This is a genomic window from Pectobacterium wasabiae CFBP 3304 (assembly GCF_001742185.1).
In the GTDB taxonomy this organism is placed as follows: domain Bacteria; phylum Pseudomonadota; class Gammaproteobacteria; order Enterobacterales; family Enterobacteriaceae; genus Pectobacterium; species Pectobacterium wasabiae.
Map to the genome: position 1 here is coordinate 4,319,319 of NZ_CP015750.1, position 57,671 is coordinate 4,376,989.

Annotated in this window: 51 protein-coding genes and 1 pseudogene (2 of these 52 cut by a window edge); 17 read left to right on the forward strand and 35 right to left on the reverse strand. The window is 52.1% G+C overall.

Annotated elements, in window-relative coordinates:
- From tssC to A7983_RS19705, 9 genes are all read right to left on the reverse strand, one after another.
- Nucleotides 1-768 carry the 5' portion of a type VI secretion system contractile sheath large subunit gene (gene tssC / locus A7983_RS19665; protein WP_005974336.1) on the reverse strand. It extends 741 nt beyond the left edge of the window, so the window shows 768 of its 1,509 coding nt (coding positions 1-768); it begins with the start codon at nucleotides 766-768; the stop codon falls past the left edge of the window.
- Nucleotides 768-1,298: a type VI secretion system contractile sheath small subunit gene (gene tssB / locus A7983_RS19670; protein ID WP_005974334.1), complete on the reverse strand. Its 531-nt coding sequence runs from the start codon at nucleotides 1,296-1,298 to the stop codon at nucleotides 768-770. Before tssB ends, tssC begins: the two co-directional genes overlap by 1 nt.
- A 79-nt stretch (nucleotides 1,299-1,377) precedes the next feature.
- A complete protein-coding gene (tssA, locus tag A7983_RS19675; protein ID WP_005974332.1) occupies nucleotides 1,378-2,397 on the reverse strand; it encodes a type VI secretion system protein TssA in 1,020 nt (339 codons plus the stop codon).
- Nucleotides 2,398-2,408: 11 nt separating this feature from the next.
- Entirely contained in the window at nucleotides 2,409-3,116 is a 708-nt protein-coding gene (gene tagF, locus A7983_RS19680) for a type VI secretion system-associated protein TagF (RefSeq protein WP_005974328.1), read from the reverse strand.
- 14 nt (nucleotides 3,117-3,130) lie between these two features.
- Nucleotides 3,131-6,748 (reverse strand): type VI secretion system membrane subunit TssM, encoded by a 3,618-nt coding sequence (gene tssM / locus A7983_RS19685; protein WP_005974326.1) that lies wholly within the window; start codon nucleotides 6,746-6,748, stop codon nucleotides 3,131-3,133.
- A 3-nt stretch (nucleotides 6,749-6,751) separates the two neighbouring features.
- Nucleotides 6,752-7,993: a DotU family type VI secretion system protein gene (locus A7983_RS19690; protein ID WP_005974324.1), complete on the reverse strand. Its 1,242-nt coding sequence runs from the start codon at nucleotides 7,991-7,993 to the stop codon at nucleotides 6,752-6,754.
- Nucleotides 7,994-8,012: 19 nt separating this feature from the next.
- Entirely contained in the window at nucleotides 8,013-9,353 is a 1,341-nt protein-coding gene (tssK, locus tag A7983_RS19695; protein ID WP_005974321.1) for a type VI secretion system baseplate subunit TssK, read from the reverse strand.
- 9 nt (nucleotides 9,354-9,362) lie between these two features.
- Nucleotides 9,363-9,860 (reverse strand): type VI secretion system lipoprotein TssJ, encoded by a 498-nt coding sequence (tssJ, locus tag A7983_RS19700; RefSeq protein WP_005974319.1) that lies wholly within the window; start codon nucleotides 9,858-9,860, stop codon nucleotides 9,363-9,365.
- 23 nt (nucleotides 9,861-9,883) lie between these two features.
- Entirely contained in the window at nucleotides 9,884-10,465 is a 582-nt protein-coding gene (locus A7983_RS19705; RefSeq protein ID WP_039479259.1) for a hypothetical protein, read from the reverse strand.
- 809 nt (nucleotides 10,466-11,274) lie between these two features.
- On the opposite strand from A7983_RS19705, the gene A7983_RS24680 reads away from it, so the two are divergent.
- Nucleotides 11,275-11,403, forward strand: a complete 129-nt coding sequence (locus A7983_RS24680) for a hypothetical protein (protein WP_257785298.1) — start codon at nucleotides 11,275-11,277, stop codon at nucleotides 11,401-11,403.
- Between the two features lie 327 nt (nucleotides 11,404-11,730).
- On the opposite strand, the gene A7983_RS19710 is transcribed toward A7983_RS24680, so the two are convergent.
- On the reverse strand, nucleotides 11,731-13,494 hold the full coding sequence (locus A7983_RS19710; protein ID WP_005974312.1) for a rhamnogalacturonan acetylesterase: 1,764 nt from the start codon (nucleotides 13,492-13,494) through the stop codon (nucleotides 11,731-11,733).
- A gap of 458 nt (nucleotides 13,495-13,952) precedes the next feature.
- On the opposite strand from A7983_RS19710, the pseudogene A7983_RS23670 reads away from it, so the two are divergent.
- A pseudogene (locus A7983_RS23670) lies at nucleotides 13,953-14,174 on the forward strand (IS1 family transposase); the annotation flags it as partial.
- 262 nt (nucleotides 14,175-14,436) lie between these two features.
- On the opposite strand, the gene A7983_RS19715 reads toward A7983_RS23670, so the two are convergent.
- Together A7983_RS19715 and A7983_RS19720 are read right to left on the reverse strand one after the other, a co-directional pair.
- A complete protein-coding gene (locus A7983_RS19715) occupies nucleotides 14,437-15,498 on the reverse strand; it encodes an MBL fold metallo-hydrolase (RefSeq protein ID WP_005974310.1) in 1,062 nt (353 codons plus the stop codon).
- A gap of 228 nt (nucleotides 15,499-15,726) precedes the next feature.
- Nucleotides 15,727-16,320, reverse strand: coding sequence for a hypothetical protein (locus tag A7983_RS19720; RefSeq protein ID WP_005974307.1), 594 nt, complete (start codon nucleotides 16,318-16,320; stop codon nucleotides 15,727-15,729).
- 500 nt (nucleotides 16,321-16,820) lie between these two features.
- Between A7983_RS19720 and A7983_RS19725 the strand changes: the two genes are divergently transcribed.
- The 3 genes from A7983_RS19725 to A7983_RS19735 are packed head-to-tail and all read left to right on the forward strand — an operon-like array spanning nucleotide 16,821 to nucleotide 19,494.
- A complete protein-coding gene (locus A7983_RS19725) occupies nucleotides 16,821-17,705 on the forward strand; it encodes an RNA ligase family protein (protein WP_005974304.1) in 885 nt (294 codons plus the stop codon).
- Between the two features lie 5 nt (nucleotides 17,706-17,710).
- Nucleotides 17,711-18,856, forward strand: coding sequence for an AAA family ATPase (locus A7983_RS19730; protein WP_039479264.1), 1,146 nt, complete (start codon nucleotides 17,711-17,713; stop codon nucleotides 18,854-18,856).
- Nucleotides 18,857-18,879: 23 nt separating this feature from the next.
- Nucleotides 18,880-19,494, forward strand: coding sequence for a hypothetical protein (locus tag A7983_RS19735; RefSeq protein WP_005974301.1), 615 nt, complete (start codon nucleotides 18,880-18,882; stop codon nucleotides 19,492-19,494).
- A gap of 4 nt (nucleotides 19,495-19,498) precedes the next feature.
- On the opposite strand, the gene A7983_RS19740 is transcribed toward A7983_RS19735, so the two are convergent.
- The 5 genes from A7983_RS19740 to ascF all read right to left on the reverse strand — a co-directional run bounded on the left by A7983_RS19740 (nucleotide 19,499) and on the right by ascF (nucleotide 24,410).
- Nucleotides 19,499-19,915 carry a hypothetical protein gene (locus A7983_RS19740; protein WP_005974298.1) on the reverse strand — a complete coding sequence of 139 codons (417 nt, stop codon included), beginning with the start codon at nucleotides 19,913-19,915 and terminating at the stop codon, nucleotides 19,499-19,501.
- An 18-nt stretch (nucleotides 19,916-19,933) separates the two neighbouring features.
- Nucleotides 19,934-20,320: a VOC family protein gene (locus A7983_RS19745; protein ID WP_005974297.1), complete on the reverse strand. Its 387-nt coding sequence runs from the start codon at nucleotides 20,318-20,320 to the stop codon at nucleotides 19,934-19,936.
- 54 nt (nucleotides 20,321-20,374) lie between these two features.
- Complete coding sequence (gene hisN, locus A7983_RS19750) at nucleotides 20,375-21,172, reverse strand: histidinol-phosphatase (protein ID WP_005974293.1); 798 nt, start codon at nucleotides 21,170-21,172, stop codon at nucleotides 20,375-20,377.
- A gap of 181 nt (nucleotides 21,173-21,353) precedes the next feature.
- Nucleotides 21,354-22,784 (reverse strand): 6-phospho-beta-glucosidase, encoded by a 1,431-nt coding sequence (locus tag A7983_RS19755; protein ID WP_005974291.1) that lies wholly within the window; start codon nucleotides 22,782-22,784, stop codon nucleotides 21,354-21,356.
- Nucleotides 22,785-22,949: 165 nt separating this feature from the next.
- Nucleotides 22,950-24,410 carry a PTS cellobiose/arbutin/salicin transporter subunit IIBC gene (ascF, locus tag A7983_RS19760; protein ID WP_005974288.1) on the reverse strand — a complete coding sequence of 487 codons (1,461 nt, stop codon included), beginning with the start codon at nucleotides 24,408-24,410 and terminating at the stop codon, nucleotides 22,950-22,952.
- A 363-nt stretch (nucleotides 24,411-24,773) separates the two neighbouring features.
- Between ascF and A7983_RS19765 the strand changes: the two genes are divergently transcribed.
- The gene (locus A7983_RS19765) at nucleotides 24,774-25,799 is read left to right on the forward strand and encodes a LacI family DNA-binding transcriptional regulator (RefSeq protein WP_005974283.1); all 1,026 of its coding nucleotides are present in this window, start codon (nucleotides 24,774-24,776) and stop codon (nucleotides 25,797-25,799) included.
- 484 nt (nucleotides 25,800-26,283) lie between these two features.
- Here the strand turns inward: A7983_RS19765 and A7983_RS19770 are convergent, their stop codons facing one another.
- Together A7983_RS19770 and A7983_RS19775 are read right to left on the reverse strand one after the other, a co-directional pair.
- Nucleotides 26,284-26,790, reverse strand: a complete 507-nt coding sequence (locus A7983_RS19770; protein ID WP_005974279.1) for a ClbS/DfsB family four-helix bundle protein — start codon at nucleotides 26,788-26,790, stop codon at nucleotides 26,284-26,286.
- Nucleotides 26,791-26,882: 92 nt separating this feature from the next.
- Nucleotides 26,883-27,863 (reverse strand): LLM class flavin-dependent oxidoreductase, encoded by a 981-nt coding sequence (locus tag A7983_RS19775; protein WP_005974277.1) that lies wholly within the window; start codon nucleotides 27,861-27,863, stop codon nucleotides 26,883-26,885.
- Nucleotides 27,864-28,111: 248 nt separating this feature from the next.
- Here A7983_RS19775 and A7983_RS19780 point away from each other — a divergent pair, with 248 nt between their 5' ends.
- Entirely contained in the window at nucleotides 28,112-29,308 is a 1,197-nt protein-coding gene (locus A7983_RS19780; protein ID WP_005974274.1) for a M20 peptidase aminoacylase family protein, read from the forward strand.
- A 175-nt stretch (nucleotides 29,309-29,483) separates the two neighbouring features.
- On the opposite strand, the gene A7983_RS19785 is transcribed toward A7983_RS19780, so the two are convergent.
- Nucleotides 29,484-30,029 carry a flavin reductase gene (locus A7983_RS19785; protein WP_005974272.1) on the reverse strand — a complete coding sequence of 182 codons (546 nt, stop codon included), beginning with the start codon at nucleotides 30,027-30,029 and terminating at the stop codon, nucleotides 29,484-29,486.
- 280 nt (nucleotides 30,030-30,309) lie between these two features.
- Between A7983_RS19785 and A7983_RS19790 the strand changes: the two genes are divergently transcribed.
- From A7983_RS19790 to A7983_RS19815, 6 genes are all read left to right on the forward strand, one after another.
- The gene (locus A7983_RS19790) at nucleotides 30,310-31,638 is read left to right on the forward strand and encodes an LLM class flavin-dependent oxidoreductase (protein ID WP_005974269.1); all 1,329 of its coding nucleotides are present in this window, start codon (nucleotides 30,310-30,312) and stop codon (nucleotides 31,636-31,638) included.
- Between the two features lie 22 nt (nucleotides 31,639-31,660).
- Nucleotides 31,661-32,596, forward strand: a complete 936-nt coding sequence (locus tag A7983_RS19795; RefSeq protein WP_005974266.1) for an ABC transporter substrate-binding protein — start codon at nucleotides 31,661-31,663, stop codon at nucleotides 32,594-32,596.
- Between the two features lie 68 nt (nucleotides 32,597-32,664).
- Nucleotides 32,665-33,645, forward strand: a complete 981-nt coding sequence (locus A7983_RS19800) for an ABC transporter substrate-binding protein (protein WP_005974263.1) — start codon at nucleotides 32,665-32,667, stop codon at nucleotides 33,643-33,645.
- A 74-nt stretch (nucleotides 33,646-33,719) separates the two neighbouring features.
- Nucleotides 33,720-34,274 (forward strand): GNAT family N-acetyltransferase, encoded by a 555-nt coding sequence (locus tag A7983_RS19805; protein ID WP_005974257.1) that lies wholly within the window; start codon nucleotides 33,720-33,722, stop codon nucleotides 34,272-34,274.
- Between the two features lie 78 nt (nucleotides 34,275-34,352).
- Entirely contained in the window at nucleotides 34,353-35,306 is a 954-nt protein-coding gene (locus tag A7983_RS19810) for an amino acid ABC transporter permease (RefSeq protein ID WP_039479267.1), read from the forward strand.
- Nucleotides 35,307-35,321: 15 nt separating this feature from the next.
- Complete coding sequence (locus A7983_RS19815) at nucleotides 35,322-36,146, forward strand: amino acid ABC transporter ATP-binding protein (protein ID WP_005974252.1); 825 nt, start codon at nucleotides 35,322-35,324, stop codon at nucleotides 36,144-36,146.
- Between the two features lie 61 nt (nucleotides 36,147-36,207).
- Here the strand turns inward: A7983_RS19815 and A7983_RS19820 are convergent, their stop codons facing one another.
- From A7983_RS19820 to A7983_RS19865, 10 genes are all read right to left on the reverse strand, one after another.
- Nucleotides 36,208-36,507, reverse strand: a complete 300-nt coding sequence (locus A7983_RS19820) for a TM2 domain-containing protein (protein WP_005974249.1) — start codon at nucleotides 36,505-36,507, stop codon at nucleotides 36,208-36,210.
- 188 nt (nucleotides 36,508-36,695) lie between these two features.
- Nucleotides 36,696-37,394 carry an urea ABC transporter ATP-binding subunit UrtE gene (gene urtE, locus A7983_RS19825; protein WP_005974246.1) on the reverse strand — a complete coding sequence of 233 codons (699 nt, stop codon included), beginning with the start codon at nucleotides 37,392-37,394 and terminating at the stop codon, nucleotides 36,696-36,698.
- 1 nt (nucleotide 37,395) lies between these two features.
- Nucleotides 37,396-38,232: an urea ABC transporter ATP-binding protein UrtD gene (gene urtD / locus A7983_RS19830; RefSeq protein WP_005974238.1), complete on the reverse strand. Its 837-nt coding sequence runs from the start codon at nucleotides 38,230-38,232 to the stop codon at nucleotides 37,396-37,398.
- Complete coding sequence (gene urtC / locus A7983_RS19835; protein ID WP_039479278.1) at nucleotides 38,225-39,301, reverse strand: urea ABC transporter permease subunit UrtC; 1,077 nt, start codon at nucleotides 39,299-39,301, stop codon at nucleotides 38,225-38,227. The genes urtD and urtC overlap by 8 nt, the downstream gene beginning before the upstream one ends.
- A 23-nt stretch (nucleotides 39,302-39,324) precedes the next feature.
- Complete coding sequence (gene urtB / locus A7983_RS19840) at nucleotides 39,325-40,914, reverse strand: urea ABC transporter permease subunit UrtB (protein ID WP_043885472.1); 1,590 nt, start codon at nucleotides 40,912-40,914, stop codon at nucleotides 39,325-39,327.
- Nucleotides 40,915-40,970: 56 nt separating this feature from the next.
- On the reverse strand, nucleotides 40,971-42,239 hold the full coding sequence (urtA, locus tag A7983_RS19845) for an urea ABC transporter substrate-binding protein (RefSeq protein ID WP_005974230.1): 1,269 nt from the start codon (nucleotides 42,237-42,239) through the stop codon (nucleotides 40,971-40,973).
- The gene (locus A7983_RS19850; protein WP_005974227.1) at nucleotides 42,236-43,024 is read right to left on the reverse strand and encodes a GntR family transcriptional regulator; all 789 of its coding nucleotides are present in this window, start codon (nucleotides 43,022-43,024) and stop codon (nucleotides 42,236-42,238) included. Before A7983_RS19850 ends, urtA begins: the two co-directional genes overlap by 4 nt.
- A gap of 56 nt (nucleotides 43,025-43,080) precedes the next feature.
- Complete coding sequence (gene uca / locus A7983_RS19855) at nucleotides 43,081-46,695, reverse strand: urea carboxylase (protein WP_005974225.1); 3,615 nt, start codon at nucleotides 46,693-46,695, stop codon at nucleotides 43,081-43,083.
- Nucleotides 46,688-48,490, reverse strand: coding sequence for an allophanate hydrolase (gene atzF / locus A7983_RS19860; protein WP_005974224.1), 1,803 nt, complete (start codon nucleotides 48,488-48,490; stop codon nucleotides 46,688-46,690). The genes uca and atzF overlap by 8 nt, the downstream gene beginning before the upstream one ends.
- A gap of 180 nt (nucleotides 48,491-48,670) precedes the next feature.
- The gene (locus A7983_RS19865) at nucleotides 48,671-49,678 is read right to left on the reverse strand and encodes a Gfo/Idh/MocA family protein (protein WP_039479269.1); all 1,008 of its coding nucleotides are present in this window, start codon (nucleotides 49,676-49,678) and stop codon (nucleotides 48,671-48,673) included.
- A 148-nt stretch (nucleotides 49,679-49,826) separates the two neighbouring features.
- Here A7983_RS19865 and A7983_RS24185 point away from each other — a divergent pair, with 148 nt between their 5' ends.
- The 4 genes from A7983_RS24185 to A7983_RS19880 all read left to right on the forward strand — a co-directional run bounded on the left by A7983_RS24185 (nucleotide 49,827) and on the right by A7983_RS19880 (nucleotide 54,159).
- Complete coding sequence (locus A7983_RS24185) at nucleotides 49,827-50,003, forward strand: hypothetical protein (protein ID WP_167354028.1); 177 nt, start codon at nucleotides 49,827-49,829, stop codon at nucleotides 50,001-50,003.
- A 661-nt stretch (nucleotides 50,004-50,664) separates the two neighbouring features.
- Nucleotides 50,665-51,483, forward strand: coding sequence for an oligogalacturonate-specific porin KdgM family protein (locus A7983_RS19870; protein ID WP_005974220.1), 819 nt, complete (start codon nucleotides 50,665-50,667; stop codon nucleotides 51,481-51,483).
- Nucleotides 51,484-51,614: 131 nt separating this feature from the next.
- On the forward strand, nucleotides 51,615-52,367 hold the full coding sequence (locus tag A7983_RS19875; RefSeq protein WP_039479270.1) for an oligogalacturonate-specific porin KdgM family protein: 753 nt from the start codon (nucleotides 51,615-51,617) through the stop codon (nucleotides 52,365-52,367).
- Nucleotides 52,368-52,452: 85 nt separating this feature from the next.
- On the forward strand, nucleotides 52,453-54,159 hold the full coding sequence (locus A7983_RS19880; RefSeq protein ID WP_005974216.1) for a pectate lyase: 1,707 nt from the start codon (nucleotides 52,453-52,455) through the stop codon (nucleotides 54,157-54,159).
- A gap of 147 nt (nucleotides 54,160-54,306) precedes the next feature.
- On the opposite strand, the gene A7983_RS19885 is transcribed toward A7983_RS19880, so the two are convergent.
- The 5 genes from A7983_RS19885 to A7983_RS19905 all read right to left on the reverse strand — a co-directional run.
- Entirely contained in the window at nucleotides 54,307-55,428 is a 1,122-nt protein-coding gene (locus tag A7983_RS19885; RefSeq protein WP_005974214.1) for an ABC transporter substrate-binding protein, read from the reverse strand.
- Between the two features lie 638 nt (nucleotides 55,429-56,066).
- Nucleotides 56,067-56,393 carry a hypothetical protein gene (locus A7983_RS19890; protein WP_005974211.1) on the reverse strand — a complete coding sequence of 109 codons (327 nt, stop codon included), beginning with the start codon at nucleotides 56,391-56,393 and terminating at the stop codon, nucleotides 56,067-56,069.
- Nucleotides 56,394-56,440: 47 nt separating this feature from the next.
- The gene (locus A7983_RS19895; RefSeq protein ID WP_005974207.1) at nucleotides 56,441-57,004 is read right to left on the reverse strand and encodes a hypothetical protein; all 564 of its coding nucleotides are present in this window, start codon (nucleotides 57,002-57,004) and stop codon (nucleotides 56,441-56,443) included.
- A gap of 71 nt (nucleotides 57,005-57,075) precedes the next feature.
- On the reverse strand, nucleotides 57,076-57,465 hold the full coding sequence (locus A7983_RS19900; protein WP_005974206.1) for a DUF6896 domain-containing protein: 390 nt from the start codon (nucleotides 57,463-57,465) through the stop codon (nucleotides 57,076-57,078).
- 142 nt (nucleotides 57,466-57,607) lie between these two features.
- On the reverse strand, nucleotides 57,608-57,671 hold the end of the coding sequence (locus A7983_RS19905; RefSeq protein WP_005974204.1) for a DUF6911 family protein. Its footprint extends 332 nt past the window's final position; 64 of the gene's 396 nt are visible here — the last part of the coding sequence; the start codon falls outside the window, past its right edge; the stop codon is at nucleotides 57,608-57,610.

Genomic DNA, 57,671 nt, shown 5'->3' on the forward strand with positions numbered 1-57,671 from the left:
GCCGTAAGGCAGACGCGCGAGGAAACGCGGCATCATCATACCGAGGTAGCGGGCATCTTCCGATTCACGCAGGCTACGCCACGCAGCATATTCTGTGTTTTGGAAGATCTTGGTCAGATCGCGTGGGTTAGCCAGTTCCTGCCAGGATTCCATCTGCATCACACTCGGTGCAGTACCGGTGATGAACGGACAGTGTGCGGCCGCACCGATGCGTGCCATTTCACCCAGCAACTCGACATCCTGTGGGCTGTGGTCGAAGTAATAATCGCCCACCAGACAGCCAAATGGTTCACCACCGAACTGACCATACTCCTGCTCGTAGATTTTTTTGAACAGCGGGCTTTGATCCCATCCCGCCCCTTTGAAGCGCTTCAGGCTACGGCCCAACTCCTTCTTGGAGATGCTCATGAAACGGATTTTCAGCATCTCGTCAGTTTCAGTGTTGTTCACAAGATAGCTCAGACCGCGCCACGCGCTTTCCAGCGCCTGAAAATCATCGTGGTGAATGATCTGATTCACCTGCTGCGACAGTTTTTCGTCGATCTCAGCGATCAGCGCCTGAATGGTGCGATATGCATCACTCGATACGGTAATGGCGTTTTCCAATGCCTGCTGCGCCAGCGTTTTCACCGCGCGCTCTACCGCTTCACGCGCCTGATCGCTCTTCGGACGGAACTCTTTGTTCAGCAGCGCGCTGAACTCATCCTGACTAAAACGGGTCTCGCCCTGCGGTTGCTGCGGTTGCTGCGGTTGTGAAGTCTGGGTCATTATTGCTCTTCCTTACCTTCAACGGCATCGTCCTGCTTCGGCAGATGCGTCAGTGCCTGCAGCAGCGTGGGGTCTTGCAAAATTTTACCGACCAGTTCTTCCGCACCATTTTTACCGTCCATATAGGTCAGTAGGTTAGCCAACTGAGTACGCGCGTCCAACAGCTTGCTCAGCGGCTCAACGTTGCGCGCGATGGCATCAGGCGAGAAGTCGTCCATGCTTTCGAAAGTCAGGTCGATGTTCAGTTTACCTTCGCCGTTCAACGTGTTATCCACCTGAAAGGCAGCACGCGGCTTCAGCGCTTTCATGCGTTCATCAAAGTTATCGATGTCGATTTCGAGGAATTTACGCTCATCGAGGGCGGCCTGCGGCTCCAGCGGCTTGCCCACCAGATCCGCCAATACGCCCATGACGAACGGCAACTGAATTTTGCGTTCCGCGCCATAAATTTCCACGTCATATTCGATCTGAACGCGAGGTGCGCGATTGCGGGCAATGAACTTTTGCCCACTGGGTTTCGTTGATGCCATGGGTTTCTCCATTAATAATGCGCGGATAACGTCTCGCAGGAGGCGCGCAGGTCTCGTTGCGTTGAGTGGTTACGCTCGCTTAGTCGCGACGTCCAAAAACATTTTCCATCTGATGCACACCATCTGGCGCAAGATCGCGGATGATGTCCATAAAGTCGAGTTCGATCAGACGCTGCACGCGGTCAATCATCAGCGGAGCCGGATGGCTCGGCTCATGCAGAGTGAAATACTGCTTCACTTTCTCCAGCATCAGTTGCGCATCGGCACGTGAATTGAGCGGCAAACTGCGCCAGTCAGCGGTAACGCGCATAGGGGCAGGTGCAACCGGTGCGGCAATTTCGGCGGGTTGCACAGTGGTCACCTTGGGCCGGAGAGCGTTGAGATCGGTGGCCTGACAACGTTCAGCGATTATCGCAATCTGTTTACACAGTTGCGCCAACTCTGGTACCGCCGATTCACCCAAGCGCTCAGCCAGGGTTTCACTGATAGTTTGTAAATGTCCCGCTATTTGCAGAATTGCTTCTGTGCCGGGCTGTCCGCCGCGCGCCAACTCATCAGTCAGGCGTGGCAAACCGCCGGGATACTCGGCAACGTCCGTTTTGCTACCATCACATAGCGCCACGGCATCGCGCAGCGTGATACCGTCCGAGGCATAACGCAACAGCCAGGATTGGCGCACCGCACTGCTCAGCGCCGATTTATCCCCCAGCAGCGCCACGGCGTTGATGCGATAAAACGGATCTTCTTCGCTGAACTCTTTCAGACGCGGCCACAGTGGATCCCAGTACAGCAGCAGTGCCTGCTCAATCAGTTTCAACCCTTGAGCATAACCCGGCAGGCCTTTCAATTCGGTCCATGCATGCGTCAGCGCTAATATCACGCGCAGGTCTTTACTGCGTCTCAGCAGGTCAATCGCCAGCTTTTCAACTTTATTCCAGTCCGCCGGTTCCGCCGGGATAATGGTGTTACCGAACTGCTGCTCGGCTTTGCCCGTGCTGGCCTGTTCCATCGCCTGGAAATCCGCGTGGTACTCTAGGTTGTCGCCACAGGGATTGTCACTGCTAACCGGTGCCAGCAAGGCATCTACATTTATCGTCATGCGCATTGGCCTCAGGATTCAAACATCGGTGGATAAAGTCCGTTTCGTCCGGGTTTTGCTCCACCGGCCGGGTCGAACAACAACGAAAACAACTGTGCAGTGAAATTGCCGCTGTGCATCTGGGTATAAAGTGGGAAACCATCGCTCTGATTGGTCCACCAAAAACTGGTGTAGAACTGTGGGTCAAAACTGTCACCCGGCCGTTTCCAGTTCAACGTTGACGAGTAATCACCCGTATCAATCACGTCGAGGATGCCCGACGGCTCAGCATCCCCCTGCGGTTGCGGAATGCTGAGTAGTGCCTGATCCAGTTGTTCTGGCGTGCCGCCGCTCCGCACCACGCGCAGCAGCATGTTACCAACCTGCTGATACCACTCACCGGAGCGTGCCAGCAGCGCTGGCGACCACTCTGCTGGCGTGAAATGGCGCAGTGCACACAGCGGGTAGTTGCGCCCGACGCTGTCGTGCGCGGCGATCAGGCAGCCCATCTGAATCAACTGACTACCGAGCATCGGCGGTACGACAAAATTCCACACTGGCGCGTTGAGAAAGGCACGCGACGGTGCGTTATCCCCCTCTTCACTGGTTTTCCAGTGATGCAGTCCGACCTGAAACCAGTTGGACCACTGCCGATAGAGCGCATCGGGAAAACGTCGCTTCACAAAATCACCCGAGCTAGGCAATTTTCCGTACCAGCCGGGGGTAGCGTAATGAGTCATTATCAGCTCCTGTTTCAGGGGCAGCCAAAGCTGGGAAGCTGGAATGGGTTGCGAATACTGCCAGGCGTGAACGACAGCGTGACCTGATGACCATCGACGTTGAAACTGGCTTCGCGGGTTAAACCGCCGGCAGAGGTCAGCCGGGCGCGATCGAAGAAGCGATTGAGCGCCCACGGGCCGCTGGTGACCAGTGTCGAGGTGGTGCCATTGGTCAGACCAAGCTGCATGCGCACCTGGCTAGTGCCACCTGGACCGGGCCAGTTCACCATCTGCACCGCCTGCGGTCCGTGGCTGTAACGCAGAATCTGACCGTCAACATCCAACGTCAGGTTAAGGATCGCGTTGTCCATCTTCACCGTGCGCAGCGTGATGCGGAATGACGACGTGGTGGCACCGTTGGCAAAGAAGGCATCACGAATCGACTGAGCCTGCTGGAACGGACGCAGCAGTGCTTCGCCCCCCGGCAGCGCTTTACCGTCGATACCCGGCGTAAAGCGCCACGCGGCGTTAGTGGTGTCCACTTTACTGGCCAGATTGTCACGGAAGAAGCTGTCCATCAGGCCGCTGCCCGGTGCGAACATCCGCGCCAGATCGTCTGGCGTCACTTCACTGCGAGCGTTGCGTACCAGTGGATAACGACCGGCGATCGCCTGACGACAGAAGCTGCCAACTTCCATGGTGATGCGCTTGCGCACGTTATCCATGTCGCGGCGCTGTGCATCGCTGCTGGCACCAACCGCCATACTGGAGACCATATTCCGCAGCGAACCCGGCAGACGACCAGCGCTGGCCTGCAGGCGGCTGATGGCATCGTTCGATGGTGGCGGCATGCCGCTGTTGGCCGCATCCTGCACCGCGGTGAGATAGCGATAGAGATCGTCAATCTGATGCAGGAAATCGTCCACCGCCAGTACGTTACCGCCCGGCTGCAACGGCTGCGCCAGCTCGATAATCGGGGCGAAATGCACGGCAACGGCCTGCTCCGGTGACTGCTGCGCCGCACCCTGCCCCAGAGCTGCGTTAGCATCCGTCGAATTGAACAGCGCTTCCAGCGTGCGCGTCGCGTTGTTGCCGGATGACGATTGCGTCTGTGCCGTTTTTTCATCCGCCTGCACGCGCGTCAGCGTCAACAATTTGCCCAGATTGATCACCCATTGGCGTAACGGTGAATGGGCGCTGGACAGCAAACGCGCGGTGTTGATGCGCTGCGATAAATCAGCACTGCTGTTGAGTTGGATATCGCCAAGGAACTGTTCCCACTGACGAATGTAATCCTGTACATACCATTGGCGTACCGCGAGGTCGGTTTGTTGGCTGTTTTCCTGCGGCGCGACGCCGCCCAGCACCCAGATATCGTCCTGATACAGTGCCTGCGTCACTGGCGCAATTTGCTTATCAACGCGCCGCCAGTACCCATCCGGCGTAAACAGGCCTGACACACCATCATTAACCGACTTACCACTTTTACGTGAGAACACCAGTTCACTCTGTGGCCCGCCCAGCGCCGAGAGCGTCACTGATTGCAGACTGCCATCGCGTTGCAGCAGGCGCTTCAGGCGCCCATAGACGCGTTGTGACAGCGGCATTTGGTTAATCAGCACCTGCCCGCGCTTTATTAACGCATCATCCTTCGCGTATGGCGAAGACTGGATGTGCGTCTCCAGCAGTTGTTGTAAATGCCACGCCAGTTGGTCAACTTCCTGCTGAGTGACATTCTGCGGCAGTTCGCGCGAGATATTTAGCATCAGCCACGCCTGCAGGAATTTACCGTCGTAGTGCTTCGGCTGATACAGCATCTGATATGCTTTCAGCGCTTCGTAGCTGTAGTCGGCATCGCTGCCGTTGTCGTTGCGCAGCCAGCGCGTAATGTTTTGCGCCACCTGCGGCAGCAGCAACTGTTTTAGCGCTTTGTCATACAACGCCTGAGCGGCATCGTTGACTTCTGTCCCGCGATAGAGCCCCATACGGCGCGTCTGCGGCGGGGTGTCCAGTGAGAAATCCGTGCTTTTAGGCAACTGCAGCAGGGTGTTGAGATACGGCACCAGAGTGAACAAGTCACCGTGACCTTCACGCTGTAACTGCTGGCCGAGTTGCTCAACCTGCGGCGTTTTGCCCGCGATTTCCTGCAGGTAAGATTTATTTTTACTGTAGCTGGTCACCCATAGCACCCCGGCAATCAGTACCAACGCCAGCAATGCCAGATAGCCAGACCACAAACCGGCACGGTTGCGCAGTTCCCACCAACGGTTGCTGCCCGCAAGCCCGGATTCCTGAAAGATGACGTTTTCCAGTACATCTTTCAGGAAGAAGCTTTGTCCTTTATTCGGTGGGATCGGCGCGTTTTTATCTACCTGATCCCAGCTTCTGGATTCACCTTCACGTTGGCTCGGCAGATGCAGAGCACGGCTCAACTCCCCCATCACACGGTCAAACGGCAGACCTTCCTGTGTACCGCTGGCAAAATAGATGCCACGCGGTGCAAACTGAGTTTCAAAATCCGAACGCGCGAACAACGTGTCAAGCGCATCCGCCAGCATCGGGCGCAACGCGGCAAACTCCTGTGGGAACAGATAGACCTCTGCGCGCGACTGTCCATCACTCTCTGCCAGCAACGTATCGGCCAGACCAGCATCAAGACGCTGTTGTAACAGCGAATATTCCTTCTGGAACTGGCTGTTGAGTTCGAAGTCAGCGGTGGAAGCCAGTGCCCACGGGAAGGTGAACCCCCAGATCTGTTCGCGTTGCGTTTTATCCAGCGAACCGAAGTAGCTACGGAAACCTTTGAGCAGGTCGGTTTTGGTCACCAGCACATACACCGGGAAGCGAATGCCGAGGCGGTCGTGCAGCTCCATCAGGCGCTGGCGCAGCGCGATGGCCTGATTACGCGTCGCTTCCGGTGATTGCGTCAGCAGATCCGACACGCTCAGCGTGACGATCACGCCATTAATCGGCTGGCGCCCGCGATACTTACGCAGCAGGTCGAGGAAGTGATGCCATTCACTGGCATCGCGCTCCTGCTGACTCTCTTGGGTGGCATAACGTCCTGCGGTATCCAGCAGCACCGCTTCGTTGGTGAACCACCAGTCGCAGTTACGCGTACCACCAATGCCTCGCAGCGCCGCTTTGCCGAATTTATCCGCTAGCGGAAATTGCAGACCCGAGTTGACCAGCGCCGTGGTTTTACCCGCCCCCGGCGCACCGATGATCATGCACCACGGCAACTGATAGAGATATTGATGGCTGAAGCGCTGCGCCCAGAACGGAGCACCTTTGCTACTGTTGCGCTGGAAGTGTGCTTTTCTCAGGATACCCGTCGCCTCAGAAAAACGGCTCGCCAAGGCCTGTTCTTCGTTGGTCAGGCGCTCCGGTGCATTGGTTTTGCCAGTGTCCAGACTCGACATCAACTTGCGGTTAAGCCAGAAGTTGTACAGGCGCGGGATCGCCTGACTCAGCCCCCACACCAGATAGAGCAGCGCGATACTGATGATGCGGTTATGCTCTGGCGCAAGCGGGCGTGAATCGGCAATGGAAAACACTGGGCCAATCACCCAGATGATAAAGGCGAGCGCAGTAATACCGACAAAGCCCCAAATTAGGCGACTGGTCAGCACAGCAAAAAGTATATTCAGCATGGATTACTCCCCTCTCGCCAAGCCGTTGAGTTCCGCTTGCGTCGCGTCCGGTGCGACCAGCAACGTAATCTCTACGCGGCGGTTACGGGCGCGATTCTCTGCGCTGGAATTTGGCACCAGAGGATGGTTTTCGCCGCGCCCTTCGGCTTTAACGCGTGACGGTTGCGTCAACTGCTGCTGCAGCAGAGTTTGCACTGACTGCGCGCGCGCCAGCGAGAGTTCATAGTTGGAGGCGAAACGGGCACTGCGAATGGGTACGTTATCGCTGTAGCCAATCACCAACACCTTACCGCGCACGTTGTTCATCGCTTCCGCAATGCGCTGAACAACGACACCGTAGCGTCCGTGCACGTCGGTTGATGCCGAAGCAAATAGCCCATCGCCTTTCAGCGTTACCACGCTCTGGTCAGCGTCATCGCGCACCGCGACCAGACCGGCATCGATCTCCGGTTTCAGGAAGGCTTTCAGGTTCAACGTAGCAGGCGGAGGTGGCGCAGGATTGCGGATTTGCACTTTCGGCAGCGTCGTCTGGTAGATGCTGGCCAGCACTGGCGAGGTGTAATCACCGAGACGCCAGTTAAGGCCAATATAGAACAAGCAGGCAGCAAAACCGGCAACGGCGGCACAGGCCCACAACGGGATCATCGGACGCCACCGCTTACGCAGCACCGGTTGATCGGTCGGATGAGGAGAGAGCGCCGTAAAGTAACTGCCGCGCACGCTTTTGATCATCTGCAGCAGACGCTGTTTGATGGTTTCCAACTGTGAACGGCCGTTATCCAACACGCGGTAGCGCCCTTCAAAGCCCAGCAGCAGGCAGAAGTAGATCAGCTCCAGCAGCAGAATGTGCTGACGCGGACTCTGTGATAGCTTCGCCAGCAGTTGGAAGAACTTCTCGCCCCCCCAGGTTTCGTTGTGAAATGTCACTAGCAGGCTGTTACTGGTCCACACACCACGGCTACCCCACGGCGTCAGCGCAGCGGCTTCATCCAGCGCGGTGCATAGACAATAACGGGCACCGACAATCACTTCGTAGCTCAGGCCAGACTGCTGGCAGTTCAGCTCGAAAAGACGGATCTGGTCGATCAGTTGCTGGCGTAGGCGCGCCGGATCGTCATGAGAGACGGCGTGGCGAATCTGAGTAATAGCGTTAATCAGCGGGTTGGCAGCAGCCACCAGTGTATTCTGGTGGCTGACATCCTGCTGTGTGGCGTCATGGTTCGGTTTCTGTTGTTCCTGCATCATGCGGCGTGCTCAGCGTTGATTATTCTGATGAACTACGAATGGCCCAGAATTCCATGTCCAGGCCCGGAAACTCACCGGCTAGATGAAGTGCAAACGCGCCGGAGCGCTCCATCTCTTTCCACAGATCGCTGTTCTTATCCAACTCGAAGTAGCTGTAACCGGCATGCCATGGAATTTGCGGCGGTGCACCCGGCATAGCTTTCAACACTAGGCCGGGCAGTTGCAGTTGAACCAGATCGCGGATTTTGGTAACAGGCGCGACTTTCATTTGCGCCGGGAAGTGAGTTTTCAGGGCTTCGGCGGGTACACCGGCTTTTACCGCCAGCACAAAGCCGAATTCGCGTACCATGCTGCTTTCCGGCACTGTGGCAACGTTGAGGCCATGTGAGCGCTGGGTGAGTGGAAGCTGAATCGCACTTTCTTCCATCACCTGAGACAACCCCTGCCGCAGCAATAGCGTTAAACGGGTAAAACAGCCGTGCAGGTCATCGTGGTTGTAAAGCGGCAAGGGTTCAGGCGTGCGTGCTGGCATCCAGGTACAGAGTTCAGCAGCCAGTTGCAACCAATAGCGGTAGAGCGTTTCAGGATGCAACAGCGGCAAATGTTGCAGATGCGCATGCAGGCCGAGCTGGCGATTCAGCATTGCCAGTAGCATAAAATCAACCATGTCAGCACTATTGAAGCGGCCAGTACCTTGCGCACGCTGGCTTAGTTGCTGGCTGCGCTGCTGCATCAGGCCATGCAGATCGTTAAGCATGCTTTGCAGTGGTCGGCTGCCGTTGAGCGCCAGCATCGGTGGGATGTAATCGGTATCAAGACGCAAGTGGTTACCGCTGCGCTTCTCAATCACCTGCGCTACGCCCATTGCCGTCCATTCTGCGGTGAGATCTTGCTCCAACATTAGACGCAAACGCAGTTTACCGAACTGTATCGTAGCCGCGCCGATCGCCTGCGCGTTGTCATCTTCCACTTCGGTTTCCCAGGCGAGATAGCGCGCCAGAGAATCCGGCGTCTCCTGAAACACCACCACTTCCCGACCATTGCGGCGGGCTGGGATCGCCAGCACCACGTTAGCACGATCAACATTGGCAGGCAGTTCAAGCGGTGCCGGTCCATGTTGCGGCTGGCTGAAGGAAAAAAATGTTCCATCCGGCAGGCAACCGCTGGCGGCACTTAGCGCGAGTTTTCCCTGGCGCAGCAGCGCTTCATCAAACTCCAGATCGAAGAATCCCCAGGTATAAGCGCGTTGCGACTGGCCCCAATCACGCAGTGTGCTGTGAAGATAATTTTCCGACTGCTGGAAATGGTGAGGACGCAGAAACATCCCCTCGGTCCAAACCACCTTTTCGGCTCTGTTCATAGGCATCCTTTACTGCTTAACCACGCGAAGGCCGTTGATGTCCGCCATCATGCGGGCGTTCAACTCACCGCCGTTACTTTTCCAGAACGCCCAAAACGCGCTGCTCTCACCATCTGGGAACGGCAGCGCCAGTCGCCAAACTTTGCCGTCCAGCGCCTGATACTCCGCCATGATGCCGATGTAGCGTGCTTCTGGCAGACTTTTGGCGTTAAGCGTTTTGCTCAGTTGGCCTGACATCAGGAAAAACTGTTGGTTGTTGAGCAACGTGCTACCCAATGCATCCGCGGGCTGATTCTGCAGGGAGTAGAAGTCGGCGGACATGAATTCCGCGTCTGAGGTCAATAACATCACTCGCACCTTGAGCGGTGCGCCGCTGTTGATCTGCGGGTGCGCCAGGAAGTGCAGGTTATAACGCGCCACCGGTGTGGGACTACTGCTGCTGCACGCAGCCAGTAACAATGTCAGTAGCGGTAACAGCCAGCGGCGCAGTTGCCTCATTGTCATCATTCAGCCCTCCCTGCTCAGCGCGATTAGTTGATGACCCAGGTGCCGCTAGTCGTGTTTTGGCAAGCTTTACTGTCGCCATCAACCGAAACGCAGGTCTTTTTCTTACTGCCTGTGCGGCGTTTTGGCTGATCCGCTTTGATCGTCTGGTCATACAGTTCGCTCTTCACCACCGCGCGGAATGGCACATAGCCAATCAGTTGAGTCGTGGGCTGTTCAGCGATTTTTTTGCCATCCGTTTTCGCGGTATCGGTCTCTGGTTTAACGGCAACCTGAACCTGCTCACCCAGCGCCAACCAGTTGTTCTCCACGTGGCCAATTACCGTGTAGGTTTCGCCACTTTTCAGGGTATCCACCACAACGCTGCCGAAATCAGAGCGGGTCATGATCGAGGCGGGATAGAGCGCGCGATAGGCTTCATTGATCGGGCTGAACTGCGCCGGTGGTTTAACCGCATAACGGTGGCTCAGCGTGACGCCATTGACGGTGCTGTTGACGATAGTGTCATCAGTCATTTTGGGCGGGGCTTCACAGCCCGCGACAGCAAAAACAAACATCAGGCTTAACACAGTGCGGTGGTTCACCATTCTCTTCATATGTCGTTCCATCCATGACTAAAAAATGGCCGAAGGCCGGTTATGAACAAGGCGAGCCACAGAGCGCTGGTCTGTCTGACGGTGGCTCACGTTAGTTGATGAATTAACAATCACATAAGAAACATTAATTAGTTTTATTTTGATATAAATAATGAGCAGTTTAAATTCAGCATTAAAAATGCAGCATAAGTGACAGAATCGTTTGCCGGAAGGATTTTGAATAGGACACAAAAGCGCAGATTAACGATCAATTACTAATCAAAAAAGTGTGTGAATTTGTAAAGGATAATCTTTTTTATGTCACTCACAGTTTGAAAATCATCAAATCAAGTTAATTAAATTAATTAATTGCGTTTTTGTGTTAAAAAAAATCACGGATCACATTTGTTTTACTCATAAAAAATGTGATCAAAAACAACTACATATGAAGATAAAAATATCACAGCTACCGCACGAACCAAGTAAAACCGGTCCGCAACCAAAAAGTCACAATCAACTTTCTAATATATTTACGGAAGATTACAGAATACGGACAAAATTTCAACTCGTCGCTAGTAAAGGAAATGCCTTCGGTAAATTTTCATAAAGGTTTTTAATACACGTCTGTATAATAATTGAACAGCAATCTAGGATCAGTCCGAATAATTCATTAAAAATATGAAATAATCAAATTTGTAGATGAAATTTTCTCATGATTTTTATTAAAAATTATCATGACGAAATGGATGCTTACTCTTCGTGAAATCATCAGAACAGAGTGTCAAACTCGGATTTAGCGGGAATAGAGGTAAATGCAACGCCGCCCCGCCCTGATAGGCTCCATGAGCCAACTCGAACAGTCCGGTGGACGCAGAAGCAACCCGCCGCCGCACAGCAAGCCGAGAGTGAACCCGCGTGTCAGCAACGTGGACGGCGATGTCTTAAATGAACTGAACCAGTCACCTTCTTGAGGAAAGCCCCATTTCACAAAATAGGAACCAACGCCGGTTAACGCGACGATACGGCGGGTTTTTCCGCGTAGCGCAGTTCTGCGCGAGATAAAGAAAAATCATACCGCAGCGGTCTTCTCTGGGAATATCTCAAACCCACGTTTGAACACGGTCCCCCCCACAACCATAAGCATGGTCATTCCCATCAGCGTTAAGACCTAAACGGAACCCCCAGCCTAGTTGGGGGTTCTAGACACAATGAAGAAAGCCCACGAAATATGTGGGCTTTAGACGTTGTCGCCGATCTGAAAGGTTGCCGCATGGCTAAGACCTTTTCATCACGTTTTCTTACTTGGAGACTTTACCTGTCACCTTCACGCCATACAACGCGAGGGATTTACCCGCTGTGCCCGAAGTGTTCCACGGGTAGATCCGGATATACAAGGATTTGCCTGATGGTACCCGGATGGCAAGGTTGTCATACTCCACGAATGTCATCACATCTTTCGCTGAAGACAAGGGTTTATTCCCATTGAGGCGCGTCCACTTGATGTTGTCGGTCGAGTACTCCATATCGGCTTGCACCGTCGAACCGCCGCTTGTCGCGTAATGCATTGATATTTTGTTAGCGTTCAACGAACCTGTCGGTGTTGCCATGAATTGCAGATATTTTGTATTGTCACGTGTTGTCCAGGTATCCACTACATAGCGGACTACGCTCGTATCCTGACCATCGACTGCCATCACTTTAGTCGCTGTGGTCGTCAGATTTCTTACTGTGGCATCCGTTGCCGTCAGTATTCCATCAGTGGTGGGTGCCAGAGATGAACCCGAGCTAAACCAGGACGCGTAAGAATCAAGACCTGCTCCCGCCGGTACTCCCTTGCCCGATACGGCTAGAGAACCGATGGTAGACGAACCAAGAGTAAACGAGATTACCTTGTTGTAATCTACGGCATCGGACGGCTTGAAACGGACATACACGGTTTTTGTAAAAGAACCATTCGTGTACGGAATGTTGAGTGACGACTTCCACGCCGTTTGATCGAACGACAGTTCGAAATTCTTAGAAGGAGACTGAACCGTCACCGTGCCCACATCCGGGTTCAGATCGAAGGCGGAAACCGTCATCTCCTTCGTCGTCGCAACCCCAGTGTAGCGCGTACCCCATGTTAGAGGGTTCGGGCTGGCGATCAGCGAAGTAACAGACACCATGTAATTCTTCAAGATGCCCAACCTGGACATTCCCTCGACGGCGCGCTTGGCAATCAAATTGGCGAACAGAATTTGTGGGTGTGTACTATCCGCCGCAATATATAAATTTGCCTTGGCGGCCGCATCACCGTAAGCCTCTACGATAGTTTTGGTTTCCGTCGTGAGGTCGACGATCGGCACATTGTATTTGGCGGCAATCTTTTTCATCGCTGCCGGGTAATTGCCACGTTCATAGATCTCACCATTCTTGACACCCACATTGTGGAGGCCTTCTGGCTTGATCGTCGTGCCTGCAAAGTATTTGCGTACAATCGGCGTCATCAGAATAGGGTATGCGCCTTTCGCTTTAACCGCAGTGATATACCTTTTCAAGAATTGGTAGTACGAGTGCTCCGATTTATCTACTGTCGGATCAATCGCATCCGGCGAGCCTGAACACTTCTCACCATCGGTTGTTCCATCGCTACAATATGCATAAGTACCATATGCGGCATAGCTAGCATCCGTTTTTTGGTCATTGTGCCCAAACTGTATAATGACATAATCGCCTGCCTTAATTTGAGGCAAGATATCTGGCCAACGAGTGGCTTCGTAAAAGAAACTGCGCGAACTACGCCCGCCAAGCGCCCAGTTTTTAACGGTGACATTTGAATTGAAGAATTGGGGCATTGCCTCACCCCATCCCATTTGCGGTCTACGGGCATCCGTATATTGTGTCATTGTTGAGTCACCAAGCATGTGGATCGTGACGGCTTTTTGCTTGCTCGGTTGACTGGCACTCACGCTAGATTGCGAATTGGAATCACCCACTATCGAGAAATTCCCATTACCGCCTGCTGCGTAGGCATTAACGAAAATACTCAGAACTAGCGCTCCAAATAAAGTAGGATACTTCATGTAATATTCTCTCCCTTTTTTAATTGTATTGTAACCAATGACCACACTGGCTACCGCTATTAACGTTTTGCCAGAATCATTATGCCGATTCACTGGAGGTCACCCGCCAGTATATTCAGGCGGTCAGAGTACACCATCATATTTCACGATATAGGTTATTATTATGTGAAGAACATCACCGAAAATAGATACTCCCTATTTTTTCATATTGTTGCAGAAGTATTTCATTAGACTGCTATTCAATATTTCATGTTTCACGGCATTCACCGAGCTACCGCTTCCGTGTGTAATGACTATCCTTGGTAGGAATAAGATATGGCTTGAGCAATTGACTAACAATCACCTCAATCATTTCTGTATTTCAATGATTGATGTAGTGACCTCGTATCGATCGCTGTGCACGAAGACGATAATTTTATTTTTAAATAATCGTTGTGGTGGTCTGACTAATAATAAAAACAATGATTGATTGGGGTAGCTACGCACGAGAAATCGAGTCAGAAAAACACCTGACAGGTAAGATATTCACGCAACGAATTGAGCGGCATAGCCTTAATTTACGAATTCATATTAAACGTCTGGCGAGGAAAACAACCTGCTTTTCACGATCATTTGAAATACATGAAAAAGTCATCGGTACTTACATTGAAAAACACCATTACAGCGCATTTGCGTCATAACCCTTCCTTGTAACGACGTTTTTATACGCATTTCTCATTAACGTGGATTCTGGAATCATCTGGTAATCAAAACAATGCGCTATTGATGGCGTGGTTATTGATGACGTTCAGGATAATACGATCTATGGTTCGGGCGAATGGGACCCGCCAGCCGCGATATGTCCCCTAAACTCCAGGCATTCATTGACTGCCTGAGTTTAAGGGGATAGAGGTAACCATCAATAATAGCGGCAGGACGAACGTAACTTTTGTTCGTACCCCACTACCACCACTGACTAAAGGTCTGTTGCGGGTTATCAACCTGGATGCGTTCACCAATACGAGGCGTCATCAACCGCCAGTCTTGATTTTCACTCGCCTGCGAAATCCGCTCTAGCGGATCGTTCCAGCGGTGGTGTGCCAGCTTAAATTTACTGTTGTGACCCGGTAATACCGCTTTGGCCTGTAAATCGCAGGCTGCCTGTGCACACTCTTCCGGCTTCATATGAACATGGGGCCAGTTTTGATCGTACTGCCCGCATTCCAGTATCGCGATATCGAATCCACCCAGATGTTTGGCGATCTCTTTATAATGTGGGCCATAACCACTATCTCCACCGAGATACAGGCGGTGCTGTGCTGTTATCAGCGCAAATGAGCCCCACAGCGTTTGATTATGCTTGAGGAGCCGACCGGAAAAATGCTGCGTAGGAAGCACATGAATGTCTACCCCGTCCTCTTTCAGGCAACTGAACCAGTCACCTTCTGTAATGCTTTCCTGGGGAAAGCCCCATTTCACAAAATAGGAACCTACGCCGGTTAACGTGACGATACGGCGGATTTTTCCGCGTAGCGCGTTCAGCGTGGGGTAATCCAGATGATCCCAATGGTCGTGAGTGATCAGCAGATAGTCGATTTCGGGGACGTCTTCCGGTGAATACACATTACTGCCGTTGAAGGCGATATTGGTGCGCGGCACCGGCGAGGCGTTGTCGCTAAATACCGGATCCAGCAGAAAGGTTTTCCCTTCCAGTTGAATAAAGTAGCTGGAGTGTCCCATCCAGATGATGACGTTCTCCGTTTTACTTAACTGATGTAGATCGGTTTTTTCCGACGGCAAGCGGGTATCTGGCAACGCGCCAACATCTTTACCGAAAAGAAAACGATATAGCAGCGCAATTCGATTTTGGTTCCTCGTCGGGCGTGCGATCGGGTTATGAAACGCGCCATCACGAAAGAGTGGATTTTCCGGTTGGGGTTTCACTTCTGGCGAAACATATTGCGGCTGTTTTAACCAACCATAAATGACTACTGCAATCACAGCCAAAACGAGTAACAAAAGCATAGGTTTTTTCCGGTGTCGTTTCGTAATGAATATTGTTTTGTAATGATAATTTCAGACATTGGCTCTCTGACTCTGGCAGTTATGCACCAACGTAGAGGGGATGGCAAGGGAGAATCGGGGGATTTTTGGTGCAAAAAAAGCGAAGGCGCTTACCTTCGCTCAGCGTTTTGATGAGAAATAATAGCGATCGTTCGTCGATGACGCGTCTCTTGCCGCATCAACAGCGCACTATTTTTTAAGTGCCAACAGCGTTTTTCCCATCTCGATAACGAATTCATTCTGTTGTCCGATGACTTTATACAGCTCGGCTTCATCCTGAATATTGGCGATCGTATTAATCGCCTGAACTTCCAGCACGCGCCCTTTAATCAGCGTCGAACACAGCGAATGCAGGACCTTGTTATTCAGAATCGTTTGTAAGCAGCGAAAAGGCGTCGCATCGTCAATCTTCCCCGCACGCTGGTCGGGTTTGATACGCTGGCGCAACATCTCTTTTTCCGTGCTGGCAATCACCGCATCGAGATCGCTAGGCGCGGAGGCAATCGGGACATTACCATCTTTATCCGGCGGCAACATAAATAGTGAAACCAGCGCCTTATTTCCCGTCGTAGGATCAACATATTCGGTCTGAACCATGTGATTCGGCACATCGACCACCTTGTCGCGCTGAACCATGTTTAACAACCGTGCAGGTAATGCTGCCGTGAGATCCTGCGTGGTATAGCCAGCGAACAAATCTGGATCCTTTGTTTCGGCAACCCCGGACAACGGCAGCACCAGTAACAGCCCCATAATCCCTTTCTTTATCACACTGATTTTCATTGTATTCCCCTATTCTTTATTGTGTGCATTAATCTATCTCACCACTCGCAATTCTTATCGCGTTAACGTCGATGGTTTTATGGCTTTTTTATCACGTTTAAACGCGACAACGCATTCTATAACAATAGGAAATAGTAGCATTTTTTATACAAAAACTTGATGCCGGAAGATTCCTTCGCTAGAATCGCGCCGTTTACTCACCCCCAATGTGTCATTTGGAGCCCTAAAGTGCCCTGTACGTCAGCCCCCCACTAACCGCCGACGACTGCATTAAGCAGCCTCGATTCGGCGCAGTCTGCGCCAGCGTTGGCTGCGGTACTGGTTCCCTTCTCTTTCCCGCCATCGCGCGGAGCAGAGAATGAATCTCCCGCTCCTCCCCCGCGACTCTGACCTCTGGAATGCCAGTGGCCAGCCTATTGACTCGCGCCAGAACACGTTCGTCGGCCCTATTTTTTATCCTAAATGGGTCTAGCTGCGCCAATAACGCAACTGGCGAAAATATGTATTTACATTCAATACCGTTATTAAAATATCCACGAACCCCTCATTTGGAAGGTTCGCGTTTACAGCCCGGCGATGATGCGTCGGACCAAATTGCACTGAAAGCGTTAGCAGGCCGTTACGTCGTGATCGAAGAAAAGATCGACGGCGCGAACAGCGGTGTGTCCTTCAATGAAACAGCAGAACTGTTGCTCCAATCGCGCGGCCATTATCTGACTGGCGGTTCGCGGGAACGACAGTTCAACCAGTTCAAGCTCTGGGCCACGGCGCATGAAATGCGTTTTCTTGAGCTACTGGAAGACCGTTTCGTGATGTACGGCGAATGGGCCTACAGCAAGCATTCCGTGTTTTATGACCGTTTGCCGCATTACTTTCACGAATTTGATCTTTACGATCGCCGTGACGGTATTTTTTTATCGACGGCACGCCGACACGCTATGCTGGCCGGTTCGCCCGTGTTATCCGTTCCGGTGATCTATGCCGGGGAGATGCCAACTAGCCCGGCATTGCTGTGGAAGCTGGTATATCGTTCGCTGGCAAAAAGCCCGAACTGGAAAACCACGTTTGAATCCACCGTCCAGCGGGCTGGTTTACCGCTCGCGCTGTGCTGGCAACAAACCGATAAATCGGACCGTTCGGAAGGCCTTTATCTAAAGGTTGAGGATGATGAACAGGTACTGGCTCGCTACAAGCTGGTGCGCCATGACTTCACCCAGACCATTTTGGACAGCGGCTCGCATCATTCCCAACGCCCTATTTTGCCGAATCAACTGGCTGAAGGCGTTGATCTGTACGCCCCTTGTCCACTCGTATCCTGGGAAATGCTGGGGCTGAATACGCTGCGTTCTTTAGACGCACTCGCCGCCGCCATGCCCAATAAATAAGGAGTATGACTATCATGGATTGGAATGCTATTAGGGGATTGGTCCCCGCTTCTGGCGCACAGCCAGATTTTACTCACTGCCTAGAAGCCTTCCCGGTGCTTCAACGTGCCAAAGAGACGCCGCAGGAGCCACGCTATCACGGTGAAGGCGACGTCTGGACGCACACGATGATGGTTGTCGAGTCACTATTGCAGCTTCCCGATTACCAGACAGCCACGCGAGAGCAGCAGGAAATCTTATTTTTTTCCGCACTGCTGCATGACGTCGCGAAATATCGAACGACGGTGATTGACTCGGTGACGGGCCAGATTGGTCAACCGGGGCATTCGCGTAAAGGTGCTATCGACGCTCGGGTGCTGTTGTGGGATGCAGACGTACCCTTTGCGATTCGGGAGACGGTTTGTCGGTTAATTTCGGTACATCAGGTGCCGTTTTACTGCCTTGAAGATGAACGCCGCCGAGTATCACCGATCTTTACGATCCGCGAACTGTCTTGGCAGTTGAGCATTCCACTGCTGGCCACGCTGGCGGAAGCCGATATGCGCGGGCGTATCTGTCAAGATCAAGCGCGCGTGATAGATAGCATCGAGCTGTTCCGCGAGTTGGCGCGGGAAGAAGGCTGTTACGGTCAGCCGAGAGCGTTTGTCGATGCCCACACACGCCTGAGTTATTTTCGCGGTGCCGATGTCCATCCCGACTATCCACTGTTCCAGGAACCTGGCTCGAAAGTCACTGTGATGTGCGGTTTGCCTGCTTCAGGAAAAGACACATGGGTACGAACACATCGGTGTAACTTACCTGTGGTCTCTTTCGACGATGCACGCACAGAGTTGGGGCTGAAACACGGTGAAAATGAAGGAAAGGCGGTGCACTGGGCGACCGATAAAGCACGTTCACTGTTGCGGACGCATGAGCCGTTTGTGTGGAATGCCACGCACCTGAGCCAGCAAATGCGCACCCGCACGTTAGATCTGTGCTACGCCTACGGCGCAGAAGTGGAGGTTGTGTATCTGGAGCGTCCGCGTCAGGAATTGCTGCGGCGCAACAGTAAACGGGATACCACGTTGAGTAATAAAACGCTGCAAGGGATGCTGACAAAATGGGAACTTCCCTCACCCACGGAAGCGCATGTTGTTAGCTATGAAAGCTAAGCGATTAATTTAAGGAGCTAAAAATGAAACAGGATTCAAGGAACAATAAAGGCGTCTCGCCGCTGCTTTCACCACACGACATCACCCGCCTTTTACTGGTGCCCGTGTCGCAGTGTATTTCAGATGACTATCCCTGGGTAAGCAATGATGAAGCGTTGATCGACAAGCATTTAAACGACGTGTGCACACAGGTTATACACCAGACTGACACCCAATCAAGGATTGAATGGGAACACTACGGTTCTGGCTATGCTTCCTTTGTCGACGCTTGGTTTTATAAAAACACACCGGATTTTAATGCTAAACACCCGATTCGTTATGGTGAAGAACATACGGGGTTAACCGTTTTACTGAGCCGTCTGTCGCCCTATTTTGTATTGATGGAAAGCGAAAAGCGTTGGGATGTTCACGGCGGTGAAGCAGGAGAAAGTCCTGCACTGGAGAAAGTCGATAGGTTCGACACACCCGTAGTGGAAGCATTAAGCCAGCAGGTGCAAGCAGTACTGGAGAAATGCGGGCTGATTCGCGTTTATAAGGAACAATTGGTATCACCGCTGCCCACCAGCATTCATGTACAGACACTGTTCACCGAGAGCGATTTCACACAGTTCGATGCCCTGTTCTATTGGGAAGATTGAGTTGTTAACGTAGCCGTAGCGCACGCCAGCGAGGAAGATCGGTAAATCTGATTTCATATTCAGTGGTACGGTGTCCTCCTGCGCTAAAATACCGTTTTTCATAGATTAGATTATCGTCCTCGAACCTTACGGGGACGATAAATCCCCCCGTCGCTTGAGAAACTTTGCATTGCCTTTCTTCTCGCACATCAATACACAGCAACGCCGTTTGCGGGCCGTCGCGTTCGGCCGTAGAGAGCCACTCTTGTACCACAAGGTAACGAGAGTCCGGCGACCACAGCATCTCCTTGCCAAAAACGCGATCCGCCAATTTTTTGTCGTCAATCGATAGCGAAAAATAAGGCGGGCCAAACCGGATATCTCCAACACAAATCAGCATTGCGCTATGTTGTCGATCGAATGAGGATAGCTTGTGTAACATACAAAAATAATTCCCAAATCAGTCTGATGTTATCTCAATGAGATTACCATCAGGGTCGCTGACGATCGCTTCATAAAAACCGTCCCCCGTCATGCGAGGTGGAGCAACCAGAATACCGCGTTCCGCCGCTTTGTTAGCTAACGCTTCCACATCCGCCTTGCTGCCAACTGATATCGCCACATGCGCCCAGCCGCAGCCTTCTTTATTGGCTAAGGCTTCCGCTAGCACCGGTAGCGTCATCAATTCAATGGATGCCCCTTCACTCAGTTGAACAAAATGCGATTCAAATCCAGGGCGATTCCGACTCACATATTTTTCCCCCACCTGAGCGGCGAAGAACGTTTGCCAAAATGCCGCCTGCGCAGCCAGATCGGCCGTCCATAATGCCACGTGTGCCACTTTCATTATGATTCCTTCTTAACCGTCGTCTTTCACATCGTCATGGCCGGTTAACGGTGATTATCGCGTTCCATTCAGAATGGCTAAAACCTGTTGGTGTAGCTCTGGACTACCGGTCGCGACCGCCGTACCGCCCGCTTCCGCTCGCTGCCCGTTGAGATCGGTGATGACGCCACCCGCCTGCTCAATAATCGGAATCAGCGCGACAATGTCGTAAGGTTGCAATGCAAATTCCACGCAAATATCAATCTGGCCTGCCGCCAACATCGCCAGCGCGTAGCACTCACCGCCATAGCGCGTCATCAGTGTGCTTTCGGTGAGTTCTGCGAAGCGAACCGTCGGATGCATACTCAGCGCTTCCGGCGCGGTGGTGTGAAGAATGGCCTGTTTGAGAGACACACCTTTACGCGTGCTTAAGCGCGTTTCTCCCTGCCGATCGCTCCGCCAGGCCTGCAATCCATCGGCCCAGAAGCACTCTCCGGTAAACGGTTGGCTCATCATCCCCATCACGGCACGTTCATGATGCAACAGACCAATGAGCGTTCCCCACACGGGTAGCCCGCATAAGAAAGGTCGGGTTCCATCAACCGGATCCAAAACCCAGCGCACAGGCCCTTCCCCGCTCAAGCCAAACTCTTCCCCCATAATTGCGTGTTCGGGATAATGGCGCGTGATGTGTTCACGCATCACTCGTTCGGCCTGCCGATCGGCTTCCGTCACCGGATCAAAGCGGAAACCCTCTTTTGGCTTGGTTTCGATTTGGTTGGCGTTGAGGGAACGAAAACGTGGCAACGTTTCCTGACTGGCCAGTGCGGCAAGTTCATGAAAAAAGGCAATATCCGGAAGCGTCTGACTCATCGTATTTTATCTTCCTATCGCGTCATTTGAGAATTGAAGCTGAGAGAACACAATGCTCAATTTGGCTCGATTATGAATGACGAAACAAGTGCAAACAATCTCGCGTTCATCTACGGATAAAAAAATAGCCCCCAAACGCTGTCGTCAGGGGGCTATAACAAGGATAGCTAAACGACATTATTTAGCTCAGATCGGAACCGTTGCTGGCAATCACCTTTTTATACCAGTAGAACGATTTCTTTTTCTTTCTGGCTAATGTCCCTTCGCCTCGGTCGTCGCGATCGACATAGATGAAGCCATAGCGTTTGCTCATCTCGCCGGTAGACGCGGCAACCAGATCGATACAGCCCCACGAGGTGTAGCCGATAACTGGGATACCGTCGCCGATAGCGTCCGCCATCGCGCTGATGTGCTCGCGCAGGTAACTGATGCGATAGTCATCATCAATCTCGCCCTGTGCGTTAATCTCGTCCTTCGCCCCTAGCCCGTTCTCCACCAAAAACAGCGGTTTCTGATAACGGTCATACATCATGTTCATCGTGATGCGCAGGCCCAGCGGATCAATTCCCCAGCCCCATTCACTCGCCTTAATGTGCGGGTTCTTCAACGATTTAACGATGTTTGCAGCACTGCTGTTGTGCTCGTTCATATCTGCCGACGCACAGCGGGAGGCATAATAGCTGAAAGACACAAAATCTACCGTGTTCTTGAGAATTTCGTCATCGCCCGGCTCAGAAGCAATCGTGATGCCCTTCTCTTTAAACAATCGTCCGGTATAGGCCGGATAGGTGCCACGCGCCTGCACATCGATAAAGAACAGGTTTTCACGATCTTTATTTAGCGCCGCCCAGACATCTTCCGGTTTGCACGACCACGGGTAGAAGTTACCGCCAGCCAGCATACAGCCAACCTGATTGTCCGGGTTAACTTCATGCGCAACCTTCGTCGCCAGCGCGCTCGCCACCAGTTCATGGTGTGCGGCCTGATATTTTACCTGCTCCTGATTTTCCCCTTCGGCAAACACCAGGCCCGCGCCGGAAAACGGGCTATGCAGTAAAATATTGATTTCATTGAACGTCAGCCAATATTTCACCAGCCCGTCAAAAGCTTCAAAACAGGTTCGAGCGTAGCGGGCAAAAAACTCTACCATTTTCCGGTTACGCCATGAACCATACTCGGTGACCAAATGCATCGGCACGTCGAAATGACACAAGGTTACCAGCGGTTCCATGTTGTACTTCTTGCACTCGGCAAACACATCACGATAAAACGCGATGCCGTCCGCGTTGGGTGTCAGTTCATCCCCGTTAGGATAAAGTCGACTCCAGGCGATGGAGGTACGAAACACCGTAAACCCCATTTCCGCCATCAGCGCGATATCTTCCTTATACCGATGGTAGAAATCGATCGCTTGATGGCTGGGATAAAACTCATCCTCACGCAACGCGAAACGCGGCTCTTGCCCCAGTTTCACTGGCAGACGATTCACGCCGTGGGGGATCATGTCCACCGTCGTCAGCCCTTTACCGCCCTCAAGGTATGCGCCTTCTGCCTGATTGGCCGCAATCGCGCCCCCCCATAAGAACCCATTGGGAAATGTTGATGCAGACATACGCTATTTCTCCTTCGTACTTCATGTCATTATACCCGTCATACTTCAAGCTACATGTGCGTTGGCTTTCCTCGCTCACCCCAGTCACTTACTGGAGTAAGCTCCTGGGGATTCACTGTGTCGCCGCCTTCATGTAACTCGAATTATTTAGCGTATAGGCTTCATTTAATTCGTGTTCGATACGCGCGACGTCGCGGCAACGTCGTCGCCCTGTGCATGTTTCTCTTCCGGCTTTTCTTCTACCGGAATGTCTTCAAAGCCCAGCAGTAAGGTGACGAAGAAGGAGATCACGACAGACAGGATCATGACGCCGAATACCCAGGCAATACTCATCGGATTGGTCGGATCGAAGAACTGTACGCTAGTAAATAGCCCTGGCGACGCCATTGAATGGCTTGCCAACCCGCCGATACCTGCGACGGCGCCACAGATAAAACCGGTGATTAAACAGGCGATTAGCGGGCGTTTCAGGCGCAACGCGACACCGTACAGCGCAGGTTCAGAGATCCCGGCAACAATGGCTGATGCCGCCGCCGCCAGCGCCGTCTGACGCAGTTCCGGGTTTTTGGTACGCCAGGCAACCGCCAGTGAAGAGCCGCCAAGGGACAGGTTCGCACCGATTTCAGACGGCATGACCATACCCTCTTTGCCGGTTTCGGCGATAGTTTGAATAATGGTCGGCGTAAACACCCGGTGCATACCGGTCATCACCAGCAGCGGCCAAATAGCGCCCATAATGGCAACGGACAGCCAGCCCAGATAGTCATGTACGGTGTACACCACCGCAGAAATACCGCTGCCGATCCAGATCCCAATCGGGCCGATAAGCATGATGGCAATCGGGGAGGCAATCAGCACGATTAACATCGGCTTGAGGAAGTTTTTGGTCACGGCTGGCGTAATGCGGTCTACCCATTTTTCAATGTAAGACAGGATCCAGGTCATACACAGCGCCGGAATCACGGTATAGGTGTACTTCACCGCCGTGACGGAAAGCCCCATAAACACCACCTGCTGGCCCTGTGCTGCTTTTGCCATCAGATCGATAAACGTCGGATGGACCAGCACCCCAGCGATAGCAATCGCCAGCGACATATTGGTTTTGAATTTTACCGCTGCAGACGCCGCCACCATGATCGGCAGGAAGAAGAACGCCCCGTCGCCAATCACGTTCAGAATCGTGATCGTCGATGCGCCCTTCTCAAACAGCCCAGTCATATCCAGGATCATGGCGAGCAGTTTCACCATCGAGCCGCCGATAATCGCTGGAATAAGCGGTGACATCGTGCCAATCAGCGCATCCAGGATCCCTGCACCGATGCGTCGCAGCGTAATTTTATTGTTCACCGGTACGGCTTTTTCAGCCGTCGCGCCTTCTGGCAGCAGCTTCACCACCTCGGTGTAGGCCTGAGAAACCGTGTTGCCGATGATGACCTGACACTGGTTATCATTTTTCACCACACCCAACACGCCGCCGATCGCCTTCAATTCGGCCACATTCACAGCATCATTGTCTTTAAGCACAAAGCGCAGGCGCGTCATGCAGTGGGTTACCGCCGCGATGTTATCAGCACCACCGATGGCATCAACGATCGAACGGGATACAGCCGCATAATTCTTTGACATGGATAGACAATCTCTCGTAATCGCGCACGCTATACCCGTTTCGACAAACCGCTCAAGTTGGAATTATCGCGTAGCAAGCGTGCATTTATTATTAAATTTCATGCAGTTATGAAAGCATTCATGCCGGTATCCCTGCTCCATGCAACGTGATGAAACGCCGATGGGTAACCGGTTCCACATGATAGTGTTTATATATGAATGCAATTTCAATAGATTGGTTATTATTATTTTACTTATGTGATTACGATCACCATGAAAAAGGCAATACCTCTCCTGCTCACTCCGGTTCTGCATTTACTACTCTGCTTCTGTCAGCCTAATGTGTATAAAATGATAGGCGTGTTCAATGTGTCAGGATGTCCCATGTCGACAATGCAGGAAGTGGCGAAGAAAGCAGGCGTATCAAAAGCGACGGTGTCGCGCGTGCTATCAGGAAAAGGCTATACCAGTGAAGAAACCAAAACACTGGTCTATCAAGCCATTGAGGAGACGGGATATCAACCAAATTTACTGGCGCGTAATCTGGCGACCAGCAAATCAGCCTGTATTGGTTTAGTGGTGACTAACACGCTCTATCACGGCAGCTATTTTAACGAACTGCTGTCACAGGCCGCTAAGAAGCTCGAAGATAACGGACGTCAGCTCATTCTGGTTGACGGCAAGCACAGCGCTGATGAAGAACGCGCCGCGATTCAATTTCTGCTGGGTTTACGCTGCGATGCGATTATCATTTATCCTCGTTTTCTCAACGTGGATCAGATGGACGACATCATCGGACAACACAAGCAGCCGATCATGGTCGTCAACCGTAAACTGCGTAAACACCAAAGCCACTGCATTTGCTGCGATCACAAGGGTTCCAGCTATAACGCCACGCAACATCTGATCGCGCGCGGTCATAAAGACATCGCGTTTATCACCGGGTCGCTGGATTCGCCAACCGCTATCGAACGCCTTTCCGGCTATAAAGACGCGCTGACAGCGGCCAACATCGCAGTACGGGATGAACTGATCGTGAGAGGGAAATGGACACCGCGCTGCGGCTCACTCGCTATTGCTGCCTTGCGCAATAGCCAGGTATTGTTCAGCGCCGTTCTCGCCAGTAATGACGATATGGCGATTGGTGCAATAAAAGCGTTGGATGAGGCAGGCGTTGCTGTACCGAACGAGGTCTCTGTGGTCGGGTTCGATGATATTCCCACTGCCCCGTTTTTGAAGCCGTCACTCTCCAGCGTAAAAGATCCGGTGAGCGATATGATCAACGAAGTGATTCACCGCCTGATCGCGATGCTGGACGGCGGCTATTTCTCGAAAGAGAACCTCTTTTTGTCTGAACTACGGGTCAGGGACTCAATTCAGGACGGGCCGTATGGTAACCAGCCCGTCTGATCTCAATATGGTTTGCGGTTTGTTCATAACCGTCCCAACCGTCAGTATCTCCGTCGCAGCTTGAAGTGTGACGAATATAAAGCTTAAACGTAAACGTTAAGCCGATTAGTGGCCGTTGGGCGATTAACTCCATCGGCTATAGGTGGCGTAAAGACTGGACCGCTATTTTCGTACCCTGGTCGAGTTCGGGTAGAAGCATCCTGATTAGGGTAACCAGACAGGTGCGACGAGCGGGAAATGCCTTGGACATAATCAAGCTTGTCAGGCGTAGCGTAATATGACACTGGATAAACTAGGTTGAGACCAATCATTTTTCTTTCCCCCATTCATCTCATCGGTCAGTAAGACTTACTTTGCTTACTTCTGAGTATAGAACAGTCTAACAGAGGGAATATGTAAGGTTTTGTCTGAAAAAACGCCACAGATACAGCCACAATAAAGGGAAAGGTAAGGCCAAACATCATTCTGATTTACTATCAGGTCGTTATTTGTTTTTCTCCCATGCACGCAGTCGCCCGGCCGCATTCTTATAAGGTGAGGCGGTATTAAACTGAATCATCCGACCACGCGTCCACTTACCGTACCAGCATTCGCCATAGAGTTGTTCATCGGTATAGCGTTCAACCAGTGCGATGAGTGCCAGTTTATTCGCGGCAAGCAGCGCGACCAGTTCCGCCCAATCGGTAATAGGGGCATAGTCCTGATAGAATTTTTGTGCCAGCAGGCCAAGTTGATTCCATTTATAACCGGCCGCGGGGAAATCGATGGGTTTGCCCTGAGCTTCATCCTCATGCCATTTCAGCACCAAATTTCCCCAACCTAGCAGATATGCTACCAGATTTGCTGGGCTCATCTGCGTTCCCTTCGCATGCCCTACCATCTCAGATAAGAAGGCACGTTCAGCGGATACCGCATCAATCTTCTTCATTAGCAACGCAAACTGATTGTTAATTGCCTTGATCAACGCTTCTTTGCTTTCCGGCACTGCCATCGCATAACCTCGGTTTTTCTGCCTCAAACAAACCTAGATTACCGCCTGTAATATGCCATAACATTGTCATCACTCACGTATTTAATCGTTTTTCAGCGCTGCGCCAACAGTCGAATTGATGCCTCACGCTCACGGGGTGACGTCACGGGCGTATGGATAATGAACTCATCGACCCCAAAACGCTGATGATAGCTCTCCAGACGCTGATGAATATGTTCCGGCGTGCCGTAAAGCACATGCCGTGGCTCCTGCTCAATACGGAAATCTGTCGCGCCCGCCTGTCGAACGAAATTTTCGGCCTGCTCCTGACTGCCTACCGTTAGCGGCGGTTTGTTTTCAATATAAACCTTATAGTTATACTGTGTGCTAGCCAGCGCCTCCGCATCTTCATGATGTTCAGCGGCAATCACTGATAGCGACAACAACGTCTGAGCGTTGGCAGGCTTCAATTCCCGGTAGCTCAAGAGTGATTCCGTTAACAGTGCTTCGCTGGCATTAATGAATCCCGCGAATACAAAACTCCAGCCCAGCGATGCGGCTAACCGCGCACTCTCCTGACTGGCCCCCAACAAAAAGCGCTGTGGCGTATGTTCTGGCAGCGGCGTCGCATTCAGGCGCTCGGCAGTATCATCATAACTGCCGAGAAAACGGTTGAGCTGATGTAACTTTTCCGTGAAGGCAACTCGCTCGGCCTCGCCTATTTCCTGCTGAAGTGCGCGTGTCGCCAGCGGCAACCCGCCCGGTGCTTTACCGATACCTAAATCCACACGCCCGCCGGACAACGCACTGATGACATGGAAATTCTCTGCAACCTTATACGGACTGTAGTGCTGTAACATCACGCCGCCGGAGCCGATGCGCAACGTTGTCGTGTGCGCCAATAGCCAAGTGATCAAGACTTCAGGAGACGAACCTGCCAATTCAGCGGAATTATGATGCTCGGAAACCCAAAAGCGGTAATAACCAAGCGCTTCCGCCACTTTTGCCAGCGACACGGTTTGCGCCAACGCCTGCGCTGTACTCATTCCTTCGGCAATGGGGCTTTGATCTAATAAACTGAGCTTATATCCCACGATGTTTCCTTATTTTTAGCGACGCTCCGCCAACAATATTAAGAGTAAAAAACAATAGAAAGGATGTTGCATAAAGGTGTGGAAAATAAATATCAATAATGAATTTTGTTAGCAGAAATATTCATAATAAATAAATACAAAAAGCGCCATCATAAAAAGACATGAAATATAACCAGATGGTATTTATCCATTGAGTGGCTATCGGCTACCTTTACCATGTTTACGTTTTGTTAAGGAGGTGTATTGATATGGCTGAATCTATCCCCTGTTGTGATACGTCATTTGAGCAACAGTTAATTAACTGGCGACGGCACTTGCATCAGTACCCGGAATTATCCAATCAGGAACACCAAACCACCGCGCACATTACCCGCTGGTTACAAGAAAAAGACATCCGTCTGTTACCTCTGGCGTTAACCACTGGCGTCGTTGCCGAAATCGGTCATGGTAGCGGCCCAACTATTGCGCTGCGTGCCGATATTGATGCACTGCCGATTGAAGAATTGGTTGATGTCGATTTTCGCTCCCAACACGCTGGCGTCATGCACGCCTGTGGGCACGATTTCCACACTGCCGTAATGCTCGGCGCCGCCTGCCTGCTGAAAAAACGTGAACCTGTCTTACCGGGCAAAGTCAGGTTATTTTTCCAACCGGCAGAAGAGGTTTCTACCGGTGCCAAACAGCTCATCCGTGCCGGGGCACTCGCTGATGTTGCCGCTGTTTTCGGCCTGCACAATGCGCCGGAACTTCCTGCTGGCACCTTTGCCACACGCAGCGGCCCGTTTTATGCCAACGTGGATCGCTTCGCTATTCACATTACGGGCAAAGGCGCGCATGCAGCCAAGCCTGAACAAGGCATCGACAGCATCGTCACCGCCTGTAACATCGTCAATGCGCTGCAAACGTTGCCCAGTCGCAGCTTCAGTTCGCTGGAATCGCTGGTCATCAGCGTCACACGCATTCAAGGGGGCAACACCTGGAACGTACTGCCGCAAACGGTAGAATTGGAAGGCACGGTACGAACCTACAATGCCGCGATCCGTGCGGAAATACCGGAGCGAATTGAGCAACTGATTGGCGGTATTGCCCTTGCGCTGGGCGCGAAAGCGGAGCTGAAGTGGTATCCCGGCCCGCCTGCGGTCGTGAACACCAGCGAATGGGCCGATTTCAGCAAGCAAATTGCCCAAGACGCAGGCTATCGGGTTGAAAACGCTGAACTGCAAATGAGCGGTGAGGATTTTGCCCTTTACCTTCAGGAAGTGCCGGGCACCTTCGTCAGCATTGGTTCAAACAGCGAATTTGGCTTACATCACCCTCAGTTCAACCCGGATGAAAGCGCCATTGCTCCTGCATCACGCTACTTTGCGCAGCTAGCGGAAGCCGCACTGCATCGCCTGCGCACCACGAAAAGCACCGTTCCACAGGCGGTAATGCCGATCGTTTGACGATCGAGATACCCGGAGCAACCACGGGGTGAGGCGTCCCTGCGGGAACCTCATCCCCGTGTCTCTCCTAATATCGGATTGACGTAACCAATTCATCACCTCCGCCAGATTGACCTGACGGAGGCAGCTATTTTACGCATTAAAATAAAGGTATTAGGAGAGAAAGCGATACCAATTAACCGCGAACAACGTGATAACCACGGGAAAAATACACCAGACCATCGGTATTTTTGCCCTGCTTAATCGCTAATACTCGGCAAATAAAGATATCGTGCGTCGCCGCGCTCACCACTTCCTCAACCCGGCAGTCAAACGCGACCAAAGCATCCTGCAACACCGGTGATCCCGTGTGTAACACGTCCCACTCCGCCGCCGCAAACCGTTCTTCAGTAGACGACCGACTCCCAAACAACGACGACAATTTTTCATGGTGTGCCGCTAGCGTATTGACGCACAAATGTTCATTCGCCTGAAACGTGGGATACACCGATGAACCACGATTCAGACACACCAACAGCGTGCCGGGCGAATCACTGACGCTGGACACGGCAGACGCCGTGAATCCGGCCTTACCAGCCGGGCCATCGGTGGTAACGATATTAACCGCCGCGCTCAGCTTTGCCATTGCATCGCGAAACGCCTGCTGGTCAACGGTGGTCACCGCCGCAGAGGGAACGGCGTCATTCGCAGTTACGCGTCGTTCAACTGTCAAATCAGACATCAAATTTTATCCTTTAGATACGGCGAGACACATAGCCATTAACATCATACTAACAAAACAAATCGCGCCATCATCTGAAATTTTTGAATTTCATTATACATTTTTGTTGTTTTACATCATACCTCGCCTCATCAATAGTGAAAACACACTATTAACGTCCCATTAACCTTTCATTGAATACGTGAATACCTATTGATGGCTTATCGATTGATAGCCGATTTATTGATGGATTATTTTCACCTTCATGGAAGTATATTCGCTTAATAAAAGGTTTCTAATAATGAGTGAAAAACAAATATCATCAAAACGACAATTAAGACTGGGTTTAATATTGCAAGGTGCAGCGGGAAATATGTCCGCGTGGCGACATAAAAATGTCGTCCCCGATGCCAGTATTAATTTTGGTTTTATTCTGGACGCGGTGAAAAAAGCCGAACAGGGTAAATTTGATTTTGTCTTCGTAGCAGACGGATTGTATATCAATGAAAAATCCATCCCCCACTTTCTCAACCGTTTCGAGCCGTTAACGTTACTCTCCGCACTGGCTACGGTTACCAGCCATATTGGTCTGGTTGGCACGCTCTCGACGTCATATTCCGAACCATTTACCACCGCCCGACAGTTTTCCAGCCTCGATCACCTCAGCAACGGCCGCGCGGGATGGAATGTGGTGACATCACCACTGGAAGGATCGGCGAAAAATTTTTCCCGCGCACAGCACCCAGAACACGCGCTGCGCTATCGCATTGCCGATGAATTTCTTCAGGTGGCGAAAGGTCTGTGGGATTCCTGGGAAGATGATGCTTTTATTCGCGACAAAGCCAGTGGACAGTTCTTCGAACCTGAAAAGTTACACACGCTGAATCATCAGGGAGAATTCTTCTCGGTACAGGGCCCGCTGAATATTGGCCGCTCTGCACAGGGTCGCCCTATCGTATTTCAGGCTGGCGCGTCTGAGGACGGGCAAAAACTTGCCGCTAAACATGCCGATGCCATCTTTACTCATCAACACACGCTGGAAGACTCACAGCGTTATTACCGCGAAGTAAAACAGAAGTTGGAAGAAAACGGTCGCCGCACCGATCAACTGCACATCTTCCAGGGCGTCAGTGTGATTGTCGGCAACGATGCGGAAGATGTGGAGCGTCAGTATCAGGAAACCGCACAATTGGTGACGATTGAGGATGCCCTCAATTATTTGGGTCGCTATTTTGAACACTACGACTTCCCACAACATCCGCTGGATGAGCCCTTCCCTGATATCGGCGATCTGGGGAAAAACAGCTTCCGCAGCACTACCGATGAAATCAAACGCAACGCGCAGGAAAAAGGCTTAACGCTACGACAGGTCGCGCTAGAAGCGGCGTCACCCCGTCCGGTCTTCAGCGGTACGCCTGAGCAAGTGGCGGATGGCTTACAGCTCTGGTTTGAAAACGACGCTGCAGACGGCTTCATTATTCAGGGCGGCACGCCGGATACACTCAATCATTTTGTCGATCGCGTCGTTCCCCTGCTGCAACAGCGCGGCCTGTTTCGTCAGGAGTATGCCGGCTACACGCTACGGGAAAATCTGGCGCTGGACTATCCGGTGAATCAATTCACGCGCTAGTTCGCGTAATAGGAGATTCACCGTGAAACGTTCCCCTTTTATCACCGTAACCCGTCTGGCAGCGTTATTAAGCGCCACGCTGGCGATAAGTGCACTGGCTCAAGACGTGGGTTTCGTCAGCCGTATCGATCTCAAGGCCAACCAGACTCCCATTCACACGGTGAAAAACGCCGAAGCCATCGCGCAGATCCCGGCTAATTTCAAATTTGTGACGCCGGGTAAGCTGACGGTTACCGTCTCGGCGCTCAGTTCACCACCGCTGTCGTTGCTGGCTGACGACAACAAGACGATTGTCGGCAGCGATGCCGACATCGCACGACTGGTGGCCGATAGCCTCGGACTGGAGTTGAAACTGGTTCCTGCTTCTTGGGAGGACTGGCCGCTGGGCATCACGGCAGGGAAATACGATGCCGCTATTTTTAATATTGCCGTGACGAAACCGCGCAAAGAGAAGTTCGATTTCGCCACCTACCGCATTGATACGCTGGGTTTCTACGTGAAATCGACCAGCAAAATTACCGCAATCAACAAGCCAGAAGACGTGGCAGGCCTGAAGGTGATTGTCGGTTCCGGCACCAATCAGGAAAACATTCTGCTGGGGTGGGATCGACAAAACCGTGCCAACGGCCTGCCCCCTGTACAGCCAATCTACGTCACCGACGATGCCGCCGCCAATCTGAGCATTCAGTCTGGACGCGTCGATGCGTTTTTCGGTCCGCACTCTATCGGGGCTTATAAAGCGGCGTTAACGGGCAAAACTCGCATGGTCGGCAAAGGCCCGACGGTCGCTTATGTCGCGGTCACCACGCAGAAAGGCAATGGTTTAGCACAGGCAATCAGCACCGCCATCAATGGCACGATCCACAATGGTAGCTATGCACAGGTACTGGATCGCTGGGGTGAAGACGATGAAAAGATCGCGCAATCCGTAGTGAATCCGCCGGGTATCGGCGAGTAAGGAACAGTGACTCACTTTGAAAGTGACAATGTCACCATTATAAATAATAACCTGTAAGGGAAAAACAGATGCAAAAAGAGATCGCCCACACCATCGCACATTCGGTCGCGCCCCCTCGCGTGCGCCCCTCGTTTTTGACAACGTTACTGACGGGATCGCTGCTGCTTGGCACGCTGTCCGTAACAAGCGTACAGGCCGCCATCGACCTGAAAGCCAATCAGCAGCCAATCCATGCGCCGAAAAATGCAGAGGCTATCACGCAAATTCCGGCCGATTTTAAATTTGTTACGCCGGGCAAGTTCACTGTCGCCATTGCCGCGTTGGGATCGTCACCGCCGCTGGCCTTTCTGGCGGACGACAACAAAACCGTGGTGGGCAGCGAGCCGGATATCGCCCGACTGGTGGCAGACAGCCTTGGGCTGGAACTGAACATTGTGCCCACCTCGTGGGAAGACTGGCCGCTCGGCGTGACCTCCGGCAAGTACGACGCCGCCATCATCAATATTACCGTCACCAAAGAGCGTAAAGAAAAGTTTGATTTCGCCACTTACCGCATCGACTCACTCGGCTTCTATGTGAAATCCACCAGTAAGATTCAATCCATCAACGAAGCGAAAGACATCGCTGGTCTGAAAATCATCGTCGGTTCAGGCACCAATCAGGAAGCCGTACTGCTGGCGTGGGATAAACAGAATCGCGCCAGCGGCCTACCCGCTTTTCAGCCTATCTATGTCACGGACGATGCCGCGGCCAACCTAAGCCTGCAATCCGGCCGTTCTGATGCCTATTTTGGTCCAAATGTGATCGGTGCCTACAAGGCCGAATTGACTGGCAAAGTTAAGCATGTCGGTACGGTAAACGGCGGTTACCCCAACGTCGCGCACATCGCGGTCACCACGCGCAAAGGCAGCGGCTTGGTACAGCCAATTAATACCGCGCTGAATGGTGTGATTAAAAGCGGCGAATACGATCAGGTGTTGAACCGTTGGGGAGAGAGTATTGAGCGAATCGGCCATTCAGAAATCAATCCACCGGGGCTGGGCGATTAACCCTGTTCTATGGCTATCGGGACGCCATGCACGTTACCGATAGCCCGTAATATGTTAATGAATCAGGAGTACTTATGTCCGACGATATCTTCATTATTACCCAGCCCGAAGATCCTATCGTGGCCCCCATTATCGACGGTCTGTTCGCGGAATACGAACAGCGCTATGGCGACTTTTTTGGTGAGCGGGAAAGCGATCCACCGGGAATCTACCAGCAGCCGCACGGCATTTTTATTGCGCTGCTGCGTCGGGGCGTACCGATTGCCACCGGTGCGTTTAAACGCTACGACAGCACCACCGCTGAGATTAAACGAGTATGGACGGATAGCTCGCTGCGCCGTCAGGGGCTAGCAGGAAAAGTGATGCAAGAGCTGGAGCAACACGCCCGGCGACTAGGCTATCAGCATTTTTTCCTGACGACGGGTTTCCGTCAACCTGAAGCGGTGAGTTTATACCTGAGCCACGGCTATACGCCTCAGTTCGATACTACCGTCGATCCGGTGACTTACAGTATTCCGCCTTACGACGGGCGTTTACCGTTTAAGAAAGCGCTGGTCGAAACGGCGACGCCACAAGCCGCGTGGCAAACGGAAGTTGAGCTTATCGCCCGCCATTTGAAAGTGTGTTGACCCTTATGCACCGGTACTAACCCTATGCACTAACTACAAAACGACATTTTTCAGCCTCACCTTCAAATGGTATCGATCATGACGCAATCTCTACAAACGTCTTCTCAACAGCCACCGCTGAGCCAGGCGCAGGAACCGCCATTAAACATTGTTCCCGCGCGTTATCCTTTCCGTTTTGCCGGTGCGCTGTTTTCGCTGTTTATCTTTGCCGGAATTATTCAATCTATCGCGCTGAACCCTCGCTGGGAATGGGCGGTCTTTGCCGAATGGTTTTTTAATCCGGTGATCCTTACCGGGCTGGGGCAAACGCTGCTGTTGACCGCGCTTGGCACAGTATTCAGCGTTATTTTCGGCACCGCGCTGGCACTGGCCCGCCTTTCGCCGTCTTACCTGCTTTCCACGCTGTCATGGCTGTATATCTGGCTGTTCCGATCGTTGCCGTTGATTCTGGTGCTAATCATTCTCTACAACTTCTCATATCTCTATGACGAACTGGCGCTAGGGATTCCGTTCACGTCTATCGTGTTCCTACGCTATCCGACGATTGACCTGCTGGATCAGTTTTCCGTCGCCGTGCTTGGTCTGACGCTGGTGCAATCCGCGTATACGGCGGAAATTATTCGTGGCGGTATTCTCGGCGTGGACGCAGGTCAGTTTGAAGCTTCCGCGGCACTCGGCCTGCCCGGTGGCCGCCGCACGGTGCGCATCATTCTGCCGCAGGCGCTGCGCTCCATTCTGCCCACGGGCTTCAACGAGATCATCAGTCTGGCGAAAGGCACGTCGATCGTTTACGTACTGGCGCTGCCGGAGCTGTTTTACACCGTTCAGGTCATCTACAACCGGACGCAACAGGTTATTCCGCTGCTGATGGTCGCCACCATCTGGTATCTGCTGATTACCACCGTGCTCTCCATCGTCCAATACTACGTGGAACGCTATGTGTCCCGCGGTGCCGTGCGTGAAATGCCCCCCACACCGCGCCAGAAGCTCGTCCGTTTCCTGACGCGCAAACGCGCACGTTCACTCATCTGATTCTGGAGATTTACCATGTCTGAAGCTATCGACTACTTTGCGCATGCACGCACCACCGCACAGCCACAGGCAGAAAGCGCGCGTGGGCTGATCGAGATCCGCAATGTGGCGAAACATTTTGGTCAGCATAAAGCGCTGGAGGATATCAATCTGACGCTGGAGCCCGGCTCCGTCACGGTAATCCTCGGCCCATCTGGTTCGGGGAAATCTACGCTGCTGCGCACCATTAATCATCTTGAGCGCGTGGATGAAGGCTTTATCCGTATCGATGGCGACTACATCGGCTATCGCCGCAAAGGAAATACGCTCTATGAATTGAAAGAGAAGGAGGTGTTACGCCAGCGTATCAACGTCGGTTATGTGTTCCAGAATTTTAATCTGTTTCCGCACCTTTCCGTATTGGAAAACATCATTGAAGCCCCACTGGCACATAAACTGTATTCACGGCAGGAAGCGGAAGATGTCGCCTTTACCCTACTGGAAAGTGTTGGACTTCGTCACAAAGCGCAATCTTATCCGCGCCATCTTTCCGGTGGTCAGCAACAGCGTGTCGCCATCGCCCGTGCGCTGGCACTCAAGCCGAAAGTGATACTGTTTGATGAACCGACGTCCGCGCTCGATCCTGAACTGGTTGGCGAGGTGCTGGATGTCATCAAATCACTTGCCCGCTCCGGCGTGACGCTGGTTGTCGTTACACATGAAATCGGCTTTGCCCGCGAAGTCGCCGACCGCGTGGTATTTATGGTCGATGGAAAAATTGTCGAAAGCGGCGAATCTTGGCAGGTGCTGAACCATCCCCGTCATCCGCGGACGATCAACTTTTTGAATAAGGTGCTGTAAAATAATTTGTCGATTAAACATCAATCAGGCTCACCGTAGTGAGCCTGATTAAACGATACTATTAGCCATATTTCCTGGCGAAATCTTCATCTGAATCGCACAGGTAAATAATAAACTCCACAAACGCAATAATGCTTGGAATAAACGTCCAGCAAAAAAGTAAATATAAAATCCCTTGGCCAACCTTTCCTAAGTAGAATTTATGAGCGCCAAAGCCGCCCAAAAAAGCGGCAAACAATGCGGCAGATATTCTACTTTTCTCGCCCTTCCCACCAGCCTGCGTAGCCCCACACTGTGGGCATGCTTTGGCCGAGCTATGAATTTCCTTGCCGCATCCTCTGCAAAACACCATAGTAGACATAATAATTAGACTCCTAATAATACATTATATTAATTTTAACTTCCGTTTACTTACTGCTATACCACACCACCCCAAATAATTAGCAGCGTACTGCGCCATGTTTTATACACCACTGATTTTCAGTGTTCAATTTAAAACTACCCCTAAATAATTCGAGTTTCAGAAAGGCAGCAAGAGAGTGATGCGGGTTAAATCGCGACCAGCCCTCTTACGCCGTCCTGTTCCATCGTTTCGCCTCGCCCGCGCTGTATGATTTCTCCGCGAGACATCACCAGATAACTGTCAGCTAGCTCGGCGGCAAAGTCGTAAAACTGCTCGACCAGCAGAATCGCCATATCGCCACGTTGAGCCAGTTGACGGATTACGGTGCCAATCTCTTTAATCACCGACGGCTGTATCCCTTCTGTCGGTTCATCCAGAATCAGCAACTGTGGTTTACAGGCCAGCGCCCGACCAATCGCCAACTGTTGCTGCTGTCCGCCGGATAAATCGCCGCCACGCCGCTGTTTCATCTCATCCAATACGGGAAAAAGTTGGTAGATCTCATCGGGCACCTGCCGCGCTTGTTTGCCCGGAAAGCGTGATAGCCCCATCAGCAGATTCTCCTCCACCGTCAGACGAGGAAAAATTTCCCGCCCCTGTGGCACGTAGGCAATACCCGCCTGCACACGCTGATAAGGTTTACGTGTGTTAATCGCGTCGCCCTGCCAGCGAATGGTGCCGGACTTCGCCGGAATCAGCCCCATCAGGCATTTCAACAGCGTGGTTTTCCCTACACCGTTGCGCCCTAACAGACAGGTAATCTCGCCGTGGTTTACCTCAAAAGACAGACCGCGCAGGATGTGACTACCGCCGTAATATTGATTAAGTTCTGAAATTTCTAACATGTTAGCGCCCCAGATAAACGTCAATCACCTGCTCATTCGCCTGCACCTCGCGTAGCGATCCTTCTGCCAGCACCTGTCCCTGATGTAACACCGTAACGTGGTCAGCAATGCTCTCGACAAAGCCCATATCGTGTTCCACCACCATCAGCGAGTGTTTGCCTGCCAGACTGCGGAACAACTCGGCGGTGTAGGCAGTTTCTGCGTCCGTCATTCCGGCGGCAGGTTCATCAAGCAACAAAAGATGCGGTTCCTGAACCAACAGCATGCCAATTTCCAGAAACTGCTTTTGCCCATGCGACAACAGCCCTGCTGGTCGCTGGCGTTCGTGACCAAGCCGCAGCAGCGCCAGCGTGTCGTCAATCCGGTCGCGTTGTTCGCCGCTCAGTCTGGCGCGCAGGCTTGCCCACACCGACTTGTCGGTTTTCAGCGCAATTTCGAGGTTTTCAAACACCGTCAGCGCTTCAAACACCGTCGGTTTTTGGAATTTCCTCCCAATTCCCGCGCGGGCGATGTCTACTGGCGATAGCGTCGTCAAGTCAGTGAATTGATCGTAAAACACCTTACCGTTATCCGGTCGCGTTTTACCGGTGATAACATCCATCAGCGTGGTTTTCCCCGCGCCGTTTGGTCCGATGATGCAACGCAACTCCCCCACGCCAATCTGCAACGAGAGATCGGTGAGCGCCCGAAAGCCGTCAAAACTTACGTTAATCTTGTCGAGTTGCAGCACCGGGTCGGTCTGGTGCCGATGGCGATCCGACGGGTGTCGCTGGGCAAACTGGGTCGGCGAAGAAGCCGTTGGTGCAGGCACTGAAGGTACAGATACAGGCTCAGTCATGTTTCTTCCTCCTCAACAATCCAATCACCCCACGTGGCAAAAATAGCGTGACGAGAATAAACATCAGCCCTAAAAAGAACAGCCAGTATTCGGGAAAGGCCACGGTAAACCAGCTTTTTGCTCCGTTGACGATCCCCGCACCGAGCAGTGGGCCGATTAGCGTTCCGCGTCCTCCCAGCGCAACCCAAATAGCGGCTTCGATGGAGTTGGTCGGCGACATTTCACTGGGATTGATGATGCCAACTTGAGGTACATACAGCGCGCCAGCCAGCCCGCACAGCACCGCGGAAAGCGTCCAGACAAACAGTTTGAAACCTTTCGGATCGTAGCCGCAGAACATCAGCCGGTTTTCCGCATCGCGCACCGCCGTCAACACACGGCCAAATTTACTGCGCGCCAGCGCAAACCCCACCAGCAGGCTGGCGGTCAGCAACAGCACGGTGGCAACAAACAACCCGATACGTGTCCCGGTGGCCGTAATGGGAAAACCCAACAGTGTAGTAAAACCGGTGAATCCGTTATTGCCACCAAAGCCAGTTTCGTTACGAAAGAACAGCAACATCCCGGCGTAGGTCAGCGCCTGCGTCATGATCGAGAAATAGACACCCTTGATTTTGGAGCGGAACGCGAACCAACCGAATACAAACGCCAGTACGCCCGGCACCAGTACGATCAGGCACAGCGCCCAGGCGAAATACTGCGTGCCTGCCCAGAACCACGGTAGCTCCGTCCACGACAGGAATGACATAAACGCGGGCACCCCCTCGCCAGCGGCTTGTCGCATCAGATACATGCCCATGGCATAGCCGCCCAGCGCAAAAAACAGGCCGTGACCGAGTGATAGCAGCCCGGCATAGCCCCACACCAGATCCAGCGCCACGGCAACAATGGCATAGCACAAAATTTTGCCAATCAGCGTCAGCGTATAAGTGGAGATAGCCAGCGGGTTATCTGCGGGTAACAGCGCAAGAAACGGCAGTACCAGCAAAGCGAATAGAATGATTGAACCAAGGCCAAGCATGAGTCGCGGTGCACGCTGCGTCAGGGTTATCGTCATCGGTTGTTTAATAGATTGCGTAATAGGTTGCGTCATCAGTCAATCACCCGCCCTTTGAATGCAAACAGGCCCTGTGGCCGTTTCTGAATAAACAGCACGATCAGTACCAGAATGACGATTTTGCCCAGCACCGCACCGATCTGCGGCTCCAGCACTTTGTTGAGAATGCCGAGACTAAACGCAGCCACCACCGTCCCTGCAAGCTGTCCGACGCCGCCCAACACAACGACGAGGAAGGAATCGATGATGTAACCCTGTCCCAGTTCCGGCCCGACGTTGCCCAATTGCGACAGCGCTACGCCACCAAGACCAGCGATACCAGAACCCAAACCGAAGGCCAGCATATCGACGCGTCCGGTCGGCACGCCGCAGCAGTCCGCCATCGCGCGGTTTTGCGTCACCGCCCTCACATTCATGCCAAGACGGGTTTTATTGAGTAGTAACCAGGTGAGCAGCAGCACGCCGAGTACGAACAAGATCACCGCGATGCGGTTATACGGCAGCACCAGATTTGGCAACAAACGCAGCCCGCCGGACAGCCACGCAGGGTTCGCAACCTCCAGATTCTGCGTACCAAACAGCATCCGCACCAGTTGGATCAGCATCAGGCTAATCCCCCAGGTTGCCAGTAGCGTTTCCAGTGGGCGCCCATAGAGATGGCGAATCACCGTGCGCTCCAGCGCCATACCAACGCCTGCCGTGATAAAAAAAGCGACAGGCAGCGCCAGTAGCGGATAATACGGCAGCCAGGCGGGCGCAAACTGCTGGCACAGCGACTGCACCAACCAAGTCGCGTACGCGCCCAGCATCAACATTTCACCGTGTGCCATGTTGATAACGCCCAATAACCCGTAGGTGATCGCCAGCCCGAGCGCCGCCAGCAGCAAAATCGAGCCAAGCGACAGACCAGTAAACGCCTGCCCTAGCAGATCGCCGACGATCAAACTCTGCTTAATCTGATCCAGACTCTCCTGCGCCGCCGCACGCACGCCGGTATCTGGTTCATTCGGGGCCTGCGTTAACGGCTGTAACAGTGCCTGCATTTGCGGAGCGCCGGTCTGTCCGAGTCGTTTGACCGCCTCAAGACGCACCAGTGGATCGACATCGCTTAGCTGCCGAGTGGCAATAGCAATATTCAGCGCATCGTGCACCTGTGCATTTTTTTCTACGCTCAGTCGCTGTACCAGAAGCGGCAACTGTTCCGCACTGCTGTCGCTTTGTAATTGCCGCACCGCATTCAGGCGAGTGGTTGCGTCATCACTGACTAACTGGTGCGAGGCCAGCGCCGTGGCAATCAGCACGCGCAGGCGGTTATTCATAAACAGCTTTTTGGTCGCGCCCACCGGTTGGGCATTCCCTTCCAGCGGCGTTAACGTGCCCTGTACATCCATAAACGGCTGCTGATCTCGATCGAGCACCACCGATTCATCGCGCAACGCCTGTAGCAGCGGCAAGCGCACAGGTTCCGGCGCTGCGGCCCATTGTTGCAACAGTTCGGCCTGCTGCGTGCGGCTGGCGGCGGAAAAATCGGCCGCAGGTCCGGCCTGAGCCAGCAAAGGAAGCATCAGACACAGCGACAGCACAAACGTAGATAATTGACGATTAATCATCGCAATGTCCGCCATATAAGAGAGGGAATATCCCCGTCCAGTATGCTGGACGGGGCGTGGAGGGATGACGTTTACTGCGCTGCTTTGATTGGATGATCGGGCTTCTTATCATTACCGGCGATGTACGGGCTCCACGGTTGGGCGCGAACCGGTTTATCGGTTTGCCAGACCACGTTGAACTGACCGTTTTCCTCGATTTCGCCAATCATCACCGGCTTATGCAAATGGTGGTTAGTGCTGTCCATCGTCAGCGTAAAACCATCCGGTGCGGCAAAGGTTTGACCCGCCATGGCGACGCGTACTTTATCCACGTCTGTGGTGCCCGCTTTTTCTACCGCCTGCGCCCACATGTGAATACCGACATAGGTGGCTTCCATTGGATCGTTAGTCACCACCGTCCCCGCATTCGGCAGGTTTTTCGCTTTGGCATAGGCTTTGTAAGCGTCCACGAAGTCGGTATTGGTTGGGTTATCTACCGATTCAAAATAGTTCCATGCCGCCAAATGGCCGACCAGCGGTTTGGTATCAATCCCGCGCAGCTCTTCTTCACCTACCGAGAATGCGACAACCGGCACGTCGGTCGCTTTGATACCCTGATTCGCCAGTTCTTTATAGAACGGCACGTTGGAATCGCCGTTGATGGTGGAAACCACCGCCGTCTTACCGCCTGTCGAAAATTTCTTGATGTTGGACACGATGGTCTGATAATCGCTGTGGCCGAACGGCGTATAAACTTCCTCGATATCCTTGTCCTGCACGCCTTTCGCATGCAGGAACGCACGCAGGATCTTGTTGGTGGTACGCGGATACACATAGTCAGTACCCAACAGGAAGAAACGTTTCGCTGCCCCGCCGTCTTCACTCATCAGGTATTCCACGGCAGGGATCGCCTGCTGATTGGGTGCCGCACCGGTATAGAACACGTTCGGCGACATCTCTTCACCCTCATACTGCACCGGATAGAACAGCAAACCGTTTAACTCTTCAAACACGGGCAGCACTGATTTACGCGATACCGATGTCCAGCAGCCGAACACTACCGCCGCTTTGTCCTGCGTCAGCAACTGGCGCGCCTTTTCAGCAAACAGCGGCCAGTTCGAGGCTGGATCGACCACGACCGGCTCCAGTTTTTTACCTAGCACCCCACCTTTGGCGTTGATTTCATCAATGGCCATCAGCGCCACATCCTTCAGTGGCGTTTCCGAAATCGCCATTGTGCCGGACAGCGAATGCATAATGCCGACTTTGATAGTCTCCGCCGCCTGCACGCTCCAGGTTAGCCCCATACCCACTACCGTTGCGGAAAGCGCAAAAACTTTTAGCAATGAACGTCTTTTCATTTATTAGCCCTTAAGTCATGTTGAGTGAGAATGGAATCGTGTGATGCGTTAGATGAAACTGATTCAGTTGGAGCCGATTGCGTTGAAACAGATTGAGGCCGTGCCTGCTGTAGCATGTGCAGGGTGATTTTCCTGACTTCGGCCTTACTAACGGCAATGTGGTCAGTCAGAATGCGCTGCGCCTCCTCGGTGTGTTGTTGCAATATCGTCAGCAGAATCCGGGCATGCTCTTTATAAGTCGCATCGATGCGATCCTCACGGGTGAAGTCGAGACGGCGAATAATGCGGATTTTCTCCGTCAGTTCACCGTGAACGCGCGCCATTTCGCTATTGCCCGCCGCCGCAACCAGCCCCCGATGAAACGCTTCGTCGTAACGGGATACGACCTTCCCATCATCCAGACGCGGTTCCTCAATCCAGAAGCGTTTCAGGTCAGCCAGTAATTCAGCGCAGCGCCCCGGCGGCATCCCGCACAGTCGGCGAATGGCTTCGCGCTCCAGCACAATGCGGAAGTCATACAGTTCTTCGAAATAGGCGAAATCAAACGGACGAACCTGCCAGCCGCTGCGGAAATAGACTTCGACATACCCTTCCCGCTCCAGCCAGAACAGCGCCTGACGCACTGGCGTGCGGCTGACCGACATCCGCTCGGCAATCTCATTTTCACTAAAGCGATCGCCCGGCATCAGGCGAAAATCGAAAATGTCGTTTTTCAGCGCCTGATACACCCGTTCTGCCAGTGCTTCCGGACGATCTTTACTGCTTTTTTGGGTGCCTGTTCGCATCGTTTTATCCACCTCGCCGTTTATTACCTGTCGTCCGTTTTATGCAGACGCATACTTTATTCCAGCCATAGCAAGGCATCACCGGGGCTAACTGGTCGTCCCGGCTGACAGCCGATGCGCTTCACCCGGCCTGACTGCGGCGCGCTGATCGTCAGTTCCATTTTCATGGCTTCAACGATAATCAGCGGTTGTCCGACTTCAATGACATCGCCGACAGTCACCAGTACTTTCCAGATATTGCCGTTCATATCTGCACTGACCTGAAACGCATCTTCGTCGTTTTCTTCGGATATCGGTGGCGTGTCTTCCAGCGGTATGTTGTCGTCCTCCTGCTGCCACAGCGCCACTTCGGTTTCAAATGCAGCGGCCTGACGCTGGCGAAACGCGGCAATATCGTCTGCTTGTTCCGTCAGGAAACGGGTGTGTTCAGCGAAATCAAACGTGGTTTCTTCGATGCGGATCGCGGCACGTCCTTCGCGAAAATCCTCACGCAGCGTCGTCAGCTCAGCTTCGCTAACCGGATAAAACCGCACCTGATCGAAGAAGCGCAGCAGCCATGGTTCATCGACGATGAACTGATCGTTTTTGAGGAACTTGTTCCAGATCGGCAGCGTGCGTCCCACCAATTGATAGCCACCCGGCGAATCCATGCCGTAAATGCACATGTACATGCCGCCGATACCGACCGTGCCTTCGGCGGTGAAGGTGCGCGCCGGATTGTATTTTGAGCTAAGCAGACGGTGACGAGGATCAACCGGCACGGCACAAGGCGCGCCAAGATAAACGTCACCCAACCCCAGAATCAGGTAACTGGCATCAAAAATGATGTCGCGCACGTCATCACGGCTCGGTAAGCCGTTAATACGCTGGATGAAATCGACGTTATTCGGTAGCCAAGGCGCACGGGCGCGAACGGTTTCACGGTAGCGTTCAACCGCACCAAGCGTGGCGCTGTCTTCAAACGCCATTGGCAAATGGACAATACGTGACGGCACTCTCATCTGGCTGACGTCGCCAAGCTGACTTTCCAGATGCAGCAACAGATCCAACAGCGCACGCTGGCGAAGAATCCGGCTGTCATAACGTATCTGTAGCGAACGCACGCCGGGCGACAATTCTTCTATTCCCGCCGTCTCAGAAGCGCGGATCGCAATCATCAGTAGATGAATACGCAGCCGCAGCGCCAGATCGAGCACGTTCTCACCGTATTCGATCAGAATGTAGTTATCGCCTGCCTGACGGTAAACGGCGACTGGCGTGGTCGCCGTGGCTTGTACGGCAGCCAACACCGTTGCAGAGCCGAATTCCGTCGTCGCCAACGAGGGAACTGCAAATGCAGGCGCACGGGTTACGCCCAGCGTGGACACGCAGTCAGCCTGCGCCTGTTCCAGTGCCAGCGCTTCCTCAGCGCTGATAGGATGAAAACGGATACGATCGCCCGGTTTCACCTGACCGACTTTCCACAGCTCCGCTTTGGCAATAGTGACCGGACAAACAAACCCGCCCAGGCTCGGCCCATCGCGTGTGAGGATCACCGGAAAATCGCCGGTAAAATTCACCGCGCCGATCGCATATTCACAGTCGTGAACGTTGGAAGGATGTAAGCCGGCCTCGCCGCCGTTCGCTCGCGTCCAGCTTGGTTTTGGTCCCACCAGACGCACGCCCAGTCGGTTCGAGTTGTAATGCACCTGCCATTCTGCCGCGAAAAATTCGTCGATCGCCGCGTGAGTAAAGAAATCCGGCGCACCGTGTGGACCGTAAAGCACACCAATGCGCCAGTCGTTGCCATACTGCGGGATCAGCGCAGCATCCACAGCCTGCGGTGCGCTCACCGGCGCGGGCGTGGTGCAGGCAGGCAATGCGGGTTGAGAAATCGCCAGCATATCCGCCACGCGTAGCGTTCGTCCGGCATGGCCGCCAAATTCTCCGAGAGCGAACGTCGAGCGGCTGCCGAGATACTGCGGTACATCGATGCCGTTGCGTACCGCCAGATAGGTGCGACAGCCAGACTGCGCCCGCCCCAGCGTCAGCGTTTGCCCAGCCGTTACCGTAACAGGCTGCCAATAGGGTACCGCCTCCCCATCCAGCGTCGCTGGGCAGTCAGCCCCCGTCAGCGCAATTACCGCCGTACTGTGGAAACGCAGCATCGGCCCTTGCAGCGTAAATTCCAGCCCTGCCGCCGCCTCATCGTTACCGACAATACGGTTTGCCAAACGGAAAGCGAAATCGTCCATCGGGCCGGACGGCGGCACACCGATATCCCAATAGCCGAGGCGTCCGGGATAATCCTGCACGCTACTCCAGGTGCCGGGTTGGATGACTTCAATCACTGACGCAGACGGCGTAAAACTGTCGAGCATTCGCGTCCATACCGTTCCGCTACGGAATGCGTCAGTGGTGATAATTTGGCGCAGGTAATCCAGATTGGTGGCAATACCGTGCAAACGTGTCGCGTTCAGCGCCTGTTGCATCTTCTCCAACGCCAGCTCACGAGTTTCTGCGTGAACGATCAGTTTGGCGATCATCGGATCGTAATACGCCGACACCTCGGTGCCAGTGCTCACCCAACCATCGACCCGCACGTCGTCAGGAAATGCCACTTCGGTTAGCACACCGGGGCTGGGCTGGAAATTTTTCAGCGGATCTTCCGCATAAATGCGCACTTCAATCGCCGCGCCTCGCGGGAGTTGTGCAAGCAGTGCCCAATCCAGCGGTTCATCCGCCGCAACGCGCAGCATGCATTCGACCAAATCCAGTCCGGTGACACATTCCGTCACCGGATGTTCAACCTGCAATCGGGTATTCACTTCGAGGAAAAAGAACGTATCGCGCTCGGCGTCGTAGATAAACTCCACCGTTCCCGCACTGCGGTAGCAGACCAGCTCGCCAAGTTTTACCGCCGAAGCCAGCAGTGCCGCGCGTGTCGCGTCCGGCAAATGCGGTGCGGGTGTTTCTTCCACCACTTTCTGGTTGCGCCGCTGCAATGAGCAATCACGTTCGCCCAGCGCCACCACACGGCCTTTGCCATCGCCAAAAATCTGTACTTCTACGTGGCGCGCCCGATCGATACAGCGTTCGAGAAACACGCCTGCATCGCTGAAGAATTGCTCCCCCAACCGACGCACGCTCTCCCATGCGGCTTGCAGCGCGGTGGCATCTGCACAGCGCGTCAGGCCAATACCCCCGCCACCGGCGGTACTTTTCAGCATCACCGGATAGCCGATTTCTTCTGCCGCAGCCAGCGCGTCCTCCAACGAGGCCAGCAGCGGCGTTCCCGGTGTCATCGGCACACCGGCAGCCGCGGCCAGTTCACGGGCGCGGTGCTTCAGGCCAAATTCGCCAATTTGCTGCGCGGTTGGCCCGACAAATGCGATGCCCGCTTTTTCACACGCAGCCGCAAACGGCAGGCTTTCGGATAGAAAACCGTAGCCCGGCCAGATCGCTTCTGCCCCCGTCTGCTGCGCAGCCGCCAGCACCTTATCGATACACAGATAGCTGTCGCTAGCCTTTTCCCCGCCAATCGATACGGCGATATCAGCATCTTTCACATGCTGCGCGTTTTTATCCGCGTCGGAGTAAATCGCCACGCTGGTAATCCCCAAGCGCTTCAGCGTGCGTATCGCACGACAGGCGATCTCACCGCGGTTAGCAATCAATACGGTCTTAAACATGAGACGTCTCCTGACGTGTGAGCCAATGACGCCAGCCGCCGAACGCGGTGATATCCGTGGCATCGCTTAACGCGGCCGGTTCGCAAATAAAGCCTTTAACCTGTCGCCCGTCGGCTAACGTCAGCGTGCCAATTCCCAACGGCGCCGGAATCTCTGCAACAAACTCACCAAAACGCGCCAGCGGGATGTCCCACAACTCGACGACGATCGCCGCGCCGTCGGTGCTTTTCGCTAATCCGGGCTTGGCAGGTTGCGTATTCGCCAGCGCATAAAGGCGATAGTTTTCCGCCGTACGCGTCTCTTCCACTCGCACCGCATCGCGGTTAGTTAACTGATGGTTCAGGGGCATGCCCGTTAGGTGCGCGCCGACAACGGCGAGACGAACGTGCAGTGCGGAAGGCGGCAAGACAGCGGAAACGGAAGGCAGCGGTTTTCCGGTTGCGCCTAGCGTGAGCGCCAGTTGCGTCTGCCAGCGCAGACCAAAGCTCGCTAGTGCACGGTCGTGCCAGGCGGGCGCAATCAGCGTGATACCTGCGGGCAAGCCGTCAGCACGGAAAGGTGCAGGCAATGCCAGCGCCGAAAGATCGGCCAGATTGGTAAAGTTGGTGTAAGTTCCCAACTGGGAATTGTTACGCACCGGTTCCTGCTTCATCGCCTCAAGCGTGTGGATGGTCGGCGAGGTCGGCACCACTAACGCATCGAACGCGGCCAGCGTCTGCTGGATTTGGCGTGCCAGTTCGGCCCGCAGATATTCGGCTTTGAAAGCATCCACGGCGCTGAAATGCTCACCGCTCGCCACAATACCGTGCACCACCGGGTCCATACTCTCCGGTTGCCGCAGCAGGCCACCAACCGCTACCGTGCGTTCCGCCACCCAAGGGCCTTGGTAAAGCTGTTCTGCCAACTGCGTGAATGCACTGAAATCGATGGGATGCAGCGTCGCCCCCGTCGCTTCTAATTCAGCCAGCGCGTGCTGCCATGCTGCCTGTGCGGTGACATCGGCAAAAAAGGTCGGATCGCTGGGAATAGCAAAACGCGGTGCGGTTGGCAGCGCGGCAGGCGCACACCCCGGATGGCGGCGTGAATATGCATCTGCTGCATCGTACCCACCAGCCAGTTCCGCGACGGTAAACGCATCTTCGACCGTTAGCGCGAACACGGAAATGGTGTCATTCAGGCGACAGGCCGGTACGACACCGCTTGCCGATAACCACCCTTTCGTCGGCTTCAGGCCGATAATATTGTTAAAACCTGCGGGAACCCGTCCCGATCCGGCTGTGTCGGTACCCAACGAAAACGCCACCAGTCCACGCGCTAATACCGAAGCCGATCCTGAACTAGAGCCACCGCTGATATAATCCGCATTGAAGGTGTTCGGCACCGCGCCAAACGGTGAGCGCGAGCCCACCAGCCCAGTGGCAAACTGATCGAGGTTAGTTTTGCCAATGACAATGGCCCCTGCCGCTTTTAATTTGGCAACGGCCGTCGCATCCTTGTCGGCCAGATAGGTAAATGCTGGGCACGCCGCGCTCGTCGGCCAGCCTGCAACATCAATATTGTCTTTGACGGCAAAGGGAACACCGAACAGCGGCTGCGAGTCTGGATTTTCACGATACAGCGGTAATAGCGCCGCGATCTGCGCTTCAAGCAGCTCAGGTGTCGCCAGCACGATCCACGCGGGATCGTCCGCTGACAGACTAGCAAGCAGCGAACTTAACGTCTCGCCAACGCTAGCGGCCTGCTGTTGGTAGTGCTGTTTCCATTCCTGAAGCGTGAGTCCTGTCATTCTTGGCATGATGTGAATCCCATCTGGTATACAAGATTGAATTCACTAAAGCGAAAACCATGCCAGTTTTCACTCCTTTGATTTATATGAAATTAAATAAGATCGTTTCATTAGCATGCACAGAAAAGGAACAACCGTGCGCCATTGCGGAGCACGGTTGCTATCGGTTAATTCGTGGGAAATGCCGTATCAGGCAATCTTCTGCGCCGCCTGCTGCGCCAAAATCGACAACTCTGTTGCCTTGAAGATATGTGACTGCGACATCGCGTTTTCAGTGCGCTCACGGCAGTCACGCAAAAAATCCGGGAAAAAGGCGCGTTCGATGCTGCCTGCGGGGGTAAAGCGCTGTTCTCCGTCACCATTGACCAGATAAACGACGTTGCTTTCACCACGCGTAAGATCGACATATTTCCTGATTTCAATATAGCCTTCCGTTCCCAGTATCGTCAGGCGGCCATCGCCCCAGACGCTCAAGCCATCCGGCGTAAACCAGTCACAGCGGAAATAGCCCGTTGCCCCATTGTCGCCAAGCAGCATCGCATCGCCAAAATCCTCAAATTCGGGATGGTGCGGATGGTGATAATTCGCGGTCTGGCTGGTCACCACACGCGCATCGGTGTTGCCGGTAAAATAGAGAAACTGTTCGATCTGGTGGATGCCGATATCACAGAGGATCCCGCCATACTGGCGCTTTTGATAAAACCAGTCAGGCCGCGCGCCGCGTTCACGATGTGGACCGACGCCAATGGTCTGAATCACCCGCCCAATTTCACCCCGTTGCACCAGTTCACCGGCAAATAACGCACTATCCACATTGATGCGTTCATTAAAGTACACGGCAAACTTACGACCCGTTTCCGCCACCCGACGTTGGACGGCATCCAACTGTTCCAGCGAGGTCAGCGGCGGTTTGGCCGTGAAAAAATCTTTGCCTGCCTCCAGCGTGCGCAGCGCCAGTTCGGCTCTGTCACTGGGAATTACCGCGCAGGCGATGAGATCGATCGACGCATCACTAATCAACTGTTCCGCCGAGGACGCAAAAGGAGTGGAGGGAAAAAGCGAGGTGAATTTCTCTCGATTATCCGGGTCAGATTCGAATACGCCAACCAATTCCGCACCTGCATCAACCAATTGCCGGCACATGTCGTAGATGTGATTGTGTGCTAACCCAATCGCTGCAAACCGAGTCTTTTTCATCTTCATCTCTACCACTCTCACCATATCGAATCACTACAATAGAGTGGAAACCGAACAGGCTAAAGACAAAAGCCGCGTAATGCGTTAGAATTTTTCCTGTTTTTTTAACATATCCACATTTTTCGTAACGCAACCAAGCAAGATAACCATGAAAAGAAAACGTATCCTGATCCCCCTCCTCATTCTGATCCTATTTGTCCTCTATCTGAATCGTGATGCGTTGAATCCTTTTGCCCCAGACTGTACAAACCTGCCAGCGAATCAGCCAAAGCCTGAAGCGTGCAAAAAGCCGGTGAAAGAAGTCGCTCCTGGTTTCGAGATCTGATTTATTGCCGGGCAGTAAGGCGTGGAAATATTGAGTGGTTCCAACACGTGATTGACCATGTGGAAAACGCTTCCGGCCAGTTTGGAAAAAATGAAGTATGACGGTGATAGCGAAGAGATGAATCGCGGAAATAATGCAGGCAATTGGTTAACTATCGTTCACTTACATATGATTATCATCATTAACGTTCAAGAGATACATCCCTCAATCTGACAACAACGCTCTCCATGACACTTATTCCATTCCCTTACAATAACCAGATCAATATATTACAGAAAATTTCAAAAAGTAACTAAATATGTGATCCACATAAATGAAACATTGTTTCCTTTTCACCATAATGCCACACATTCTAATTATCAAGTCTGATGATTAATTAGATTGACGAGTAAAAGGAAAAATTATCGATATTTACTCATTAGCATCACTCATTGCAATGGATGAGATATCCATAATTCAAGCCATATATAAGGAGTAATCAATGAACTGATAGAACCTGATTTTCCAGGGGAACGCCCTGTCTGACATGATTAATGGCGTCATCATCATTCCTGGTGATTCTATTTTTACGTCCAAAAAATGACATCAACTGTCTGGTTTTAAAGATAGAGACTGCGCTCGCCAATAATATTATTTATTCATTAAAAAAGAGAAAGACAGAATGAAAATATCCACACGTAACCTACTCATCATTTGTGCCGGATTTGCACCTTTCCTCGCCCAGGCAGAAACGGACGGCAAAACCACCTTCCAATATGAACACAACTGGAAGACGGAAGACCGCCGCCACGCAGACTCTATCAAGCTGATTCATAAGAAAACTAACGGTTGGTCGTATGAAGTCAAATTCAGTACGTCTGCGGGTGGGAATAAAAACTACGACGTCGCCTATGACGATATGCAGGGCGGCTCCGGCGGCATGGTGATCGGCAAAGACTTCAAGCTAAGCAAGGCCGCCACCTTGACCCCTAGCTTTGAATTCTCCATCGGAAATTCAGTCATGATGTACCAGTCAGGGTTAAAATATGGTTACCGGATTAACAGTGATTGGTCCACCTATGGCCGCTACCGCTATGAATATAAAAAGCCGTCTCGTAGCTCGCGTTATTCGACCATTTCCGCGTCTGACAAATATGGTCACGCAGGGGAATCTTATTTGTCAACATCCGATACCGGACGCCACCGTCTGGATGCAGGGGTAACGTATTCCGGTTTGGATAAAATTAGTCTGACTTACGTCTTTAACTACTATATCGGTGATAACACCACAAAATCGTATAAGTACAGCAAGGGTGAATTCACGGAAAAAGAATACGCGGTTTACGATAATGGGAAAACGGATTATGAACATCAGTTCAAAGTTCAATATAAGTTAAACAAACAGCTAACTCCATACATTGAGTATGATGATATTAACCAATCCAAAACATCATCAAGCCGTCAAGGGAAAATCAAAGTTGGTTTCAACTATGTTTTCTGAAAAACACAGAATTTTATAAAGTAAATATGCCGTATTTCGTGCCGCGTTGATGAAGAAATAAATTTATGAATGAATTTTGTCTATCAGCGCACAGTTTTCATAATTAACGAACAATATTAATGGTGCTCATAATGAAAAAACGCTACCTTGTGGCCGGTATTCTCTTTGCCCAAATTTATGCTATTTCCGCGTCTGCTTCTGATACCAAACTCAGCTATGAACATAGCTGGGGAACAATGAATCGCTATCACGGTGATGAAATCGGTATGCGGCATTTTATGGATAATGGCCTGTACGTTGGCGTTGAGCTGAATTTTTATAATAAGAATAAAGATCTGACCATCGATGATGTGGTCTCAAATTCTTATGCCTTTTATACCGGCTATGCCTACAGCTTAACGCCTGAATTAACCCTGACGCCGAATCTGGAAGCGCGCTTCTACTCCGGCGGTACCAGCGGTGAAGGCACCGTGGGTGATATAGGCGCTAGCCAGAGTTCCGGCGCACGCTATACGCCAGGTTTGAAACTGACCTGGTCGGTGACTGACAAGACGGATCTTCATGCGCAATACCGTTATGACCTCAGAAAAATCACCCGCAGCAAACGTACCAGCACGGATGATGACACCCACCGTCACCGCTATGAAGCAGGAGTGGCCTACAAAGGCTTCGATAACTTCACACTGGCGTACACCGCTTACTACTATCACGCGGATTACGTACTGCAAAACAACAAAAAGCATGACTATCAGCAGGATTTCGACGTGTCTTACACCATCAACGACAACTGGACAGCCCACGTTGGCGTTGAAGATGTCGCCAGCGGGCGCGATGTGAAATCGCGTGAAGGGAAAGGAAAGGTCGGCTTTACCTATACGTTCTAACAGCGGCTTATTGCTACGCATAATTTCTCGGGGATCCTGCTAATCAAGCCGGATCCCTTTGTTACAGCTATTACAGGTAAATAAAATGAAAAGATTTGCGCTGTCACTCCTTGCAGGTCTGGTCGCTTTACAGGCCAGCGCCGCCACACCAGACCGTCTCACCACCGTCAATCAGTATGTTGACAACGTGCTAGCGAAAGCGGGTGACCATTATCACGGTCAATCGCCCACGCCACTGCTTGCTGATGGTGTCGATCCTCGCACTGGCAAACAGATGGAGTGGATCTTCCCTGATGGTCGTCAGGCGGTGCTGTCCAACTTCTCCGCTCAGCAGAACCTGATGCGCGTGCTGGTCGGGCTCAGTAATCTGAGCGGTAATCCCAGCTATAAGCAGCGTGCTGAAGCGATGGTGAAATATCACTTCCAACATTATCAGGATGAGAGCGGCCTGCTGATTTGGGGCGGCCACCGTTTCGTTGATTTAAAAACGCTGCAACCGGAAGGCCCCAGTGAAAAAGAGATGGTGCATGAGTTGAAAAATGCCTATCCCTACTACGATTTGATGTTCAGCGTCGATAAAGACGCAACGGCACGCTTTATTCGTGGCTTCTGGAATGCGCACGTTTATGACTGGAAGATCATGGAAACCAGTCGTCACGGTAAATACGGGCAAAAAATAGGCGCACTCTGGCAAAGTCCGTTTGAGCAACAGCCGCTCTTCTTCGCCACCAAAGGCCTCAGCTTCCTGAATGCCGGTAACGATCTGATCTATTCCGCCTCGCTGCTATACAAATACAATAAAGAAGACGGTGCGCTAGTCTGGGCAAAACGCCTGGCACAGCAGTACGTGCTACCACGGGATAAAGTGACCGGGCTCGGCGTGTATCAGTTTACGCAGGCGCTGAAGCGCGATGAAACCACCGACGATGCCGATACGCATTCCAAATACGGCGATCGCGCCCAGCGTCAGTTCGGCCCAGAGTTCGGCCCAACGGCGCTGGAAGGCAATATGATGCTGAAAGGGCGCACCAGCACAATCTATTCCGAAAATGCGCTCATGCAACTCCAACTGGGTAAAGATTTAGGTGCGGAAGGCAAAGAATTACTGACGTGGACAACCGATGGCCTTAAAGCCTTTGCTAAATATGCCTACAACGAGTCCGATAATACATTCCGTCCGATGCTCGCTAACGGCAAAGATCTCTCCAACTACGTCCTGCCGCGTGACGGTTACTACGGCAAAAAAGGCACCGTAATCAAACCTTATCCTGCGGATAATTCCTTCCTGCTCTCGTATGCGCGCGCCTACACCGTTTCACCAGATACCGAGCTGTGGCGTGTTGCACGCGGCATCGCTCGCGCCCAAGGGTTGGGTGAATTAGGTTCAGCGCCGGGCAAGGACGTCAAAGTGGATCTCGCAACAAAGAACAGTGACCCTTACGCCTTGTTCGCGCTGCTGGATCTGTATCAGGCTAGCAAAGTGAAGGACTATCTGTCGCTGGCGGAAAAAGTGGGTGATAACATTATCAGTACCCGTTATAAAAACGGCTTTTTCATGGCTGAGCCCAACAGACAATATGCTGATGTCGACACCATCGAGCCTTACGCGCTGTTAGCGTTGGAGGCCGCAGTACGTAATCAACCGCAGTCCGTTGCTCCGTTCCTGAATGGTGCGGGCTTCACCGAAGGCGGTTACCGCATGGAAGACGGTTCAACACGCGTTTCTACGCGCGATAACGAACTCTTCCTGCTAAATGTTGGTGAGACATTAAAGCCAAACAACAAGAAATAAGCGTTAATCCTCAATAGGCCAATGGTAGCTTATTGCCATTGGTCGCCTCCTGTAGCCCTTCCATGATTCATTAACAATGCTGCTCACTTAACGTGAGCAGCATTCATTAGCGCAATCATTCCAACGATCGGTTAATTAAAAACACGATCAGTTAGCCAAAGGTACTGTCGGGCGTGGGCCAAGCCAGCCTGGAGTCGGCTCCCCTTTTACCTCGCCGATATACAGGCTCAGTTGTGCGCGGAAGCGCTCGACCGCACCGCGATCGTACATGAAATCAGCAAAGGCCTGCGGGCGGGTGTTGCGATATTCCCAGATAGGCTTATAGCCTGCTGGCGGCGCAACGTCAGTACGCACCGACCACATCCGCGAAACCTGAGTCTGCGTTTGCGGATCCAGTAACCAGCTTAGGTACAACTTGGCGCTCTCAGGGTGTTTAGCCTGCTTAAGAATGGCTGCCCGCTGCGCCCAGGAGACAAAAGGATCGGACTTCGGCAAAACAAAACGGGTCACGGAATCCGCTGCCGGAACGAGCGCACCAGAACTGGTAAACGTCGCGCTGTATTTTCCCGTAGCAATCTCAGCGCCGGGCACGTTGGTGCCACGCACGTAGACTGGATCCTGTTCTTGCAATTTTTTAACAAAATCCCAGCCGTATTTATCCACAACCAGCTTGTACCAGAACAGCACCGCATCATCGTCATTAGGATAGGCCAGAATCAAATTGCCTCTTAGATTAGGACGAAGATAGTCATTAGCTTCGCGTGGCCAGGACTTTTCATCCAAAAGTTGCGTATTAACCAGATTGCTGAATGCGATGACATAGGCACCGATCCAGGCACCATCTGCATCACGAAATTCTGGGTAGATCTTGTCCCAGCCCCGTGGTTTGTAGTTCAGTAACACGCCTTCCTTTTTCCAGCGCGGAAAATTTTGCACCGTTTGCAATTGCACGACATCAGGAACCAACGCGTCGGTCGCTAGTTGGTTATCGATACGGGCATCATGGTATTTGCTGTAATCCACAATCACGTTCAACTTGATGCCGGGAAAGCGCGTCTCAAACGCACGTTTGAAGCCCGCTTGCTGTGACTGCACATCACCACCGGCATAGACGGTAACCGTACCGCCTTCGCTCAACGCACTCTTATAAATTTGATCCAGCGAACGCGTCTCCAACTCGACTGCCGCCTGACTTTGCCCGACGCTTAGCCCGGCCATCATAGCCAGCATCAGCACTGTTTTCTTCAGGTACTTCCCAGTGTATTGCATTGTGATTTCCTTCACTTAATGAATAAAACCCGTACCGGAAAACGACCGCGATGAGTCGTTGAAGCGGTAACGGTGTGACCAGCGAATCGCGAGTACACGATACGCAGGATTGCGCTCGACGATATTCGATCGCCGAAAATAAAATCGAAGGAGGATGACGGCAGCACTGCCGTAATTATGAAAAGATCGGCCTGACGATGCGGGAAAAAATGAGGAAAAGCGGTAGCATAGTCTAATGACTGGCATCACTATAATGTGAATCACTTGGGCTTTCCGGTGATTGATAATAGAAAATCGATGAGCCTGCATAGTAATTTCCCCTGCCCCAACCTACTATCCATTTTTCTATCAGAGATCTAAAATCGAGTTTACAGGATTAAATAAAAACACATGCAAATAAAAGGTGAATAATATAGTTAAAAAAATTGAATGAAAAAATAAAAATATTATACGTAGTATGCGTTTTGCGAGGAAAGATAGAATCCATAACGGCAAGATGATGATATCATTTAGCTTCTACTGTGATTCATAAGACCAATAGTTCTATTTTATAATTATAGCAAGATAGAAGAATTAGGGATGAAATCATCTTCTTATTTCAACCCTAAAATAAAACCCTGAAAATAATTACCATTGTGCTAATAATTCTCAAGATAATCGGGTAGCAGGTCATGTTCTTCTAAAAACCGCCGATGCTGCGCAATAACCGCAAAAGCTTGCTGCAACGGTTCCTGTATTTTCTCTGCACCTGCAACCCACTGCTGGTTATACAATAAGAATTCTTCTACCCTTTTCAGTTCCCCTAGTGACCATTGATCGACAGGGTCGTAAGCTTGCTCAAGTTCGGCGATATACGCCCGAAGCTCAGAGAGATAAAGCTGAAACAGATTAACATCAGCCACCGTGGCACAGGCCGCTCGATTAAAAAAAGCATCAAATGCCTGTTGAACTAATCCCCTATTCATATAATCCTCATCCTTAACTTATTTGATTTTTCGCAATGTATCCTATATCAAACTATTGCATGCGCGGTATCCGACACCGAATATACCGCAAATATTCTGCAAGGCCCCGGTTCGCAGCCGCGAAAAACACCACTTTCCAGATGTTCTTTAGCTTCATCAAAAGAGGCCAACAAGCAATGCTCATTGACGACCAACTCTTCCGCCATATGGTTACAGGATAAGTAGGAGCACTCAGGTGATTGCTCAAAGTAAAAAGAGACAATATCAAAACCCTGTAATATTTTTTGATCTGGTATCTTCACATTAGTGTCAAAAGATGTTTCCGGCTCGAACAGATTCCATTCTAGTGTATCTTCATCATACTGATATTCATATGCTTCATAATAAAATATCGTAGTATTGCTCATATCAATTCCTTCTTCTTTTGCCAGAGAATAAATAAGCTCAGGCGAATTAAACAACCAGTAGCCATTATGACGCCAGAACTGGATATACTCACAAAAGGAATCGGAGATACAACAACTTACCGAGTAAATATCCTTTACTTGAACTGTCTTTAACCAATCTGGTTTTAGTTCTACTCTTTTAGATAAATATCCTACTGGGATCATATCCGTTTAATCCTTAGCATTGGCAATGCCAAATTAAAAAAATAATAATCACCTCTCTAATAGGGAGATAATTAATATTTCCGAGACTGTAATTCATATTTATTCTTTGATGCTTTTTGTAAAACCCCAGATATAACCATTTCATCTAACAACGTTTTTACTTCGCAATCATTACATAATGAAAAGTATTGAGATAAGCGCCACGTATCAATTAACTTAGTGTTTTTTATATCACTATTAACATCGACTACCCTTACAGATTGGAGATCTTCTATTAAGAATTTTATACCTCTTCCATGCTTAATAAAACGCCATTCATCACCATTAACCAAAACATGCCCTTTCTTAGGGAAGTCTAACAACAACTCAAAATCCCGTATATCTGGATAAGCAATAAAGAAAGCTTTAATTAATTTATCTTGAAGAGTGATGAAATATAAAATTTCATTTTTAGTTATCATATTAATACTCTCCCCTCGTCTCAGAAATCTTGCATAAAAATCGGTTACTATGGTTGTAACGCGATTCTAAATCAGAACCTTACGAAATTGAAGTAAAAGAATCCTAACGGCAGGAAAAAGCACCGGTCTGGAGATTCATACATTAATTCAGAAGATCCGTTGATACATTGCCAGTATCGAAGAATTCTTTAAAGATCCTGACAACA

Excerpts from the sequence above, each read along its gene's own strand:
- tssA (WP_005974332.1), bottom strand. The coding sequence starts at position 2,397 with ATGACGATAAATGTAGATGCCTTGCTGGCACCGGTTAGCAGTGACAAT.
- A7983_RS19710 (WP_005974312.1), bottom strand. The coding sequence starts at position 13,494 with ATGAAGTATCCTACTTTATTTGGAGCGCTAGTTCTGAGTATTTTCGTT.
- tssK (WP_005974321.1), bottom strand. The coding sequence starts at position 9,353 with ATGAACAGAGCCGAAAAGGTGGTTTGGACCGAGGGGATGTTTCTGCGT.
- tagF (WP_005974328.1), bottom strand. The coding sequence starts at position 3,116 with ATGACTCATTACGCTACCCCCGGCTGGTACGGAAAATTGCCTAGCTCG.
- tssJ (WP_005974319.1), bottom strand. The coding sequence starts at position 9,860 with ATGATGACAATGAGGCAACTGCGCCGCTGGCTGTTACCGCTACTGACA.
- uca (WP_005974225.1), bottom strand. The coding sequence starts at position 46,695 with ATGTTTAAGACCGTATTGATTGCTAACCGCGGTGAGATCGCCTGTCGT.
- urtA (WP_005974230.1), bottom strand. The coding sequence starts at position 42,239 with ATGAAAAGACGTTCATTGCTAAAAGTTTTTGCGCTTTCCGCAACGGTA.
- ascF (WP_005974288.1), bottom strand. The coding sequence starts at position 24,410 with ATGTCAAAGAATTATGCGGCTGTATCCCGTTCGATCGTTGATGCCATC.
- A7983_RS19875 (WP_039479270.1), top strand. The coding sequence starts at position 51,615 with ATGAAAAAACGCTACCTTGTGGCCGGTATTCTCTTTGCCCAAATTTAT.
- A7983_RS19800 (WP_005974263.1), top strand. The coding sequence starts at position 32,665 with ATGCAAAAAGAGATCGCCCACACCATCGCACATTCGGTCGCGCCCCCT.
- A7983_RS19890 (WP_005974211.1), bottom strand. The coding sequence starts at position 56,393 with ATGAATAGGGGATTAGTTCAACAGGCATTTGATGCTTTTTTTAATCGA.
- A7983_RS19810 (WP_039479267.1), top strand. The coding sequence starts at position 34,353 with ATGACGCAATCTCTACAAACGTCTTCTCAACAGCCACCGCTGAGCCAG.
- A7983_RS19730 (WP_039479264.1), top strand. The coding sequence starts at position 17,711 with ATGACTATCATGGATTGGAATGCTATTAGGGGATTGGTCCCCGCTTCT.
- A7983_RS19780 (WP_005974274.1), top strand. The coding sequence starts at position 28,112 with ATGGCTGAATCTATCCCCTGTTGTGATACGTCATTTGAGCAACAGTTA.
- A7983_RS19720 (WP_005974307.1), bottom strand. The coding sequence starts at position 16,320 with ATGAAAATCAGTGTGATAAAGAAAGGGATTATGGGGCTGTTACTGGTG.
- A7983_RS19740 (WP_005974298.1), bottom strand. The coding sequence starts at position 19,915 with ATGTTACACAAGCTATCCTCATTCGATCGACAACATAGCGCAATGCTG.
- A7983_RS19690 (WP_005974324.1), bottom strand. The coding sequence starts at position 7,993 with ATGATGCAGGAACAACAGAAACCGAACCATGACGCCACACAGCAGGAT.
- A7983_RS24680 (WP_257785298.1), top strand. The coding sequence starts at position 11,275 with ATGAGCCAACTCGAACAGTCCGGTGGACGCAGAAGCAACCCGCCGCCG.
- hisN (WP_005974293.1), bottom strand. The coding sequence starts at position 21,172 with ATGAGTCAGACGCTTCCGGATATTGCCTTTTTTCATGAACTTGCCGCA.
- A7983_RS19865 (WP_039479269.1), bottom strand. The coding sequence starts at position 49,678 with ATGAAAAAGACTCGGTTTGCAGCGATTGGGTTAGCACACAATCACATC.
- urtE (WP_005974246.1), bottom strand. The coding sequence starts at position 37,394 with ATGTTAGAAATTTCAGAACTTAATCAATATTACGGCGGTAGTCACATC.
- tssB (WP_005974334.1), bottom strand. The coding sequence starts at position 1,298 with ATGGCATCAACGAAACCCAGTGGGCAAAAGTTCATTGCCCGCAATCGC.
- urtB (WP_043885472.1), bottom strand. The coding sequence starts at position 40,914 with ATGGCGGACATTGCGATGATTAATCGTCAATTATCTACGTTTGTGCTG.
- A7983_RS19820 (WP_005974249.1), bottom strand. The coding sequence starts at position 36,507 with ATGTCTACTATGGTGTTTTGCAGAGGATGCGGCAAGGAAATTCATAGC.
- A7983_RS19805 (WP_005974257.1), top strand. The coding sequence starts at position 33,720 with ATGTCCGACGATATCTTCATTATTACCCAGCCCGAAGATCCTATCGTG.
- A7983_RS19705 (WP_039479259.1), bottom strand. The coding sequence starts at position 10,465 with ATGGAACGACATATGAAGAGAATGGTGAACCACCGCACTGTGTTAAGC.
- A7983_RS19885 (WP_005974214.1), bottom strand. The coding sequence starts at position 55,428 with ATGCAATACACTGGGAAGTACCTGAAGAAAACAGTGCTGATGCTGGCT.
- A7983_RS19880 (WP_005974216.1), top strand. The coding sequence starts at position 52,453 with ATGAAAAGATTTGCGCTGTCACTCCTTGCAGGTCTGGTCGCTTTACAG.
- A7983_RS19755 (WP_005974291.1), bottom strand. The coding sequence starts at position 22,784 with ATGTCTGCATCAACATTTCCCAATGGGTTCTTATGGGGGGGCGCGATT.
- A7983_RS19790 (WP_005974269.1), top strand. The coding sequence starts at position 30,310 with ATGAGTGAAAAACAAATATCATCAAAACGACAATTAAGACTGGGTTTA.
- A7983_RS19870 (WP_005974220.1), top strand. The coding sequence starts at position 50,665 with ATGAAAATATCCACACGTAACCTACTCATCATTTGTGCCGGATTTGCA.
- urtD (WP_005974238.1), bottom strand. The coding sequence starts at position 38,232 with ATGACTGAGCCTGTATCTGTACCTTCAGTGCCTGCACCAACGGCTTCT.
- A7983_RS19785 (WP_005974272.1), bottom strand. The coding sequence starts at position 30,029 with ATGTCTGATTTGACAGTTGAACGACGCGTAACTGCGAATGACGCCGTT.
- A7983_RS19765 (WP_005974283.1), top strand. The coding sequence starts at position 24,774 with ATGTCGACAATGCAGGAAGTGGCGAAGAAAGCAGGCGTATCAAAAGCG.
- A7983_RS19895 (WP_005974207.1), bottom strand. The coding sequence starts at position 57,004 with ATGATCCCAGTAGGATATTTATCTAAAAGAGTAGAACTAAAACCAGAT.
- A7983_RS24185 (WP_167354028.1), top strand. The coding sequence starts at position 49,827 with ATGAAAAGAAAACGTATCCTGATCCCCCTCCTCATTCTGATCCTATTT.
- A7983_RS19770 (WP_005974279.1), bottom strand. The coding sequence starts at position 26,790 with ATGGCAGTGCCGGAAAGCAAAGAAGCGTTGATCAAGGCAATTAACAAT.
- A7983_RS19735 (WP_005974301.1), top strand. The coding sequence starts at position 18,880 with ATGAAACAGGATTCAAGGAACAATAAAGGCGTCTCGCCGCTGCTTTCA.
- A7983_RS19900 (WP_005974206.1), bottom strand. The coding sequence starts at position 57,465 with ATGATAACTAAAAATGAAATTTTATATTTCATCACTCTTCAAGATAAA.
- A7983_RS19850 (WP_005974227.1), bottom strand. The coding sequence starts at position 43,024 with ATGCGAACAGGCACCCAAAAAAGCAGTAAAGATCGTCCGGAAGCACTG.
- tssM (WP_005974326.1), bottom strand. The coding sequence starts at position 6,748 with ATGCTGAATATACTTTTTGCTGTGCTGACCAGTCGCCTAATTTGGGGC.
- A7983_RS19815 (WP_005974252.1), top strand. The coding sequence starts at position 35,322 with ATGTCTGAAGCTATCGACTACTTTGCGCATGCACGCACCACCGCACAG.
- atzF (WP_005974224.1), bottom strand. The coding sequence starts at position 48,490 with ATGCCAAGAATGACAGGACTCACGCTTCAGGAATGGAAACAGCACTAC.
- A7983_RS19745 (WP_005974297.1), bottom strand. The coding sequence starts at position 20,320 with ATGAAAGTGGCACACGTGGCATTATGGACGGCCGATCTGGCTGCGCAG.
- A7983_RS19715 (WP_005974310.1), bottom strand. The coding sequence starts at position 15,498 with ATGCTTTTGTTACTCGTTTTGGCTGTGATTGCAGTAGTCATTTATGGT.
- A7983_RS19725 (WP_005974304.1), top strand. The coding sequence starts at position 16,821 with ATGTATTTACATTCAATACCGTTATTAAAATATCCACGAACCCCTCAT.